A 57,671-nucleotide genomic window follows, 5' to 3' on the forward strand; every position below is an offset into this window, starting at 1 on the left:
CAGAGGCTGAGCAGCAGGAACACCGCCGGTCCCTTGCTGGTGTCGACGTGCCCGGCGACCACCGAGGCGCCGCGCTCGCCGGGCGAGACGCCGTCGCGGTACCAGCCGACCAGGTTCTTGTCGTCCGGCGGCGGCGGGGTGAGCTGCCCGGCGGGGTCCAGGGCGAGCCCGGTGAAGGGGGCGTCCACATTGATCTGCGGGATGCGCAGCCGGACCGGGTCGGACCGGTTCAGCGGCGGCGCCGCCTCGACCGGTGCGGCGGGCGCCCCCGCGGACGCGGCGCCGGCGGGGGCGGTGGCGGCCGGGGGAGCGGCCTGCCCCGGGGCGGACCCGTCCGCGGGGACGGTGTCCACCGAGTGGTAGATCAGCAGCAGACCGAGCGCCGCGGCGCCCATGCCCGTGCGCAGCAGCCGGGTGGTCCCGGGGACCGGAGCGGCCATCGTCGCTCGTTCTCCTCTCCGTCGCCCGCGCTCCGGAGGCAGCGGGCCCGACACGGCGAAGCGCCGCCCCGCGCGCCTCCGCCGCGCCCGGCGCACCGGGTGCGGGCCACGAGAAGGAGGCGGCGGGAACGGCGCGGGATCAGACGGCGGCGCCGGCGGTGCGGCGGCCGCGGCGCAGGGCGATCGCGCCCGCCCCGAGGCCGCCGAGCAGCAGGACCGCGCCGGAGGCGAGGCCGCCGCCGGAGAGCGCGAGCCCGCCGCCGCCGGTGTGCACGCCGCCGTGCGGGGCCTTCTCCTCGCCCTTGGCCTCGTAGCCCTTGCCCTCGGAACCCTTGCCCTCGGAACCCTTGCCCTCCGAGCCCTTGCTCTCGGAGGCCTTCTGCTCCTCGGTGCCGGAGGAGCCCTTCTGCTTCTCCTCCCAGGTCTTCTGGCCCTCGGGGCTGGCCGCCTTCTCCTGCTTCTCCTGCCAGGTCAGGTTCTTGCCCTGGTCGGAGGCGCCGTCGGCGAAGGCCAGCGGGGTACCCACGGTGAGGGCCGCGGCCACGACGGCCCCGGCGAGCAGCGTGCGTGCAGAACGCATGATGATGATCCTTCCGGCGCGGGACCCGCGATCGCCGACACGTCGTCGGCCAGGGGACTCACGGGCGAGCGCCTGATCCAACGTCAACCACGGTGGTCGCCGCTGCCACCGGAAGGCCGCAGCGGCGGCCCGGCCGGTGCGCCCTTCGGGTGGAAGTCCCGGGCGTGTTCACCCGAGTGCCCTGGGCGGTCCGGGTGACGGGCACGGGTGGGGGCCGGAGCGCGGCCCGGGGAGCGGAATGCGGTCGGACCGGGGCGGGCAGACTCGGCGCATGGTCGAGATCTCGAAGGACGTCCGGGAGCGGATCGCGGCGGGCCACATCTGGTACGTCGGCACGGTCAACGCCGACGGGTCGCCGCACGTGAGCCCGATGTGGGTGGGGCTGGAGGGGGACCTGCTGCTGTTCAACACCTCCGTCGGGCGGGTCAAGGAGCGGAACCTGCGGCGGGACCCGCGGGTCTGCCTGTCGCTCGCCGACCCCACCGACCCGTACGACCGGGTGCAGATCCGGGGGCGGGCGGTGCGCTTCGTCGAGGGCGAGGAGGCGGAGCGGAACATGGACCGGCTGGCCCGCACCTACCTCGGCGTCGAGCGCTACGGCTGGGTGATCCCGGGGGAGCAGCGGGTGGTCGTGCTGATCGAGCCGACCAGGGTCAGCCGGGTGAGCGGTGTCGAGCCGCTCCCGCCGGGCGCCCCGGGGGCCACCCCACCGGACGGCGCCTGAGCGCCCGCCCCGGGGAACCGGCCGTCCGGCGGCGCGTCTATCTTGAGGGGCCACGGACACGAGAGGGGCGGGACATGGGCGGGGCCGGTCGGAAGGTGGCCGCTGCGGCGGCGACGGGTGTGCTGCTGGCGGCGGTGGCGGCCTGCGGTTCGGGAGGTTCGAAGCACTCCGGGGACACGGCGAAGGGCGCTCCGACGGCGTCGGCGAGCCAGAGCGCGACGGCGGACGCCGCCGCCGGGGGCGCCGCCGCCCCGCCGGCCCCGGGCGACACCCCGGCGGCGGGCGGTTCCCCGGCGGCCGCGTCCCCGTCGGCCGGTGCGACGGCGCCCGGCGCCCAGGCGGGCGGCACCGGAGGCGGCCCGGCCGGGGAGACGCCGGGAGCCACCGCGCCGGCGGGCGCCGGTCAGCCGGGCGGCGGGCCCGGTGCGACCGCCGGACCCGACTCGGAGACCGCGCTGCTCGACTCCGTGCTCGTCGCACAGCTCCTGCCCGACCAGAAGGCGATGACCGGCTGGGAGGAGGAGAAGCGCCGGGTCGACACCGCCGACCACGCCACCACCTGCACCATCGCGGCGCCGTGCACCGGCGGGCCGCTGACCGGACAGGCCCGGTACAGCGCCGGCGAGGTGACCGTGCGCTTCGGCGTCGACACCCTGCCCGGCCGCGCCCAGGCCCAGGACCGCCTCAAGGAGGCCTACGCCGCGTACGGCGACACCACGAAGTACGGACCGGCGGACATGGGCCCGCTGGGCACGGAGAGCCGAGCCTTCCAGGGCCAGCTGGCGGGCCGGGACGGCGTGGCGGTCGTGGTCCGCGCCGGCACGGTGGTGGCCACCGTGACCACCGAGGGCGGGCCGGTGGACCCGGCGGGCACCCGGCGGCTCGCCGCGATGCTGGTCAAGCGCATCGAGCAGGCCCAGGCGGGCCGCACCCCGGACGCCGGGCTCGACCCGGCCTGACGCGACCTCCGCGGCCCCGGACCGGTCCCGGTCCGGGGCCGCGCGCGTGCGGATACCACGCCCGGGCCACCGTCAGGTGACGGAGCGTCAACACCTCCCCTGTTCCGGCCAAGTTGAGGATCACCGTCCGCTGGCGCGAAAGTAGCTGTCCGGATAGCGGACGCAAAGGTGGACAGTGCGGCCCCGGCGGGTGGTTGCCGCGTCACCGCTGGTCACACCCGCCCGCCCGGGCGCCGGGTCGGCGGCGGGCGCGCGGCTCGCCGGTGAGGGAAGGCTGAGGGGACGGCGGTATCCGGACGATTCGGGCGGGGGCCGGAATCCGGCCAGCCGGTTGCCCGGTAGCGAAGCGGTAACCGAGAGTCGAACCGATGAACGGAACGCCTCGCCCCTCCCGTACCGATCCGCCGGCGCGCCGCGACTTCCGGCTCCTGCTCTCGGGGGCCGTGGCGGCGCAGGCGGGCAGTCAGGTCACCCTGGTCGCACTGCCGTTGACGGCGGTGCTGGAACTCGACGCCACGCCCTTCCAGGTCGGCCTGCTGACCGCCGCCGAGACCGCCGCCTTCCTGCTGGTCGGCCTGCCCGCCGGCGCCTGGCTGGACCGGATGCGCAAGCTGCCCGTCCTGGTCCGCTCCGACGTCCTGCGCTGCCTCGCCGTCGGGTCGATCCCGCTGGCCGCCGCCCTGGACGCGCTCAGCCTGCTCCAGCTCTACCTGGTGGCCCTGGTCACCGGGGTGGCGACGGTCTTCTTCGACGTCGCCCACCAGTCCTTCCTGCCGGTGCTGCTGCCGCGCGAGCGCCTGGTGGCGGGCAACGGCGCGATCGAGACGGTCCGCTCCTCCGCCCAGATCGCCGGCCCCGGCCTGGGCGGCGGGCTGGTCCAACTGCTCGGCGCGCCACTGGCGATCGTCGCCGACGCGGCCGGCTACCTGCTCTCGGCGGTGCTGCTCACCCGGATCCGCGCCGAGGAGCCGCCGCCCGCGCCCGAGCCCGGGCGCTCGCTGCGCGCGGACATCGCCGAGGGCCTGCGGTTCGTGACGCGGCACCCGCTGCTCCGGGTGATCGCGGCGACCACCGCGCTGTCCAACCTGTTCGGCGCCGTGCTGATGGCCGTGCAGACCGTCTTCTGGGTACGGGTGCTGGACCTCGGGCCGGGCGCGATCGGGATCCTGCTCTCGGTCACGGCGCTCGGCGGGCTCGCCGGTGCCCTGTGCGCCGGCCGCCTGGCCGCGCGGCTCGGGCAGGCCCGACTGATCCGGCTCGCCCCGGCGGCCACCGCGCCGTTCGCGCTGCTGTGGCCGCTCGCCGACGGCGGCGCCGGGCCGGTGCTGTTCGCGGTCGGCGGGGTGGTGGTGCTGTTCGGCGCGGTGGCCTACAACGTCGCCCAGGTGAGCTTCCGGCAGGGCCTCTGCCCGCCCCGGCTGCTCGGGCGGATGAACGCCACCATGCGGTTCCTGGTCTGGGGCACCCTGCCGCTCGGCGCCCTGCTCGGCGGCGCCGTCGCCGACGCGGCCGGACCGCGCGCCGCGCTCTGGCTCTGCGCGGCGGGCTTCCTGGCGGTACCGGTGCCGCTGCTGCTCTCGCCGCTGCGCGGCCTGCGGGACCTGCCGTCCGCACCGGCGGGCGAGGGCCCGGACGGCAGCCCGGACGCGGACCCGGACAGTAGCCCGGACGCTGCCCCCGCCGACCGTCCGGCGGACGCCGCCGAGGCGGGCGCCCTGGACATCCGAACGCCCTGAACCGAACCGAAGCGGAGACCCTCCCGTGCACCCCAGCATCACGGCCGCCTACCTCGCCCGCTACCGGTCCCTCGCCTCCGCCGCCGAGGCCGCCCCGGCGGTGCTGCTCCCGCTCACCGGCGCCCAGCGCCGCTTCCTGATCACCCGCCACCGCGACCCGCGCGGCCGCACGGACGTCGTTCCGCTGTTCTTCGCCTTCCCGCGCGGCACCGTCGACCTGCCCCGGCTGCGCCGCGCCGCCGTCCGGCTGGCGGAGCGGCACCCGGCGCTGTGCGGCGAGTTCACCGTGCTGCGCGGCACCCCGGTGCTCCGGCTGGGCGAGCCGTCCGTCGAGGTGGCCCGCGTCCCGGTCGAACCGGCGGCGGCGCACCCGGAGGGCCCGGCGCACCCGGAGACCCCGGAGGCCCCGGCGCACCTGGACGGACCGGTCAGGGCCGCACTGCGCCGGGCCTTGCTGGACTGGCCGGCCGACGGGCCGGTGCTGCGCCTGCTGCTGGCGGCCGGGCCGGACGACGAGGAGGAGCTGCTTGCCGTCGCCCTGGACCACGCCGCCTGCGACGAGCAGTCGCTCGGCCTGGTCACCGACGGGCTCGGCGCCGCCTACGCCGCCGCGGGCGACGGCGCGGGCGACGGCGCGGACGGCGGCGCCCCGGCCGCCGTTCGGGCCGAGGCCGTCGCGGCCTACCGGGCGGCGGTGGAGGGCCAGTTGGCCGCCGAGGCGGCCGCCGCCGGACCGGCCGCGCAGGCCCACTGGGCCGCCCGGCTCGGCGCTCTCGCCGAGCCCGCGCACGGGGCCCGGCCGGCCGGGGCCGCCCGGTCGACCGGGATGGCCGCCGAGCGGCTGCCCGCGGTGACCGGAGCCGCCCGCGGCGGGGTCTTCCCCGCGCTGCTGGACGCCGTCGCCACCGCCGCGCGCCACCTCGACGGCGAGGGCGGCGGCGAGCGGGTGCTCGCGCTCGGCTACCCGTGGGGCGGCCGCCCGGCCGACGCCGCCCCCGTCCTCGGCTGCTTCCTCAACACCCTCGTCCACCCGGCGCCGCCCGGCCCGCCCCGCGACCTCGACGCGCTCGGCGCCGCCTGGTGGGACGACCTCGACCACGCGGACACCCCGTACGACGAGGTGGTGCGGGCCGCCCGCGCGGCCGGGGCGAGCTGGTCCGGCACGCTCGACGGACTGCTCACCTTCGAGGACCTGCACCGCCGCCCCCCGCTGCTGATCGGCGGGGCCGCCGGGCGGGAGGTCCACCTGGCGGGCCGTCCGCTCGCCGCGCCGATCGCGGTCTCCGCCTCGCACGGCGAGGACCTGCTGGTCCGATTCGCCTGGGACCGCGAGCGCTACCCGGGGGACGCGGCGGAGACGGCCTTCGCGGCCCTGCTCGCCACCCTGCGCCGCCACCTCGGCACACCGGCCTGACCCGTACCGATCCCGTACCGGCCCCGAACCGATCCCGCGTAACCGACCTCCGAAGAACAGGCCCCGCGCGCCGCCCCGGTGCGCCCCGACCACCCCGCCGCGCCCGCCACCACCCCCGGCGCGCCCGGCCCGGGCGGGCCCCACGACGCCCGCCCCTGACACCGTCGAATCGAACAAGCACCCTACACAGCAAGGGAGTTGCCCATGTTCGCACTGTCCTCCTCGCAGGAGATCGTCTGGCTGCACGAGCAGTTGCTGCCCGGCAGTCGCGCCTACAACTTCACCGCCGCCCTGGACCTCTGGGGCCCGCTCGACACCGGAGCGCTGCGCGCCGGCCTCACGGCCGTGCTCGCCCACCACCCCGGCCTGCGGCTCGAACTGGTCGAGCGGGCCGAGGGACTGCCGCTCCAGCGGGTCGGCACCCGGAGCGAACCGCGGCTGCGCACCAGCGACCTGAGCGCCGGGCCCGACCCCGAGGCCGCGTTCCGGAGCCTGCTCGCCGCCGAGGCCGCCGAGCCGCTGGACACCACCGAGGCCCCGCTGCTGCGCTGGCACCTCGCCCGCCTCGGCACCGACCACCACCGGCTGATCCACGTCGAGCACCACCTGGTGCACGACGGCCACTCCTTCGCGATCCTGCTGCGCGACCTCTTCACCGTCTACCGCGCACACGTGCTCGGCACCGCCGACGGCCTCACACTGCCCGCCGCCCCCTCCTACGAGGACCACGTGCGCACCGCCGGCGCCGTCCGGGAGGCCGACCGCGAGCGCGGACTCGCCTACTGGACCCGCGAGTTGACCGACGCCCCGCTCGACCTCGCACTGCCCGGCCTGGCCCGTCCCGGCGCGCACCGCCGCCACCGCGGCGGACAGCTGCGCCAGTCGATCGGCGCCGACCTCGCCGAGCGGCTGCGCGAGCGCGCCAAGGCCGACGGGCACACCCCGTTCTCCACCCTGCTGACGCTCTTCGCCGAACTGCTGCGCCGCCACAGCGGCCACCGCGAGATGGTGGTCGGCACGGCGGTGGGCAACCGCCCGCCCGGCTTCGAGGGCACCGTCGGCATGTTCGTCAACACCGTCCCGCTGCGCCTGCGGCTGGACCCGGCCGCACCCGGCACGGAGGCGGTGGACGAGGTGACCGACGTGCTGTTCCGCGCCCTGCCGCACCAGGACGTCCCCGTCCAGGAGTTGACCCGCGCGCTCGGCCGGCACACCAGCGGCGCCGACAACCCGCTGTTCAGCGTGATGTTCAGTGCGCACGACGCGCCGCTGCCCGACGTCCGGGCGCCCGGCCTGGAGGTCTCGCTGTACGAGGGCTTCAACACCGGCACCACCCGCTTCGACCTCGACCTCGTCCTGCTGCCCGACGACCGCCGGGTGGTCGGCGAGAAGCACGGCGCGGCCGGGATGACCCTGGTCTGGGACTACGACGCCGACCTGTTCGGCGAACCGGTCGCCACCCTGCTCGCCGAGCGGCTGCTCGACCTGCTGCGCGGCTACCTCGACGGCCCGGACGCCCCGCTCGCCGCCCTCGCGGCCGCGCCCGCCCCGGACCCGGCCGCCGCGAGGACCGCCCCCGAGCCGGCCGACCTCGACCCCGCGGCCGCCCACGACCCCACCGCGCTCGCCCTGCTGGCCGGTACCGAGCGGCTCAGCTACGGCGACCTCGACCGCCGCGTCGGCGAGCTCGTCGCGCGCCTGCGCGCCGCCGGGGTGGTCCCCGGCCAACCGGTCGCCACGGTCCTGCCGCGCGGCGTGGACAGCGTCGTCGCCCTGCTCGCCTGCCTGCGCCACGGCGCGGTGTACGCCCCGCTGTCCGCCGAGGACCTGCAGACCCGGCTCGCCCTGCTGCTGGACCGGCTCGCCCCCGCGCTGGTGCTGGCCACCCGGCAGAGCGCGCTCGCCCTGCCCGCCGGCCTGGCCCCGGCGCTGCTGGACGGCCCGCCGTTCCCGAAGGCCGAGCCCGCCGCCGTGCTCGACGGCGCCGCCTACCTCGTCCACACCTCCGGCTCCACCGGGGTGCCCAAGCCGGTCCTGGTCGGCCGCGGCGCGCTCGCCCGCTGGACCACCGCGATCGCCGCCCGCTACGGGCTGGGCCCCGCCGACCGGGTGCTGCTGTTCGCCCGCCCCTCCTTCGACGTGGCGCTGGAGGAGGTGCTGCCCTCGCTGGTGGCCGGCGCCGCCCTGGTGGTGCCGCAGCGCGAGGTGCCGACCGGCCCCGAGCTGGTCGCCGTGCTGGCCGCCCGTGGCGTCACGGTCGCCAATCTGCCCACCAGCTACGCCCTCGCCGTCCGCGACGACCTGTGCGAGGCGCTGGCGGACGGCCGCTGGTCCCCGCGGCTGCTGGTCCTCGGCGGCGAGCGGCTGCCCGCGAGCGCCCTGCGCGGGCTGACCGACGGCACCGCCGTCACCCTCCTCAACGCCTACGGCGTCACCGAGGCCACCGTCACCTCCACCGTGCACGAGATCACCCCCGCGGACCTCGCCGGAGCCGGAGCCGGAGCCGGAGCCGGAGCCGGTACAGAGGCCGAGGCCGAGGCCGGAGCCGCCCCGGACGCCGCCGAGATCCCGCTCGGCACCGAACTGCCCGGCGTCGAGGTGCACGTCCTGGACGCCGAAGGACAGCCGCTGCCGCCCGGCGCGGTCGGCGAACTCGCCATCGGCGGAGCGATGCTGGCCGACGGCTACCTCGGCCTGCCGGAGGCCACCGAGGCCCGGTTCACCACCCTCCCCGCACTCGGCGGCGCGCGCGTCTACCGCACCGGCGACCGCGGCTACCGCGACCTCGACGGGCGGCTGCGCTTCCTCGGCCGCCAGGACAACCAGGTCAAGCTGCGCGGCTTCCGGATCGAACTGGAGGAGATCGAGGCCGCCGCCTCCGCCGAACTCGGCGGCCGCTCCTGCGCCGTCGTCCTGCACCGGGACGACACCGCGGGCCCGCGCCTGCTCGGCTTCCTCGACGGCGGCCCGCAGCCCGACCAGGCCGCCCTGCACGCCGCGCTGGCCCGCCGACTGCCCGCCGGCCTCGTCCCGGCGGGCTGGACGGCCCTCGACGCGATGCCGCTGCTGCCCGGCGGCAAGCCCGACCGGACCGCCCTCGCCCGGCTGGCCGCCGAGGCGACCGGGCCCGCCGGACCGGCCGACCCGGCCGCGCCGCAGGCCTTCGCCGACCCCGCCGAGGCGCTGATCGCCGAGGCCTGGCGCGAGGTGCTCGGCCACGACAGGTTCACCGCCGACTCGCACTTCTTCGAGGTCGGCGGCCACTCGCTGCTCGCCGCCCGGCTGGCCGCCTGGCTGGAGCCGCGCCTCGGCGGCCGGCCGCCGCTGCGCGCCCTCTTCCAGCACCCCGTCCTGGCCGACCAGGCCCGCGCCCTGACCGGAGCCCCGCAGTGACCCAGCCCCCCGCCCCCGGCCTGTCCGCACCCTCCGCCGTCCTGGAGTCCGAGCACCGCGAACTCACCGAGGCCTTCGAGAGCTTCGTCCGCCGCGAGCTCGCCCCGCTCGCCGCCGAACTGGCCGAGTCCGCCGAGCAGCCGCCCGCCGACCTGCGGGCCTACGTGCGCAAGCGCTCCGCCGCCCTCGGCTTCTACGCCGGCGACTACCCCGAGGAACTCGGCGGCTCCGGCATGCCGTTCACCGCCGTCGTGCAGCTCCACCACGCCGCCGGCCGCAGCGGCTGCCCGCTCGCCCCCTACGCGCTGGCCGGCTCCGACGGCCCCAGCCCGCTGCTGCGCCACGGCACCCCGGAGCAGATCGAGCGCCACCTCGTCCCGCTGGTCCGCGGCGAGCGCACCCGCTGCCTGGCGCTCACCGAACCGCAGGCCGGCTCCGACGCCTTCCGGCTCACCACCACCGCCGTCCGCGACGGCGACGGCTGGCTGCTGAACGGCCGCAAGACCTTCGTCAGCAACGCCGACCGGGCCGACCTCGCGCTCGTCGTCGCCGCCACCGACCTCGGCGACGGCGCCGGGCCGACCGCCGGGGCCACCGCCTTCGTCCTGCCGATGGACCACCCCGGGCTGCGCATCGGCCAGCGCTACGAGGGCATGTCCGGCGAGCCGCTGTTCGAGCTGACCCTCGACCGGCTGCACGCCCCGGCGGCCGCCGTCATCGGCGGCGAGGAGGGCGTCGGCGCCGCCACCGGCCTCGCCATGGACAGCCTCTCCCGCGGCCGGCTGGTGGTCGCCGCGATGTGCAACGGCATCGCCGAGTACGCGCTGCGGCTCGGCGTCGAGTACGCCCGCGAGCGGCGCGCCTTCGGACAGCCGATCGGCGACTACCAGCACGTCCAGGAGCACCTGGTGCGCACCCGCGCCGAGGTGGAGGCCGCCAAGCTGCTCACCCTCGCCTGCGCCCGGCTGGTCGACGACGGCACCGAGGCCCCCGAGAACGCCGCGCTCGCCAAGCTGACCAGCTCCGAAACCGCCGTCCGCGCCGTCGACCGCTCGCTCCAGGTGCACGGCGCCACCGGCTGGGTGCGCGGCCATCCGCTGGAGTACCTCTACCGCTACGTCCGGATGACCACCATCATCGAGGGGACCTCCGAGGTCCAGAAGGTGATCGTGGCCCGGGCCATGGGCCTGGGCTGACCCCGTACCGACGACCATCGACCGACGTCCGGAGGATGACCATGACCACCACCCCGGCCCGCCCCGTGCCCGCCCACCTGCCCGGCCTCTCCGTCTCCCACGGCCGCCCGCACCGCGACGGCGCCGTCCTCGACCTGTTCACCAGCTGGGCCCGCCGCACCCCGCACGCCCCCGCGCTGATCGACGGCGACCTCACCCTGCGCTACGCCGAACTCGACCGCCTCGCCGACGAGGTGGCCGGACAGCTGGCCGAGCAGGTGCGGCCCGGCGACCTGGTCGGCCTCTGCCTCGACCACTCCGCCGCGCTGGTCGCCGCCACCCTGGCCGTCGCCAGACTCGGCGCCGTCCACCTGCCGCTCGGCCCGCGCCCCGGAGAACGCCGGCTGCGGGCCGTCGCCGAACAGCTGCGCCCCGCCTGCCTGATCGGCGACCCGGCGCTGCTGCCGCCCGCCCACCGGGACGGCCGGCACCGCCCGCTCGCCGCCCCCGGCGCGCCCGGCGTGGTGGCCGCCTTCGCCGACCCCGGAGCCGCCGGGGAGCCGGCCGCCGCGGCCCCCAGGGGCGCCCAGTACACCGTGCTCACCTCCGGCTCCACCGGCCTGCCCAAGGCGGTCGCGGTCGGCCAGACCGCGCTCGGCGCCCTGCTCGCCTGGTACCGCGAGCTGACCGGCCTGGGCCCCGGCGACCGGCACAGCCTGCTCATCGGCGTCGCCTTCGACCCGCACCTGATGGAGCTGTGGGCCGCCCTCGGCTCGGGCGCGGCGCTGGTCGTCGCCCCCGAGGCGGTCCGCTGGGACCCGGCCGCGCTCACCGACTGGTGGCGCACCGCCGGCATCACCGTCGGCGTGCTGCCCACGCCGCTCGCCGAACCGGTCCTGGACCGCCCCTGGCCGGGCGACCTGCCGCTGCGCCACCTCATGATCGGCGGCGACCGGCTGCGCCGGGCCCCCGGCCCGGACGTCACCGCGACCGTCCACAACGCCTACGGCCCGGCCGAGGCCACCGTCGTCACCACCGTGCACACCATGGCCCCGGGCGCCGCGCACGGCGCCGGCGCGCCGCCGATCGGCCGCCCGATCCCCGGGGCGATCGTCCTGGTGACCGACGCGCACGGCCGCCCGCTGCCGCACGGCGAGGCCGGCGAACTGCGGATCGGCGGCCAGGGCCTGGCCATCGGCTACCTCGACGCCGGGCTGACCGCCGAGCGCTTCGTCTCCGCGCCCGACGAGGTCGACGGCACCGACCGGGTCTACCGCACCGGCGACCGGGTGCTGATGCGCCCGGACGGGGTGCTGGAGTTCCTCGGCCGACTGGACGACCAGGTCAAGGTCAGCGGTGTGCGGATCGAGCCGGCCGAGGTGGAGGCCGCCCTCGAACGCGACCCCCGGGTGCGGCGCGCCGCCGTCGTCGCCCGCCCGGCCCCGGCCGGCGGCGCCCAGCTGCTCGCCTTCGCGCAGCCCGCCGCCGAGGCCGGGCCGGTGGACGGCGCCCTGCTGCTGGACGCCGTGCGGCCCTGGCTGCCGGAGCAGGCCGTGCCGAGCGCCCTGCGGCTGGTCGACACCTTCCCGCTGGACGCCAACGGCAAGATCGACCGGGCCGCGCTGGTCAAGGCGGAGGAGGAGGTCGCCCAGCAGGGCGGCCGGCCCGGCACCGAGGAGGCCACGCCCACCGAGCGGACCGTCCTGCGGCTCTGCCGGGAACTGCTCGGCGCCACCGGCCTCACCCTCGACGACAACCTCCTGGACGCGGGCGGCACCTCCGTCACCGCGGCCCGGCTGCTGGCCGCCCTGGAGGAGGAGTGCGGCATACGGCTGCGCGCCCCGCAGCTGCTGCGCCAGCCCGACCTGCGGGCCCTCGCGCGGCTGCTCGACGAGCGCCGCCCGGGCGCCACGGGCTGACCGGCCGCCGCCGCGCCCCTCCCTCCCACCGTCGCACGGCGCCCCGGCTCGCCGCCGGGGCGCCCGGAAGGCTGACCACCCATGACCTCTCCCGCCACCACCGTCCCGGCGCTCGTGGCCCGGCAGGCCGCCGAGCGCCCCGACGCGCTTGCCGCGACCGACGGCACCACCACCCTCACCTACCGCGAACTCGCCACCGCCGCCGCCCGGTTGGCCGCCGAACTGACCGCCCGGGGGATCCGCCCGGGCAGCGCCGTCGGCCTGCTGTGCGCCCGCGCCACCCGCCTCGCCGTCGCCCAGCTCGCCGTCTGGTGGGCCGGCGGGCACGTCGTCCCGCTCGACCCCGGGTACCCGCGCCCGAGGCTGCACGCCATGCTCGACGACGCCGACGCCCGACTCACCCTCGGCGACAAGGCGCTGCTGGCCGAGGCGGGCCTGCCGGAGGACCGCGTCCTGGTCCTCACCGAGCTCGGCCCCACCGCGATCGCCGCCGCCGGACCCGCGGCCCCGCGCACGCCCGAGCCCCCGGCCCCGGACGCCGCCGCGCTCGTCTACTACACCTCCGGCTCCACCGGCCGCCCCAAGGGCGTCCTGGTCCCGCACGGCGCCGTCGCCGACCTGGTCACCGCCGCCGACGGCATCGCCCTCGGCCCCGGCGACCGGGTGCTGCACCACTCGCCGGTCGCCTTCGACGCCGCCACCTTCGAACTGTGGGGCCCGCTGGCGCGCGGCGCCGCCGTCGCGCTGTCCCCGGCCGAACGCCCCAGCGCCGAGGAACTCGCCCGGGACGTCGAGCGGTTCGGCGTCACCACCGCCTTCCTCACCACCGCGCTGTTCCACCAGCTGGCCGCCCGCCGCTCGCGGGTCTTCGGCGTGCTGCGCACCGTGCTGGCCGGCGGCGAGGCGCTCTCCGCCGAGCACGCCGCCGCGGTGCTGCGCGCCTTCCCCTGGCTGGAGCTGTTCAACGTCTACGGGCCCACCGAGGCCACCACGTTCACCACCCTGCACCGCGTCCGGCCCGCCGACGGCGCCGGGCCGGTGCCGATCGGCCGCCCCTTCGGCGGCGCCCGCACCCTCGTCCTCGACGCGGAGCGCCGGCCCGTCCAGGACGGCACCCGCGGCGAACTGTGGATCGCCGGGGCCCGGGTGGCGCTCGGCTACCTCGGCCGGCCCGGGCCGACCGCGGAGCGCTTCGCCGACCTCCCCGGCACCGGCCGCGCCTACCGCACCGGCGACCGGGTGCTGCGGCGCCCCGACGGGGTGCTGGAGTACCACGGGCGGCTGGACGACCAGGTCAAGGTGCGCGGCTTCCGGATCGAGCCCGGCGAGGTCGAGCACGCCCTGCGGAGTCTGCCCGAGGTCGCCGAGGCGGCGGTGGTGGTCCGCCGGGCCGGCCGTGCGGACGCCGCGCTCACCGCCTGCGTCGTCCCCGCCGAGGGCGTCCGCCCGGCGCCCGAGGCGCTCCGCCGCCGGCTCGCCGAACGGCTTCCGGCCCACCTGGTGCCGACCGCCTGGACGGTGCTCGACGCCCTGCCGCTGACCACCAGCGGCAAGGTGGACCGCCGGGCGCTGGCCGCCGACGACACCGGGCCCGACGACACCGGTCCCGGGGACGGCGGACCGGGCGGCGGCGGATCCGGGAGCCGTCCCGCCCCCGCCGCGCTGACGCCGATCCAGCAGGTGGTCGCCGCCGCCTGGTCGCGCGCCCTGGAGCACGAGGTGACCGCCCCGGACGCCGACTTCTTCGCCGAGGGCGGGCACTCGCTGCTCGCCATGTGGGTGGTCGACGACCTTCGCGAGGACCTCGGCGTGGACCTTCCGCTCGGTGACTTCCTCGACCACCCGACCGTCGCCGGCCAGGCCGACCTGGTCGAACGCGCCCTGCTGGCCGCCGATGCCGCCGACACCGCCGAAGCCGCCGAAGCCGCACTGACCCCCGATGCCGCGGAGACCCCCGAGGAGCCCGCCCGATGACCGCCCCGCTCGACCAGGCCGACCTGCTCCGCCGCGCCCGCCGCCGCACCTCGGTCCCCGCCGCACCCGCGACCGCCACCGGACCCGCCTCCGCCCTCCGCACCCCGGGCCCCGTCCCGCGCGGCACCGGCACCGGCACCGATCCGGCCCCGCTCTCCCACGCCCAGCAGCGGATGTGGCTGATGGAGCGCCTCGGCCAGGGCGGCCCCCGCTACCACGTCCCGCTCGCCACCCGGCTGCGCGGCCCGCTGGACCCCGACGCCCTCGCCGCCGCCCTGACCGCCCTCACCACCCGCCACCACGTCCTGCGCACCCGCTACGCCCACCACGACGACGGCCCCCGGCAGCACACCGGGCCCGCCGCCCCCGTCCCGCTGTCCGTCCGCGAGGCCGCGCCCGAGGCCGCCGCCGCCCTGCTGCGGGCCGAGGCGGCCCGGCCCTTCGACCTCGCCACCGGCCCGGTCCTGCGGGCCCTGGTCCTCCGGCACGCCCCCGAGGACCACACCCTGCTGCTCACCCTCCACCACATCGCCGTGGACGGCGGCTCGCTGCCCGTGCTCGCCGCCGAACTCGCCGCGCTCTACGCGGCCGCCGCCGACGGCCGCCCGGCCGGCCTGCCCGAGCCGGAGCTCCAGTACGCCGACTACGCCCGCTGGGAGCGCTCCCGCGACGACCGGCTCGCCGCCGCGGCCGCCGAACGGGCCGCCCGCCTCGCCGGCGCCCGCCCGCCGGCGCTGCTGCGCGCCGTCCCGCCCGGCACCCCCGAGCGGCGCGCCGTCCTGCACACCGCCCCGCTCGCCCCGGAGACCCTCGACGGCCTGCGCCGGCTCGGCGCCCGGCACGGCGCCACCCCGTTCACCGTCGTACTGGCCGCCGCCTTCGCCGCCCTGCGCACCGCCACCGGGGCGTCCGACCTCGTCCTCGGCTGCGCCGGCGGCCACCGCGCCCGGCCCGAACTGCGCCGGCTGATCGGCCTCCAGGTCAACACCCTGCCCGTGCGCGCCCGGCTGCCCGAGCCCGACGGCGACCCGGCCTTCCCCGAGGTGCTGGCCACCGTCCGCACCGCCCTGATCGACGCCCAGGAGCACCACGACGTGCCCTTCGACCTGGTCGTCGAACGCCTCGGCCCCGCCGCCCGGGGCGAGGACGGTACCCCGCTGCTCGCCGTGAGCTGCGACCTGGTCCGCCCGGCGGAGCCGCTGACGCTGCCCGGCCTCACGGCGGAGGCCGTCGAGGTCGACCTCGGGCTCGCCAAGTTCGGCCTCACCCTGCTGGTCGAGGAGGGCCCGCGGCCGCGCTGCCTGCTGCAGCACGACCCGGCGGCGCTGGACGAGCCGACCGCCCGCCGCCTGCACACGGCCTTCACCGGGCTGCTGACCGCCCTCGCCGCCGACGCCGACCGCCCGCTCTCCGCGCTCCCCGGCGAACGCCTCGCCGGCCCGGCGCCCGCCCGCGCCGAGCACCCCGCCGTCGCCGCCCTGCTCGCCGACCCCCGGGTCACCGACGCCGCGCTCCACCTCGCCGAGCACGGACCGGCCCTCGCCTACGCGAGCGTCCGCGGCCCGGTGGCCCCCAGCGGCGCCGACCTGCGGGCCGCCCTGCGCCGCCGGCTCGCCGAGGGCGCCCACCTGCCGCTCGCCGTCACCCTGCTGGACCGCATCCCGCGCCGCCCCGACGGCACCCTCGACCCCGCCCGCCTCCCCGGCCGCCCCGACGCGTCGGCCCGCCTCCCCGAGGTGCTGGACGCGTTCGCGGAGCTGCTGGGCGCACGGCCGCCGGCCGACGGGGACTTCCTCCGCCTCGGCGGCCACTCCCTGGCGGCGGTGCAGCTGGCCGAACGGCTGCGCGGCCGCCTCGGCCTGCCGCTGACCGGCCTGGACGTCCTGGAGCAGCGCACCCCGCGCGCGCTGGCCGCCCTGCTCGCCACCCGGGCCGCCGACCGCCGCACCGCCGACCGCCGCGGCACCGGCCGCACCGCCCCCGGGGCGCTCCCCGCACGGGCCGGGACGGTGCTGCTCACCGGCGCCAGCGGAGGCGTCGGCGCGGCCGTCCTGCAGGAACTCCTCGCCCAGGGCCGCACCGTGCGGGCGCTGGTCCGCCCCGAGTCGGCCCACCTGGTGGCCGGCGCCGGCGTCGAGGTGGCCGAGGGCGACCTCGCCGACCCGGACAGCCTGCGCCGGGCCGTCGAGGGCGCGGACACCGTCATCCACGCCGCCTGCACCTTCACCGAGCACGCCGTCGACCTCGCCGCGATGCGCGCGCTGGTCGAGGGCTGGCACGGCACCGGCGGGTTCGTCTTCGTCAGCAGCGTCGACGCCTACGGCCGGCCCGCCCCGGGCGAGGTCCCCGAGGGCGCGCCCCCGGCCGGACCGCTCACCCCCTACGGCCGGGCCAAGCTCGACTGCGAGCGGATCCTGCTGGACGCCGCCCCGCGGGCCCGCGGCCCGGTCTCCGTGGTCCGCCCGCCGATCGTCTGGGGCCCGTACCGGCGGCTGCGCGACCAGCTCCGCTGGGGCGCCACCGGCGCGCTCTACCAGGCCGCCCTGGCCGGCCGCCCGATCCTCCTGCCGCCCGCCGACCGCGGCTGGTCGGGCGCGAGCTGGGTGCACTCCGCGGCGCTCGCGCGGGCCGTCGCGCAGAGCGCCGAACGCGCCCCCGGCCGGATCGTCAACGCGGTGACCGGCCACGTCTCCTGGACCGACCTCACCGCCGAACTGGTCCGGCTGCTCGGCTCCGCCAGCCCGGTCGCGCACGGCCCGGACGCCGACCCCGAGCTGCTGCGCCCCTGGCACCACCGGGCCGACGCGCTGGCGGCGGCGCTGCGCCCGGAGCCCGGGGAGGACTGGCGCACCGTCCTCGCCGCGATGACGGCCGGGACCGCCGCCGCGCGGTGAGCACGAGCGGACACCCCGGGGACCGGAAGGCCCGCGGGGTGTCCGCTCGTCCACCGCCACCGGTGCCGCTCAGCCGCGGCGCTCCCAGCGGTAGAACTCGCGCGCCATCGCGTCCTTCGGCCCCCGCCAGGTGGCCGGGTCGTACGCCTGGACGTAGGCGGTGAGCGCGTCGCTGATCGCCCGGAACTCGGGGTGGCCGGCCACCTGGGCGACGGCCGGGCCCGGCGGGCGGTCCGCCTCGATCAGGTGCAGGTAGACGTCGCCGAACTGGAACAGGCTCCGCCCGGTCACCCCGATCAGGTGCGGGAGCTCGCCCCGGTTGTCGGAGTCGGCGAACACCTCGGCGATACCGGCGGCCGCGTCGGGCCTCATCCGGGCGACGATCAGGGCGCGGTGGGTGTGCGCCGTCCCGGGCACGCTCCCGGGGGTGGTCACGGGGGACGCCATGGCTCAGACCTCCGCTGCCTTCTTCTCGACCTTCTCGCGGATCAGCTGCAGCTGGATCCGGGAGTTGCGGTTGATGTGGTTGACCATGCCCGCGTCGTCGACCGGCGCGGTGGGCTTCATCGCGAAGTCCTGCACCCAGCGCATCCGGGTGCCGGCCGGCACCTCGGCGTACTCCCAGCGGATGTCCATGAACTCGAACGGGCCGGGCTCGACGCGCCGGGCGCTGACCGCCAGTTCGGTGCGGTCGGTGGTGCGCTCGGAGACCCAGCTCCAGACCTTGCCGTCCTCGTCGGGGTGCATGGTCAGCCGGAAGCGCACCCGGTCGCCCTCGCGCTCCAGCACCTCCACCGAGGCGTACTCGCTGAACAGCTGCGGCCAGTTCTCCAGGTCGTTGGTGATCTCCCAGACCAGGTCGAGCGGGGCCGCGATGACGATCTCGTTGTCGGTGTGTCCGGGCATCTCAGGCACCCGCCTTCGCGGTGACCGCGGCGTTGACCAGGTCCAGGAACTCGGCCGGGGTCTTGGCCGACTCCGCGCCGTTGGTGACCTTCACGCCGTGCCGGTTCTCCAGCTCGCCGACCACGCCGAGCAGGCCGAGGGAGTCCACGCCGAACTCGTCGAAGGCGGCGCCGGGGCGCTCCAGGGCGCCCGGGTCGATCACGACGCCGGCCCGGGCCTGGATGAGCGCCGCGAGTTCGGGATAGCTGAGGGTGTTGCTCACGGGGGTGTCCCTTCGTTGCGAGCGAGTGGTGAGCGGGTGGAGCGGGGGAGGAGCGGGGCGGGCTTCAGGACGGCTCGCCGCGCCGGAGCACCAGCGCCGCGTTGGAGCCCATCAGCCCGCGGCTGAGCACCAGGGCGGTGCGCAGTTCGGCCGGGCGGGCGCGGCCGGTCACCAGGGCGAGGTCGTGGGCGACCTCGGTGACGTTGGGGGTGGGCGGCACCACGCCGTCCTCCATGGCGAGCACGGCGGCGACGGTGTCCAGCGCGGGGGCGCCGCAGTAGGCCCGCCCGGTACCGGACTTGGGGGCGGTGACCGGGACCCGCTCGGCGTAGGGGCCGAGCGCGTCGGCCAGCGCCAGCGCCTCGGCGCGGTCGGCGGCCGGGACGCCGAGGGCGTCGGCGAAGACCACGTCGATCTCCTCCGCGGCGATCCTGGCCCGCTCCAGGGCGATCCTGATCGCCGCGGCCAGACCCTCCCGGGACTCCTCCCAGCGGGAGGCGCCGGTGAAGGTCGCGGCGTGGCCGGCGATGTGTGCCCGGACGGCGGCCCCGCGCCGGCGGGCGGTCGCGTCGTCCTCCAGCAGCAGCATCGCGCCGCCCTCGGCGGGGGCGAAGCCGGCCGCGTCGGGGGAGAACGGCAGGTAGGCCCGGTCGGCCCGGTCCGCGAGGCTCAGCTCGGGGTAGCCGAGCTGGCAGACCATCGAGTAGGGCGCCAGCGGGGCCTCGGCGGCGCCGACCACCACCGCGGCGGTGCCGTGCTCGACGGCCCGGGCGGCGTGCGCGATCGCGTCCAGCCCGCCGGCCTCGTCGCTGGCCACCACCGCGCACGGGCCCTTGTAGCCGCCGCGGATGGAGATCTGGCCGGTGCTGGCCGCGTAGAACCAGGCGATGGACTGGTAGGGGCCGACGAACTGCGGCCCCTTGCCCCAGAGCTGCTGGAGCTCGCCCTGTCCGAACTCGCCGCCGCCGGAGCCGGCCGCGGTCACCACGCCCACCGCGTACGGCTGTTCCGGGTCGGGGGTGAAGCCGGCGTCCGCCACCGCCTGGTCGGCGGCGGCCATCGCGTAGTGCGTGAACCGGTCGGTCTGCACCAGGTAGCGGTTGTCGACGGCGGCCCGCGGGTCGAAGTCCCGTACCTGGCCCGCGATGCGCAGGGGGAGGCCGGTGCAGCCCTCGCGGGATATCCGGTCGAGGACGCTCACGCCCTGCCGGGTGGCCTTCCAGAAGGCGTCGGCCCCCACGCCGTTCGGCGCCACCACACCCAGGCCGGTGATCACCGCCCGGCGTTCCTGCTGACGTGACGTCATGGATCTCACCCCGTTCTTGTGAGCACGACGGCGGACTGGAATCCGCCGAATCCGCTGCCGACCGACAGGATGTTCCGCAGCGGCAGCTCCCGCGCGGTGCGCGGCACGTAGTCGAGGTCGCACTCCGGGTCGGGCGTCTCGTAGTTGGCGGTCGGCGGCACCACGCCGCGGTCCAGCGCGAGGGTGCAGGCGACCACCTCGATCGCACCGATCGCGCCGAGCGAGTGCCCGACCATCGACTTGATCGAGCTCATCGGCGTCCGGTACGCGTGCTCGCCGAGCGAGCGCTTGACGGCCGCCGTCTCGTGCCGGTCGTTCTGCTTGGTACCCGAGCCGTGCGCGTTGACGTAGTCGACGTCGGTGCGGTCGACCCGGGCGTGGCCCAGTGCGTGGTCGATGGCCCGGGACATCTCCAGCCCCTCCTGGGTGAGGCCGGTCATGTGGTAGGCGTTGCCGTAGGTCGAGAACCCGCCGACCTCGCCGTAGATCCGCGCGCCGCGCCGGCGGGCGTGCTCCAGCTCCTCCAGGACCAGGACGGCGCCGCCCTCGCCGAGCACGAAGCCGTCGCGGTGGGCGTCGAACGGGCGGGAGGCGTGCGCCGGGTCGTCGTTGCGTTCGCTGGTGGCCTTGATGGCGTCGAAGCAGGCGACGGTGATCGGCGAGATCGGCGAGTCGGAGGCGCCGGCGACGCAGATGTCGGCGCGGCCGTCCTCGACCGCCTGGAAGCCGTAGCCGATGGCGTCCAGGCCGGAGGTGCAGCCGGTGGAGACGGTCTGCACCGGGCCGTGCGCGCCGGTCCGTTCGGCGACCGCCGAGGCGAGCGTGCTGGGCGCGAACGCCCGGTGCAGCTGCGGCTCGGCGAGCCGGTGGTCGACGTCCCAGCGGGCCCCGCCGGCGCTGACCAGGGCGTAGTCGTGCTCCAGTCGGGTGGTGCCGCCGACGGCGGTGCCGAGCGAGACGGCGATCCGCCACGGATCCTCGGCGGCCAGGTCGAGCCCGGCGTCGGCGATCGCCTCGTCGGCCGCCACCATCGCGAACTGCACGTAGCGGTCGGCCCGTTGGACGTCGTCCGGGCCGAGCCCGTGGGCCGCCGGGTCGAAGTCGCACTCGGCGGCGATCCGGGAGCGGAACCCGGCGGGGTCGAAGAGCGTGATGCCGCGGGTCGCCGTCCGCCCGGCGGTGAGGAGGTCCCAGAACGCCGGGACCCCGACCCCTCCGGGCGCGACCACGCCGATTCCGGTGACGGCGACCCGGCGGCGGCTCACGAGCCCACCTTGGCGTGTTCCGGCGGTCCGGAGTTGACCGCCGGCCCGGTCTCCTCGGTGTCGACGTGGCCGAGTTCGGGGCGCGGCGCCAGCGGGCCGAGGTGGAAGACCATCTTGGCCACGGAGTCGCCGACGTTGCGGAACCGGTGGCGCATGTTGATCGGGATCATCAGGCCCTGCTCGGGCTTGAGCACCCGGGTCTCGCCGTCCAGGTCCACCTCCAGGTCGCCGCTGACGACGAACACGAACTCCTCGGAGTACGGGTGGTAGTGCTCGCCGATCCGCTCGCCGGGCTGCACGATGGCCAGGCCCATGAACCCGCTGGTGGCGCCGCAGGTGGTCGGGGTGAGCATGGCGCGCAGGTCGCCGCCGCGCCGGCGGTTCTCCGGCGCGTCGGAGACGTTCACGATCCGTGGGTACTGCGTGGACATGGTTTCTTCCTTCTCTTGCCGGGGGCTTCCGGGGCCGGGGCCTGCGCTGTCGGAGCGCGATGGTGGTCAGGAGTCCTGGGACGTCCGGTCGGTGACCGGGTTCATGCTGCGGGCGGCGAGGAAGGCGCGCAGCCCGGCGTCGGTCCGCAGGTCGCCCTCCGGGCCGAGGTCGAGCAGCCGGCCCAGGGCCGCGGCCTCGCGCTCGTCGGCCACGCCCAGCGCCGCTCCCGGGTCCGCCTCCGGCGGCAGTCGCAGGTCGGCCAGCCGGACCACGACGTCCCCGCGGTGGAAGACGGTGCTCCCGGCGACCGGGCCGGTCGGATCGGCGGTGGCGAGGTTGTCGTAGTCGGCGAGCAGTTCGGTGACCGCCTTCCCCTGGCCCGGCTTCACCGGGTAGAGCACGGCGTGCCGGTGCAGCCGCCCGGAGGCGGGGGCGCCGGCCACGGCCTGATGGGCGGCCGGCAGCGCGGCCCGGGCGAAGAAGGCGCGCGCCGCCTGCGGGTCGCCCAGCTGGCGGGCCTCCTCCAGGTACGGGTTGATCGCCTCCTCGACGGCCCGCACCTCGGGCTGCAGGGCGACGTGCCGCAGCGCGTCGCCGAGGCTGCCGATCACCTCGACCGCGCGGACCACCCGGTTGCCGTGCATGAACAGCGAGGTGCGGCGCAGCCGGGTGGTGTCGTCCACCTCGGCCCGCGGGGAGGCGTAGCCGGACAGGATCCGGGCCACCTCGGGCTCGCTGCCGGGCTTGACGGTGAAGGTGAGCGCGTGCCGGACCACGCCGTCCGGGCCCGGGTCGGCCTTCGGCGGTCCGGCCACCCCGGCGGGGGCGCTGCGCGGCAGGTCGGCCGGCACCTCCAGCGGCGGCCGGCTGCCGGTGGCGCCGGCGGCGGAGGTCTCCCGGAGGATGGCGTAGCGCAGGGACCGGAAGGTGTCGCTGACGCAGCCGTGCATCGGCTTGACCATCTCCCGGTGGGCCGGGCTGTCCACCCACTGCAGGAAGGTCTCCTGGTCCTCCCACTCGCTGGTGATGAGCCACTGGCGGGGGTCGTTGATGGACTGGCAGAGCTGGTCGCTGACGTGGCCGGGCACGGTCGCGACCTGGTGGCGCAGCTGCTCGTACACGTCCATGAAGCGCTGCTGGGCGCCGTCCTGGATCTCCAGCATCAGCACCACCCGCAGGCGGGTCTCGGAGGGGGAGTGCTGCCGGGCGGGCGGTTCGGACAGGGTCGTCATGATCCACTTTCTGCTTCTGGGCCGCGCGCGTCGGGGGCCGCGTGCGGCGGCGCCGGTGCCGGAGGGGGCCGGGCGGCCCCCGGCGGGAGGGGTGCTGCGGTGGCCGTCGGCCACCAGGCCTGAGGTCGATCGTGCGCGGCGCTTCCGAGTGGCGCGAGATATGCGGGCCATCCGGGCGAAGAGGCGCCACAACGCGTCCGGCACGGGGGACGGTAGGACCGGGCCGCCGTGCCCGCGGGCCCCTGCGGGGGCCGCGACGAGCCTTGCATTCGGCCCAGAACTCCCGTACAGGCTGGAGCAATTGATGAATCCGAAGGTGGACGACCGGGTACCGGTCCTGATCGTCGGCGGCTCGCTGGTCGGGCTGTCGGCCTCGCTCTTCCTGGGCCGACTGGGTGTCAGGCACCTGCTCGTCGAGAAGCACGCCGACACCTCGCACCACCCGCGCGGCCGAGGCAACAACGTCCGGACGATGGAGCTGTACCGGGTGGCCGGGATCGAGCCGGCGATCCGCGAGGCGGCGTCCGTCCTGGCCCCGAACCACGGCATCCTGCAGGCCCCCTCGCTGACCGGCGAGGAGCAGGAGTGGCTGTTCCGGGAGATCGACCCGGGCGGGCGGCTGGCCCGGTTCAGCCCCAGCTCCTGGTGCCTGTGCAGCCAGAACGACGTGGAGCCGGTGCTCCGCCGCGCGGCCCGCGAGCTGGGCGCCGACATCCGCTTCGGCACCGAGCTGCTCTCCTTCGAGCAGGACGCCGACGGCGTGACGGCGCTGCTGCGCAGCCGGGAGACCGGCGAGGAGCGGGTCGTCCGGGCCGACTACCTGATCGCGGCGGACGGCCCGCGCAGCCCGGCCCGCACCCGGCTCGGCATCGGCCAGAGCGGCAAGGGCGAGCTGTTCCACAACGTCAGCATCACCTTCCGGGCGAAGCGGCTGGCCGAGGTCGTCGGCGACCGCCACTTCATCGCCTGCTACCTCACCGACCCGGAGGCGGACGGCGCCCTGCTGCCGGTCGACAACCGGGAGGAGTGGGTGTTCCACGCGCCGTGGCACCCGGAGCACGGCGAGCCGCTGGAGGCGTTCACCGACGAGCGCTGCGCCCGGCACATCCGGGCCGCGGTCGGGATGCCCGACCTCGACGTCGAGGTGACCGGCAAGGCCCCGTGGCACGCCGCCGAGCGGGTCGCCGACCGCTACTCGGGCGGGCGGGTGTTCCTGGCGGGGGACTCGGCGCACGAGATGTCCCCGACCGGCGCGTTCGGCTCGAACACCGGTATCCAGGACGCGCACAACCTGGCCTGGAAGCTCGCCGCGGTGCTCTGCGGCTGGGCCGGCCCGGGGCTGCTGGAGACCTACGGGCAGGAGCGCCGGCCGGTGGCGCGGGTGACCGGCGAGCGCGCCTCGGCCCGCTCCGCCGAGCACAGTCACCCCGGGTACGCCGTCGTCCCGGGCGTCGGCCGGCAGGCCGGGGTGCTGGCGGTGGCGCTGGGCTACCGCTATCCGCAGGGCGCGGTGCTCGGTACCGACCCGGCCGGTCCGGTGGTCCCGGAGGCCTTCGAGTCCGCGGGCGAGCCGGGCGGCCGGGCCCCGCACCAGTGGCTGCTGCGGGCGGGCGTGCGGCTGTCCACCCTCGACCTCTACGAGCAGGCGATGGTGCTGCTGACCGGTTCGGCGGGCGCCGCCTGGCAGGACGCCGCCCGGCGGGCGGCGGACCGGCTGGCCGTCCCGCTGGACACCTACCGGGTCGGCGACGGCGCGGACGACGACCTGGCCCCCGAGCCGGGCGCCGACTTCGCCGCCCTGCACGGCATCCGCCCCGACGGCGCCCTGCTGGTGCGCCCCGACGGCTTCGTCGCCTGGCGCTCCGAGCACCCGGCCGACGACCCCGGGGCCGCCGTCGAGTACGCCCTGCGCGCGGTGCTGTCGCTCTGAGCGGAGAACCGCGAGGGCCCGCCGGGTGCACTGGCCGGCGGGCCCTCGCGGTGTCGTGGACGGATCGTCAGTGGCCGCCCTCGTCGACGACCTCGACGTCCTCGATGTTCCGCTCGATGATCTCGGCCGGCAGTGCCACCCGGATCGCCCAGTAGTAGATCACCAGGGAGAAGGCGGCGACCGCCGCGATGTCCCACCACATCGGGATCCGGCCGGTGCCGTCGCCGAAGCCGCCCTGCCAGGAGATCAGGCCGAGGCCCAGCAGGTAGACCGGCAGCCACTGGGCGGCCCGCCAGTCCATGTGCGGGGCGTTCGGCAGGCCCTTGCGGATCGCGTACGTGGCGTAGCCCCCGAGCAGCAGGTAGCCGATGACGATGGCGATGCCCAGGCGGGACAGGGTGTGCCAGCCGGCCCAGTAGATGATGAGGCTGGAGACCACGAAGGACGCCGGGGCGATGGCCGCGCCGGCGGGCAGGCGGTACGAGCGCTCGCGGGCCGGCAGCCGGCGGCGCAGGGCGCCGAAGGCGAGCGGGGCGCCGGCGTACATCAGCACGCTCGCCGAGGTGATGAAGCCGACCAGCTCCTGCCAGCTCGGGAAGGGCATGAAGCAGACGACGCCGGTGACGAACGACATGATGAGGCCGAACCACGGCGCGCCGCGCTTGTCGACCCGCTCGAAGAGCTGCGGCGCGTAGCCGTTCTTACTCAGGCCGTACGCGATGCGCGAGGTGGAGGTGGTGTAGATGAGGCCGGTGCCGCCGGGGGAGACGATGGCGTCGAAGTACAGCACCCAGGCCAGCCAGCCGAGGCCGACCAGGGTGGCGAGGCCGGCGAACGGGCCGTCGATGCCGGGGAAGTCGAGGTTCTCCCAGCCGTTGGCGAAGGTGGTGGCGGGCAGCGCGGCGATGAAGACGACCTGCAGCAGCACGTAGATCGCGGTGCCGATGGCGACCGAGCCGAGCACGGCGCGCGGGATGTCGCGCTTGGGGTTCCTGCTCTCGCCGGCCAGCTGGATCGCCTGCTCGAAGCCGAGCAGGGCGAAGATGATGCCGCTGGCGCTCACCGCGGTCAGCACGCCCTTGACGCCGAACGGGGCGAAGCCGTGCGAGGTGAAGTTGGAGCCGTGGAAGTTGGTCACGGCGAGCACGAAGATCGCGAACAGCGGGACGAAGATCTTCAGCCAGGTGGTGGCGCTGTTGGTGCGGGCGAGCGCCCGGACCCCGAGGAAGTTGACCGCGACGAACAGGCCCATCAGCAGCACCGCGACCGCGAAGCCGCTGGGGGTGAGGGTGCCGTTGTCGTTGAGGAGGCCCTGCGCGAACTCCCAGTGCCCGGCGTAGCCGATCATCGCCTGGACCTCGATGGGCGCGACGGTGGCGGCCTGGAGCCAGGAGAACCAGCCGAACGACATGCCCGCCAGGCCGCCGAAGGCGTAGTGGGGGTAGCGGGCGGTGCCGCCGGCGACCGGGAACATGCCGCCGAGCTCGGCGTGCACGAAGGCGAGCAGGACGATGGCGACCGCGCCGATGCCCCAGGCGACGAGGGCCGCCGGTCCGGCGACGACGACGGCGTTCTTGGCGCCGTAGAGCCAGCCCGAGCCGATGATCGAGCCGACCGAGGCCCACATGAGGCCGATGAGGCCGACTTCGCGGCGGAGCGACCGGTGGGTGGTGGTCCCGGTGCCGGGACCGGTGCCCGTGCCGGGCGGGGAGAGCTGGTTGAGGGAGGCCATGCGCAATCTCTCTGTGGTGAGGGTTCTCCGGAAGTTCGGAGCGCGGAGAGTTGCCACACAGTAGGCGGACGCAGAGACATCTGCACAGGTTTCCTTACCGAATGGTTACCTACTTCTCTGGATATCTCCGCAGGTAGGAGGCCATCTGTTCGTGCGACCGTTACGCTACCTGCGGGTAATTCCGCGATTTGAGCATCCATTGAGCTTCGGTTCGTGTCCGTGCCAAGGGCGGTGATCCGGGGGTTGTGGAAATGCCGTCGACCGTATGGAAATGCGGTCGCGCCGCACACCCGATAGGGTCGCCCCATGCGTTCCCGGATCCTGCCGCCGCCCGTCCGCTAGCGGGCGGCCCACTCCACGCACCCCGCCCGGCGGCCTCGCCGCTCCCGGGCCGATGAGTGCCGCCCGCGCCACCGGTGGACCTCATCCGGCCGGGCCCCGCCCGGCATCCCGTCGTGGAGAACGAACGCATGACCACTCATGCCGCCATGCCGGTCCGGCACGGCCTGCTGTCCATCTCGGCCGCCGCCGTCGCCTGGGGCGCGGGCGGGGCCGTGGCCGCCCTGCTGATGGCCGCCGCCGGGCTCGGCCCGGTCGCCGTCTGCGCCTGGCGCTTCGCCGTCGCCGCCGGCTGCCTCGCCCTGCTGCCCGGCCGGGGCGCCGCCGGGCCGCTCCGCTCCGCCGTGCTCACCGGCCCCGGGCTGGCGGTCAGCCAGTGCGCCTACTTCGGCTCGGTCCGGTACGCCGGGCTCGGCCTCGGCACCCTGGTGACCATCGGCGCCGGACCGGTGCTCACCAGCCTCGGCGCCCACCTGCTGCTGGGCGAGCGGCTCACCGGCCGGGCCGTCGCCGCCAACCTGCTCGCCCTCGGCGGACTGGCGCTCCTGGTGGCGGGCCCGGCGAGCGGCCCGCGGCCGGTCCTCGGCGTGGCGCTCGCCGTCCTGGCCGGCGCCGGGCAGAGCGGGCTCACCCTCTGGGCCAGGGCCGGCGGCACGGCCCGCGCCTCGACCGGGGCGTTCACCACCAGCCTGCTCTGCCTGCTGCCGCTCGCGCTGGCGGTGGACGGCGGCGTGCTGCCGTCCACCGGCGCACCGCTGCCGACGGCCGGCGCCCTGCTCTTCCTGGGAACGGTGCCGACGCTGCTCGCCTACCGCTGGTACTTCGCGGGCCTCGCCACCGTGCCGGGGACCACCGCGGCGGTGCTGGTGCTGCTCGAACCGGCCACCGCCGCCGTCCTCGGCGTGGTCTGCCTCGGTGAACCGCTGACCCCGGCGCTGCCGGCCGGCTCCGCCCTGCTGCTCACCGCGATCGCCGCGCTGACCCGGCGGCGGTAGCGCGGACCCGCCCCGCGCGCGATGTGCCCCGCGCCCGCCCGCCGGCTGTCCGGACGGCGGGCGGGCGCGGGAACCCGGGGCGTCCGGTGTCAGGGCACCGGGCGCAGGGTCGGCGGGGTGGGGACGAGGGCGCGCAGGACCAGGTCGACGTGGACGTGCGCGGCGCCGGCGCGGAGCAGGGCGGCGGAGACGGCGCGTAACTCCTCCGGGCCGGTGCAGGCGAGCCGCAGTTCGAGGTCGGCGTCGCCGGCCAGCGCCAGTCCGCTCTGCACCGCCGGGATCTCGGCGACCAGCCGGTCGAAGTCGAGCGGGACCGGGCCGTAGCTCACCCGGGCGAGGGCCTGGAGCGGGCGGGCCGGCTCGGGCTGCGGCGCGCCGGGGACGAGGTGGAGCGCGCTCACCGGCGCTGGAGCCGCGCGCCGGAGCGGGTGGCGGGGTGGCCGGTGGCCGGGCGGGCGGCGCCGTCGGCGGCCGGGCCGCTCACCGGCGGGGCGACGAGGCGCGGATCCAGGACCAGTTCGTCGATGCCCAGCGGCGCGGTGAGCGCGCGCAGGGCCGGTTCGCCGAGTTTGACGGCCGCCTGCTCCGGGCCGAGCAGCTCGGCGAGCGTGCCCGCGGAGCTGAAGCCGACGGCGCAGCGGCGGCCGTCGCGCAGGCGGAAGAGGCGGAGGGAGGTGGTCCGTCCGGTGACGGTGACCGGGACGTGCCAGATGACGGCGCGGGCCATGCGGGTGCTCCCGAGTGGTGGAGAGGTGCCTGCCGGAACTGCTCGGTGCTGTGCTGTGCTGTGCCGCTCGGAACCGCGCTGGGCTGCCCCGAACCGCTTGCTCCGACGCTAGGGCGGGTCCGGGCGCACGGTGAACAGTCCTGACGCAGCGTTGACCAAATGCTGCACCGTGTTGACGAAGTCCTGACGGCCGGGTGCACCGCTCACCGGACAGCCTTCCTCATCCTTCCCTGTCCTTCCCCTTGTCATGGTAGTTTGCGTACTTTGGCGAACAGTGCGAGGGAGGCGGCCGGTGCCCGAGCACCACCCGGAGTACTTCTCGGTCGAGCAGGTTGCCGAACTGCTCGGCCTGCACGTGCGGACGGTCCGCGGCTACGTCCGCGACGGCCGGCTGCGCGGGGTCAGGATCGGCAAGCAGTACCGGATCGCCCGCCGCGACTTCGAGGCCTTCACCGGGGCCCCGGCCGCCGCCGAGGAGCCCGCCGCGGCGGCGCCCCCCGGGCCGCTGCACGCCGAGGCCTCCGCGGTGGTCCAGATCGAGGCCGTCGGCGTCCGCGAGGCCGCCCGGCTGTCCAACACCCTGCTCGCGGTGGCCGCCGGACCGCGCGGGGGCCCGGTGCCGCTGCGCGTCGAGACCCTGCACAACGAGGAGCGCTCGACCCTCAAGGTGATCGTCCTCGGCTCCCCGGCCGACGCCGCCGAACTGCTGCTGCTCATCCACTCGTTGACGGCGGAGGGCCGCCAGGCCTGAGCCGTCCGGACCCGGCCCCGCCTCCGCGGCCGCGGCTGCCCGCCGAAGGCCCGGAACGGCGCGTTCCGACCCGCCTTCCGACCCGCTCCGCTTGCCCCGCGCCCGCGCCGGGACGACGGTGGATCTGATCCGGATCCGGGGGGAGGTGGAGCGGAGGGCCGGTCACGAGATATCTTGACGTCAAGACGTTGGAGACGTGAAGCGGAGTACCGATGACTGACTCGACCATCATCTATACGCACACCGACGAGGCGCCGGCCCTGGCAACGTACTCGTTCCTGCCGGTGGTCCAGGCGTACGCCTCGACGGCGGGCGTGAAGGTGGAGACTCGCGACATCTCCCTCGCCGGGCGAATCATCGCGAGCTTCCCGGAGCGTCTGACCGAGGACCAGCGGATCGGCGACGCGCTCGCCGAGCTGGGCGCGCTCGCCAAGACCCCGGGCGCCAACATCATCAAGCTGCCGAACATCTCGGCCTCCATCCCGCAGCTCAAGGCCGCCGTCGCCGAGCTGCAGGCGCAGGGCTACGCGCTGCCGGACTACCCGGACGACCCGCAGACCGACGAGGACAAGGACGTCCGCGCCCGTTACGACAAGGTCAAGGGCAGCGCCGTCAACCCGGTCCTGCGCGAGGGCAACTCGGACCGCCGCGCCCCCGCGTCGGTGAAGAACTACGCCAAGACCCACCCGCACCGCATGGGCGCCTGGTCGGCCGACTCCAAGACCAATGTCGCCACCATGGGCGAGAACGACTTCCGCTCCACCGAGAAGTCGGCCGTCATCGCCGAGGACGGCGCGCTGCGCATCGAGCTGGTCGCCGAGGACGGCACCACCACCGTGCTGCGCGAGTCCGTCCCGGTGCTGGCCGGCGAGGTCGTGGACGCCTCGGTCATGCGCGCCGCCGCGCTGAACGGGTTCCTGGCCGCGCAGGTCGCCAGGGCCAAGGCCGAGGGCGTGCTGTTCTCGGTCCACCTGAAGGCCACCATGATGAAGGTGTCCGACCCGATCATCTTCGGCCACGTGGTCCGCGCCTTCTTCCCGCAGACCTTCGCCAAGTACGGCGAGGTGCTGGTCGCGGCGGGCCTGAACCCGAACAACGGCCTCGGCGGCATCCTGGCCGGCCTGGAGAAGGTCCCGCACCTGGGCGAGGAGATCAAGGCCTCGTTCGAGGCCGAGCTGGCCGAGGGCCCGGCCCTGGCCATGGTCGACTCCGACAAGGGCATCACCAACCTGCACGTGCCGAGCGACGTCATCGTCGACGCCTCGATGCCGGCCATGATCCGCACCTCCGGCCACATGTGGGGCCCGGACGGGCAGGAGGCCGACACCCTCGCCGTGCTGCCGGACAGCAGCTACGCGGGCGTCTACCAGGCCGTCATCGACGACTGCCGCGCCCACGGCGCCCTGGACCCGGCCACCATCGGCTCGGTCCCGAACGTCGGCCTGATGGCCCAGGCCGCCGAGGAGTACGGCAGCCACGACAAGACCTTCGAGATCGCGGCCGCCGGCACCGTCCGCCTGGTCGACACCGAGGGCAACGTCGTCCTGGAGCAGGCCGTCCAGCCGGGCGACATCTTCCGCTCCTGCCAGACCAAGGACCTGCCGATCCGCGACTGGGTGAAGCTGGCCGTCACCCGCGCCCGCGTCACCGGCAACCCGGCCGTCTTCTGGCTGGACGAGACCCGCGCCCACGACGCCGTGCTGATCGAGAAGGTCAGGACCTACCTCGCGGACCACGACACCGAGGGTCTGCAGATCGAGATCAAGTCCCCGGTCGAGGCCACCACGTTCTCGCTGGAGCGCATCCGCCGGGGCGAGGACACCATCTCGGTCACCGGCAACGTGCTGCGCGACTACCTGACCGACCTGTTCCCGATCCTGGAGCTGGGCACCAGCGCCAAGATGCTGTCGGTCGTCCCGCTGATGAACGGCGGCGGCCTGTTCGAGACCGGCGCCGGCGGCTCCGCCCCGAAGCACGTCCAGCAGCTGGTCAAGGAGGACTACCTGCGCTGGGACAGCCTGGGCGAGTTCTTCGCGCTGGCCGCCAGCTTCGAGCACCTGGCCCGCACCACCGAGAACGCCCGCGCCCAGGTGCTGGCCGACACGCTGGACCGCGCCACCGGCACCTTCCTCAACGAGGACAAGTCGCCGAGCCGCCGCCTCGGTGGCATCGACAACCGCGGCAGCCACTTCTACCTGGCCCTGTACTGGGCCCAGGAGCTGGCCGGCCAGAGCGACGACGCCGCGCTCGCCCAGGCCTTCGAGGGCCTGGCCAAGACGCTGGCCGAGCAGGAGGGGACCATCGTCGAGGAGCTCGTCGCGGTGCAGGGCTCCCCGGTCGACCTCGGCGGCTACTACCAGCCGGACCCGGCCAAGGCCGCGGCCGTGATGCGCCCGTCGAAGACCCTCAACGAGGCGCTCGCCAACCTCGCCTGAGCCTGACGGCGGAGGCGTCGAGGGCATCGAGGGCACCGGAGGTGTCGAAGGTGCCGTTGGCGTCGAACGGTTGAACCCGGGAGGCCCCGGAGGTCCGCTGTCGGACCTCCGGGGCCTCCCGGCCTTTCCCGGCCCTCATTCCCCCGTGTCCTCCGGCCCGCCGTGTCCGGCGCCCTCGGGCCGGGCGTGCCGGGGGAGCAGGAAGGCGGTCAGGAAGGCCGCCGCGAGCAGCACGGCGACCAGGCCGTACGTCCAGCCCGCCGCGTGCTGGAAGCCCTCGGTGCGGGCCCAGCCGAAGAACGCGGTGCCGAGCAGCGCGACGCCCATCGAGCCGCCGAGCTGCTGCTGCGCGTTGAGGACGCCGGAGGCCGAGCCGGTCTCGGACTCCTCGACGCCGGCCAGCGCGATGTCGAAGAACGGCGCCATGATCAGACCGAGGCCCAGGCCGGTGACGGCCAGTGCCGGGACCAGCTGCCAGCTGGTGAGGTCCGCGGCGCCGTGCTCGACGGTGGCCCACAGGCCGAGCGCGCCGACGACCGCGACGGCGATGCCGCCGTGCAGCACCCGGCGGCCGTGGCGCGGGGCCAGCAGGCCGCCGGAGAGGACGGCGCCGACGACCACGCCGAGCGACAGCGGGATCATCGAGAGCCCGGCGTGCAGCGGCGTCCAGCCGAGGCCGAGCTGCAGGTAGAGGGTGAAGACCAGCAGCAGGCCGGAGAGCGCGGCGAAGAACACCAGCCCGGTGGCGAGCGCCGAGACGAAGGGCCGCTTGGCGAACAGCGAGGGCTCGATCAGCGGGGTGCCGCCGCGCCGCAGGACGCTGCGCTGGTGCACGGTGAAGAGCCACAGGACCGGGACCGAGGCGGCCATCGCGAGGAAGGTCCACAGCGGCCAGTCCAGCTCACGGCCCTGGACCAGCGGGTAGACCAGCAGCAGCACGGCGAGGCTGAGCACCAGCACGCCGACGGGGTCCAGCCGCCCGGCGCCGGCGGTGCGCCCGGTGTGCTCGGCGGGCAGGATCCGGACGGCGGCGAGCACCGCGAGCAGGCCGAGCGGCAGGTTGATCAGGAAGACGGCGCGCCAGCCGAGGCCGAACACGTCGGCGTCGGTGAGGTAGCCGCCCAGGGTGGGGCCGAGCACCGAGGAGAGCCCCAGCACGGGGCCGAACAGGCCGAAGGCGGTGCCGAGCTCCTTGGGCGGGAACATCGCCTTGATCAGGCCGAGCCCCTGCGGGATGAGCAGCGCCGCGAACAGGCCCTGCACGGTGCGGGCGGCGATCAGGGTGCCGGCGCCGGGCGCCGCCGCGCAGAGCACGGAGGCGAGGGTGAAGCCGGCCGCGCCGAACACGAACAGGCGCTTGCGGCCGAAGAGGTCGCCGAGCCGCCCGCCGGTGATCAGCAGCACGGCGAAGGCGAGCGTGTAGGACGCGGTGATCCATTGGATCTGGGCGTCGCTGCCACCGAGGTCCTGCCGGACGGCGGGCGCGGCGACGCCGACGATCGTGGTGTCGAGGAGGTCCATCACCTCGGCGACGAGGATGACGGCGAGGCCCGCCCAGCGCAGCCGGTAGCCGGTGGACGGGCCCGCGGCGGGCTGGGGAGGGGCGATCTGACTGGTCATGGAGTGCTCTCCGGAATCAGAGCTGTCGACGAACGCTGTTCGCCGCAACGAACACTGTTTGGTTCAACGAACAGTGTTCTCCCATGGAACGGTGTTCGTGTCAAGTAATCTGGGATCCGTCGCCGACCACGAAGGAGCCCTCATGACCAGTGCCGCCCCGCGTTCCGGCTGGCCCGAGCACTGGCAGGGGAAGGCGAAGGCCGCCCCCAGGCGGCAGCCGCTGAGCCGGGAGCGGATCGTCGAGGCGGCGCTGCGGATCGTCGACGCCGAGGGCATGGACGCGCTCAGCATGCGCCGGGTCGGCCAGGAGCTCGGCACCGGCGCCGCGAGCCTCTACGCGCACGTCGGGTCCAAGGAGGAACTGCTCGAACTGGTCCTGGACCAGGTGTACGCCGACATCGAACTGGAGCCGGCCGACCCGGCGCGGTGGCAGGAGCAGGTCAAGCAGCTGCTGCGGACCTCCCGCGACGCGCTGCTCTCCCACCGCGACCTCGCCAAGGCCGCGGTGGTCGCCAACGTCCCGGTCACCCCGCACGCGATGGACATCGCCGAGGCCATGCTCGCCATGCTGCGGGCCGGCGGCCTGGACGAGCAGACCGCCGCGTACGGCGTCGACCTGCTCGGCCTCTACACCACCGCGACCGCCTTCGAGGCCTCCACCCGGGGCGGCGCCGACACCGAGGCCTTCAGCGCGCGGATCCGCGACTACTTCGCGACCATCCCCGCCGAGCGCTACCCGATGATGACCTCGATGGCCGCCGCGCTCACCCGCAACGTCGGCGACGAGCGCTTCGAGTTCGGCCTGGACATCCTGGTCGCCGGCCTCGCCCGGCAGGCCCCGGGCGGCGTCTGAGCGCGGCACCAGGAAACGCCGGAGCCCCCGTCCGGTGATCGGACAGGGGCTCCGGCGACAGGGGCCGCCCGGACTCGGGCCCGGACTCAGCCGGCGTCGGCGGCCGGGCGGCGGGTGCGCTGGTCCAGCGAGGCCAGGTAGGCGTTGTACGCCGCCAGCTCGGCGTCACCGCTGCGGTCCTCGGCGCGGTCCCGGCGGCGCGAGAGCCGCTGCTCCGAGCCCATCCACTGGTAGACCAGCGCGATCAGCACGATCGCGGTCGGGATCTCGCCGAACGCCCAGGTGATGCCGCCGGCGAGCTTCTGGTCGGCCAGCAGGTCGGTGCCGGGCGGTGCCATCTCCGTGGTGAAGGTGTTCACCAGCTGGTGGTTGGCCATCATCACCGCGACGCCGAAGAAGGCGTGGAACGGCATGCCCATGAACAGCTCGATGATCCGCATCACATGGCCCGGCCGGTGCGGGCCCGGGTCCACGCCCATGATCGGCCAGAAGAAGACCAGGCCGGTCGCCAGGAAGTGCACCATCATGAAGATGTGCCCGAGCCGGTACTGCATGAGGAAGTCGAACAGCGGGGTGAAGTAGACCCCGTAGAGGCTCGCGATGAACAGCGGGATGGTGAAGCCCGGGTGCGAGATCACCTTGACGTAGGTCGAGTGCAGCAGCGCCACCAGCAGCTCGCGCGGCCCGCGCGGGCGCCCCTTGCCGGCCGGCCGCAGGGCGCGCAGTGCCAGGGTGATCGGCCCGCCGAGCAGCAGCAGGATCGGCGACAGCATGGAGAGCACCATGTGCTGCATCATGTGCGCGCTGAACAGCACCATGCCGTAGTCGTTCAGCCCGGTGCAGGTGACCAGGATCACCGAGCCCACGCCCAGCGCCCAGGCCACCGTGCGCCCGACCGGCCAGCTGTCGCCGCGCCGCTGCAGCCGGACCACGCCGGCGACGTACAGCGCGAGCGCGGCCAGGCTGCCGATCAGGAACACCCAGTCGGGGGACCAGGTGAGCACGTTGGACAGCGAGAAGGGGCCCAGTTCGGTCATCCCGCCGTGGTGGTGCATGCCTGACATTCCGTCGCCCATCGGCGGGTCCCGCTTTCCCTCGTCACGGCCCCTGGATGGGTCCGGTTCGCCCGTTTTGCTTCGGCATACAGCCTAGGCGGGCCTTACCTCCCCCCGCCCGCCGCCCCCCGCCAGTGGTCCGGACGGCGCCGTCGGGGTCCGCCGGCCGAGGGTGTCCGGGGCCGCCCCCGGAGCGCTGCCGCCGACGTCGCGCCGCCGCCCCCGGAGCGCTGCCGCCCCCGAGAACGATCCGTTCCCGGGCGCGGTGCCCCACCGGCGGATGGGTCAGATCTGGATCTGCTGGATGTCGGCCGCCGTGCTGGTGAAGCCGTTGGTCGAGATGATCCTCAGCTGGACCTGCTGGCCCGGACGGAACTGGCTGTGGTCGACCTGGACCACCGGATCCTTGAGACCGACGCCGATCGTCTGCCAGGTGGCGCCGTCGTCGGTGCTGACCTGTGCGGCGAAGGTCTGGCCGGGGTCCGGCGCCTTGTCGAAGTCCAGTGCCAGCCCGAACGTCCCCTCCTCGGCCCCGGCGTGCCGGGCGGCGCGCAGGGCCGGGGGCGCGCCGGCGGCGCGGAAGGTGTCCACGACCTGCCCGCCGACGACCAGCTCGATCGCCTCCGGGCTGGGTCCGACCGGCACCACGGCGTCGACCAGGCCGGTACGGTCGGCTCCCGGGGCCAGCTCGGACGCCAGCTTGACCGGGACCGGGATCTCACGGGGCGGCCCGCCGTCCGCCTGCTTGATCCGCAGGACCACCGGGGTCTCCCCGTCCGGACCGGGTTCGCCTGAGGCGGAGGGCTGGGCGGCCAGCGGTGACACCGGGTTGACGAAGCGGATGCCGCCCGCACGGCTGGTGAGGTTCACCGTGCCGACGACGCTGACGAGCTGCTCGGCCCCCGGGGCCGCGCCGCCCGCCCCGGCGGCCGGCGCCGCCTCCGGAGCAGGCGCGCTGGTGACGGACAGTTGCGGGAACCGTTCGTCGGGGCGGCCGCCGGTCGGTGCGGCGGGCCCCGCGGACCCGGCGACCGGGACGACCCGGAGCGGCGCCGCGACGGCCGTCGGGCCCTCGGGGACCGGGGCGCCGGCCGTGAGCGTGTTCTCGGCCGCCAGCCGCTGACGGAGGCCCTCGTAGGTGTAGCTGCTGATCCACTGGCGGTCGCAGTAGGTCATCATGTCGTGCCACTCCACCCCGGGCCTCGCCCTCATCGGCAGGTTCAGTGCGGGGTCGCCGACGTCGAATCCGACGAAGGTGGTCGGTGAGTCGGCGAGCTGCCCGCTCGGGAAGGGGTAGCCCTGCAGGTCGTCCGGGGTCTCCCCGCAGAAGCCGGGGTGTCGACGGCCGAAGGTGTGGCCGAGCTCGTGGCCCCCGTACCAGTCGCTGTAGGCGCCGTCGAAGTCCCAGCCCCAGTCGGCGGCTCCGCACGGTGACGACGCGACGGTCGACGGCTCGGGTGCCGCGGGGACTCCGGAGGCGCAGCCCCGCATGAAGAACCCGCCGTCGGCCGCCTGGCCGAGGTAGTGGGTGCGCGGATCCCCGCCCGCGCTGATGTCCAGGGCCCGGATGGCGGCGAGCTGCGCGTTGGTGTCCTCGCACGTGAACGGAGCCGGGGCGACCACGTCGATGACGGTGCGTGAGCTGATGACGTCCGGCACCGGGTAGGCGCGCCTGAGCCAGCTGACCAGGGCGGCGAGGTCGAGCTCCCGGGGGGTGTAGGTGACCGGCGGGTTCCCCTGCCGGTAGCGCAGTCCGAACACGCGGATCCGCAGCGGCGGGGCGGGGTGGAACCACACGGTCGGCCCGGCGGCCGCCCCGTCGAACGGGATGGCGGCCCCGGAGAGGACGTCGCTCAGGATCAGCTCGCTCACCTTGAGCGGTCCCTCCGTCGTGAGGGTGGACGGCAGGAGGAAGTTGAGGCTGAGGTCCGCATCGGCGCGGCGGGTGGCGAGGTCCTGGTTTCCGGTCGGGTCGAGGGAGACGGTGTTGAGGGAGGTGAGGGTGATGGGGGGAACCGCGGGTGACCGGAGCAGCTTCACGGCGCCCCGGGCGGAGGCGGTCCCGCCCGTGCCACCGCTCACGTAGACGCGGATGACGGTGACCTTGCCGGCGATCAGGATGACGCTGTGCTGGAGGTCCTGGACCGACTGGGTGACCTCGGTGGCGTCCCACACGGCTTGCGTCTGTGCTGGCATGACTGAGCCCCTCGGACGAGTGGTCGGGCTCTTTCAGGCTATGCCGGGCCGAGGTGCCCCGCCCGTTCGGCGGCGTCGCCAGAACGGGCTCAACGGCCAGCGCCACTCCTGGTCATACGCATACGCATGGTTCCTCCGGTAGGCGTCCGCGACGCCGTCCAGGAACGCCGTGTAGTCGGCCAGGGCGGCCGCCGCCCGCTCCGGGGCGGCCAGGCAGGCGGCGACGGTCTGCCCGGCGCGGGCGCCGGTGTGCAGCGCGGTGAGGATGCCCTGGGAGGAGAGCGGGTCGAAGGCGAGCGCGGCGTCCCCGGCCGCCACCCAGCCCGGACCCGCGGCCGGGCCCAGCCGCACGCCGTGGGCGGGTGTCCAGCGCGGCACGGGGGTTGCGGCGGGGTCGTAGCCGTCCAGGCGCCGGCGGACGTGGTCGGTCCGGGTGGCGCCGCGCCAGAAGCCCTGCGGGGTGCGGAGGGAGGGGGCGGCGAGGTCGGGGTCGGTCAGATGGGCGACTAGGCGTCCGGCCGGGACGCGGGTGGTGTACCACCAGCCGTCGGGTGCCGCCTCGACGAGCGTCCGGGCCTCGGCGTCCTCTGGGCCCGTGCCGTCGGCCGCGTGCCCGCCGGGGAGGACGGCGTAGACGGCGAGCAGCCGGTCCTGCCGGTGGCGGCGGCCGTGCCGGCGGCCGATGACGCAGCTCCGCCCGGTGGCGTCGACCGTCCAGCGGGTGTGCAGCTCCGCCACGGTTGCGGCCCCGCCGCCGGCACCGCCGTCATCACCGGTGTCGTGCCGGCGGACGGTCAGCCGGCCGCCGGACCTCGCGAGGAGGGTGGCCCGCCGCGGCTCCGCGCCGGCCGCCACGGCCGCGTCCCGCAGGAAGGCGTCGAAGCGGAGCCGGTCGAGGTGCCAGCCGTGCCCGTACGGGTCGAAGAGGTGGCTGACGCCGTGCAGGGCCGGTGAACCCCAGGCGGCGTACGTGCCCGTGGAAGCGGGGTGCCCGGCGGCGAGGAAGCCGTCCAGCAGCCCGAGGTCGCGCAGCAGCGGCCGGGCGGCGGGCGGCAGCGACTCCCCGATCTTGAACGCGCCGGGGCCGGCGGGCGGCGCGGGGCGCCCGCCGGGGTCGAGGAGCAGGACGCGCCGGCCGGCGGCCGCCAGGACCAGTGCCGCGACGGAGCCCGCCGGGCCGCCGCCCGCCACGACGGCGTCGACGGGCTCCGGCGGGCGCGGGTGGTTCGTCACCGGTCGCGCCGCAGGCGCTTGACCTTGTCGATGTAGCCCGCCGAGACCTCCTCGTCGGGCAGCTCCGCCATGGTGACGGCGGTGGCCAGCGCGGCCTCGCCGAGCACCGGGTCGGCGCCGAGCGGCACGTGCAGGGCGACCAGGTTGCGCCGGGCCGGTGGTGCGGGCTCCGGCGGGAAGGTCACCTCGGACTCGACGAGCAGCTCCGCCGGGAGGCGGGGGTCGTCGGTGGGCCCGGGGCGGCGCTCGACCACGCCGAGTCGGCCGAAGTCCGTCACCATGGCGTTGATGGCGTCGGTGTAGCGCGGGGGGAGCCAGCGGAGCCAGGCCCGCCGGTTGCCGAACGCGGCCAGGCGTTCCTCGATCGGCCGGGAGGCGTCCATGACGATCGCGTACTCCTCCTCGGCGATCACCTGGTTGGGCACCCGGGCCGGCCAGAAGGTGGGAAGGTACGGGTCGTAGGTGCCGAAGCCGGAGAGGTACTCGTAGCCGGACCGGCAGCTCGCGGTGTCGGTCTGCCAGGGTACGGCCATCCACCTGGTCAGGTCGCCGGGCCGCTGGGCGTAGAGCGGGCCGTCGAAGGAGAGGGCGGTCTGCGGGGTGAGCGTCGGACCGTAGGCGGGCGGGGGCGGCAGCGCCGGATCGCGCAGGCGCACCCGGAAGGGGCTGCTGTACAGGGTGGTGTGGCGCATCGGCCAGGTGAGTTCGCAGCCGGGGTGGAAGGCGTCGGCGAGACAGAACGAGAGCGCCGCCCGGTCCAGGGTCCGCGGCCGCTCGGCGAACGGGACGTCGTCGAGGGAGGCGGGCGGTGCGGCCTGCTGGTCGTGGTCGGCGACGAAGTCCCCGCGGGCCCAGCGCCGCAGGAGGCGGTACTGGAGCGGGGAGAGCGTCACGTGCTGGCGCACCGACTCGGCCGGCACGTTCATCGCATCGCCGTAGACGCCCGGCCACGGGACGGGGGAGAGGCCGTCACGGTCGTAGTCGCGGATCGTGAGCCAGACCTGACGGCGCAGCTCCCGCTGGACGGGCGAGGGGTCCGCCAGCGCGGCGAGGCGCGCGGGGTCGAGGAGGTCCTCCCGCCCGCCGTGCCCCAGCTGGACGGCCACCCCCTGGTTGACCCACTGGAGGTCGCACAGGCGGCGCAGCACGGGCAGCACGTCCCGGGTGAACGACGGCCGCGGCGGCTCGGGGAGGAGGCCGGCGGTGACGAAGGCGTCGCGGACCAGGTCGTACATCGTGCGCACCGAGGTGAGTTCGGGCGCGTAGTTGGGGGGCGCGGTGACCACCCAGCCCGGTTCGACCGGGATCGGCCGCCCGTCGATGCTGACCTCGGCGGTGACCGGGCCGTCGGAGACGTCGTCGTGCCAGCCGTCGTTGTTGGCGAAGGTGTCGGCGGGGGTGTCGGTGGCGGACGCGGAGACGCCCCGGCCGCCGAGGAAGAGGAGCCGGCCGCTCCCGTCCGTTCGCAGCTCGCCGAGGTAGACGGGCCGGCCCAGGAAGGTGCCGGTGTCGAAGGTGTGCTCGGGACCGCCGGACCGGTCGCGGCCGCGCACCGACCGGGGGCCGGGGTCGATGACCAGACGCTCGCGCTGGTCGGCCGGGACCTTGGGGTTGCGCAGGTTGCTGTCGTCGGCCCGGTCCGCCTCGGGGATGTCGAGGGCCAGTTGGAACTGGTACCAGGCGGCCTTCCGGTTGGCGACGTGCACCGTCCAGCGCAGGTCCGCGTTGTCGGCGGTCAGCTCGGCCACCGGCTCGCCGGCCGCGTTGTAGCCGTAGACGCGGAACCGGACGGCCTGCCGCTTCAGGGCGCCGGTGGCGTCCTTGTAGCTCCCGGCGGGCAGCGGGGCCGGCTGGTCGACCTCGGGGGCGAGGACGTACGCGTCCGCGCTGTCGCCGATCCTGGCCACCCCGATCGCCGGGTGCACGGCGGCCCGGACGATCCGGGTGTCGCGGCCGGGCGGCGGCGTGATCTGCGGGCGGGCCGGGCCGGGTTCGGCCGCCGGCACGCCGTTGACGTCGCGGCGCTGTCCGGCCGACGCCTGGTAGACGGTCCTGCGGACCTCGGAGATGCTGCCCACCGGGCGGTGCTCGGCGAGGGCGTGCCACGGGTTGAAGGCGAGGTTCTCGCCGTAGGCGGCCTGGCCCCGCGCGGTGATGTCCTGCTTCCGGAGGGTCAGCCGGGCCACCGTCACGGGTTCGCTGCCGGCCTCGTCCCACCGGACGGTGGCCCGGTCCAGCGGCATCCGCTCCGGGTCGGTGCGGAACTGCAGCATCAGGTCGAAGGCCGCCGTGCCCGCCGCGAGCCGGTGGCGCAGGTCGGCGCCCAGGTAGCCGGGGTTCTCGTCGGGCGGCACCGCCGCCGGGTCGCCCGGCGCGCAACCGGCGGGCACCAGCTTGTACTTGACGAAGCGCTCGGGGCCGAAGGCGTAGGGGAGCACGCTCCAGTAGTCGGCGGTGAGCACGCTCTCCTCGAACCGGGCCATCGCGTCGAGGATCTCCCGGGTGACCGGATGGTCCTTGAGGTACTGCTCGTAGTCGCCGTCGACGACACCGGCCTTGGTGAACTCGCACATGTCCTGGGCGGTGTCGACGAAGAACACGTCGTGGTTCTGGAGCAGCAGGTCCTGGGTGCCGGCCTCGGTCTCGCCGTCCAGCAGCTTCGGGCCGGGCACGCCGAACAGTTTGACGCCGATGCCCAGGGTGGTGCGGAGGTCGGGGTTGCCGGGCACGGTGTCGCTGGAGAAGCGCACCCAGGCGGCCAGGCCGTCGGGCCGCTCGTGGGCGGTCCCGAGGAACCCGACGCGCAGGTCGGGCGGCAGGTCGGGGGAGACCGTCAGCACTCCGCGGGCGACGCCGTGCGGTTTGAGGAACACCGGCCGCCTGACGGGGTCCTGGCCGCGGGACATCCGGGCCCCCTGGGTCAGGTCGACGAACATCTGCTTGAGGGCGGCGGCCGCGTCCTCGGCGCAGCCCGGCAGGGGCGGAGGACCGGCGTTCCCGTCGTTGCCGTCGTTCTCGGCGAAGGGCGCGGGGGTTCCGATCATGCTGTGCTCCGATCCGTGCGGCGGTGTGCCGGGCCGGTGGTCCGGAGGCGTGCGCCTGCCTCCGCCCACCCGGTTCAGCGTGCACGGACCTGTGGTTCCCGGCGCGCCGAGGTACGCCCGAACCGAGCACACGGCCGGGTCGCGGCCGCGCGGCTCACTCCAATCGGCCAGCAGCGGTCGCACTCCGCGGGACGAGGGTGTTCTCGTTGGTGCGGCCTGCGGCGTAGTCGTCGATGTTGCGGGCGGTGGCGTCGATGATCTGGCCGACGGCGGTGTGGGCTGGGTGCGCCGCCAGATGCCCTCCTCGACGGTGCGCGCCCGCTCGTGCCCGGCGCCGGCGAAGTGCCGCTCCCAGGACTTCACCTGGGCGGGGGTCAGCTGCTCGATCACGGGATGCCTCCTTCAGACGGACAGCTCGGACTCGTAGATCGGGTGGGTGGGTCGTCGGCACACCGAGGATCAGCTCACGGAAGCCAGCTGGTGCGCAGGGCCGCCACGCACTGCTCGATCCGCAGACGCTCGTGGTCGACGGCCCCCTCGATCGGATCGGGCCGGACCGGGACCACGCGCCACCGGCCGCCGGCAGCCTCGCGGGGAGCGCGCCACCGGCGGGCCGAAAGCGGTGTGTCCCGGCCGGGACAGTCATTAAAGCGCCACGCCGGGGTCGCCCGGCACCCCAGATTGGTGGCCAGTTTCGCGGCGCGGATCTGGCCCGATCGGGCCGTACGCGGCCACCATCCCGCCTTGCTACGCTGACCGCTCTTCGCAACGGAAGGCGCGTCCACACCGGGGGTCGAAGTGGTTGAGAACCAGTCGCTGATCCGCGCAAGGCGCCGCACGGGACTCACCCAGCAGCACGTCGCCGAAGCCGTTCAGGAATACAGCAATGACCTGATCAAGCATCAATCATCTTTGGGTAAGAGAAAGATCAGGCCGAAAGCGTTTGACGCCAAGGCCATGAGCTGGTTAGAACGGGGAGAAGTCACCTGGCCTGGACACACCGTCCGTACCGCCCTGTGCTACGTCCTCGGCGTCGAAACCCCGCGAGAACCCTCGGGTTCGGGGAGACCCGAACCTATCCGCGCTCGGCGCTTACGGTCCTTCCGGCGGTCTCCGCGTCGGAGGCCTGGGCGTGGCCTGGGACGCCGAGTGGGAGCAGCTCGTCCAGGACCTGACCGCCTACAAATGATTTCCTGCCCGTCGACCACGCTCGTGGCCGGTGCCTCGATGACGTGTACGGCTACGTACACGGTGACGCAGGCGGATGTGAACGTGGGCCAGATCACCAACACCGCGCAAGCAATGGCAAGCCCGCCCAGCGGATCCGCCATCAACTCGCCGCCGTCCAGCGCGACGGTGACCGCCTCGCAGGCGCCGTCGATCGCGGTGGTGAAGTCGGCCTCGCCGACCACCGTCTCGACAGTGGGAGAGTCTGTCGCCTACAGCTTTCAGGTGACGAACACCGGCAACGTCGACCTCACGAACGTGACCGTGGCTGACACGGTGTTCTCGGGGACGGGGACACCGCCGGTGATCTCGTGCCCGTCCACCATGCTGGCGGTCGGCGCGTCGCTGACCTGTACGGCCACCTACACCGTCACCCAGGCGGACGTCGATGCCGGACGGGTCACCAACACCGCGACCGCGACTGACGATGAGGCCTCCGACCGGGCTCTCGGCACGCGTGGAACCGGGTCTGTCATCAAGGCGGCACTTCCGCCCCCGGAGCTCTGGCTGTCCCTTTCCTGATCCGCATCGCGCTCGCCTACCCCCGCCACCGCACCGCCCTCCTGCTCCTGGTCGGCGCGGTTGCACGTCGGCAGCACTTCGGCGATGGCTCACGTACCGGTCTCCTGCGCGCGGGTGAACGCGACGGCTCCATCCGGTTCGGCCCGAGCGGCTACCTGGAGACCTGGTCGATCGAGGCGGCCCGAAGGGCCGTGTCGGAGGACGCGGATCTACTGTGCTTCCTGCTGGACGACCGCGAAGCAGCCGTCCGCCAGGCCGCTGCCTACGCCCTGGCAGCCGCGCTGCCCTCACCCGGACACGCCCCGGCTGCCCTGGACACCCGCCTCGCTCGCGAGGAAGACCCTGTGACACGAGCCTGCCTGGTCCTGGCGATCGGCCAACTTGCCGGAGAGGAAGGCGATCCGGCGACCGTCGAACAGCTGCGGGAGTGGTGGCGATGCCCCGACCGGCCAACGGACGTGCGCGTGAGCGCCGCCCTGGCCTGGCTGTGCCTCGTCGAGGACCCCATCCTCACCGAACTCGACGTCCTCCTCGACTCCGCGGTCACCGACGAGCTGACGGCTCTCCTCGCCCCTGTCCCCTGGCTGCGCGATGCCCAGGACGGCGTTAAGGACAACGGCCTGCTCGTATGCCTCAACCAGATGCGAAACCCCGACGACTTCCCCTGGCTTGCTGAGTTCTGAGGTCCATCGGGGCAAGCGCTGCTGGCTCGCACCCGCACGGTAACAACCCGGCCTACCCCGAGCCGGGGCAGGCCGGGGAGCGTCGGCTATGCGCAGGTGTCGAGCATCTCGTCCAGCGCTGCCTTCGCTGCGGTGGTGACGGACAGGCCGTAGATGTGCTCGGTGTCGGTCCACGACCGGCAGTACGTGCACCAGTACCCGATCGCTGGCGGGCGCCAGGCGTGTCCGGTGACTTGTCGCCTAGGAGCGGTTGGAGGCCGCGGACACGGCGATCAACTGGGAGTGCTGCAGGCCGTTGGCGAAGGCCCTCGCTTGGCTGCGCTCCACACCGCCGCTCCGACTGGCGAGGAGCGTCCTTCCAAGCACGCAATATTCGGAGGGCGTCGGCGTCGGTGAACCGCAGGGTGGGTGCGCCAAGACAGCCTGGTAGCAAGGGAGAAGCATGCGGTCCGAGGAACATGCGGTCCGAGGAACATGCGGTCCGAGGAACATGCGGGGTGGGCGCGGGACCTCCCGGTCCGGTATCTCCTGGTGCGGGAGGACGTCGGCGGTGTGGAGGAGGGCGTGCTGTGGGGGCGGTGCGCGGAGGTCGACGGCCTGTTCATGGACCCGTCTCCGCTGCCGCGAGAGGTTCTGACGCTGCGCGGCTGCCCGCGGGAGAGCCTGCTGGTCCAGGCCGCGGCGGCCAGCACCGAACCGGTGCGGCTGCTGGGGGACGGAATGCTCTCGATCGAGCCTGTGGGTCCCTCGAACGACGGGTCGTCCCGCTTCTGGGACCTGGAGGACACGGCTGTCCTGGCCCGGCACGGCCGGGGCGGCGAGGCGATCGAGGTGATGCGCACCCTGGCCGACACCCGCCCCGGAGAGGACTGGATCCTCCACACCCTGGCCGACTTGTGGCTCAACCAGGGCTGTCCCGGGGACGGCATGGCCCACTTTGACGCCCTCGCCGCACGGCGCGCAGGAGAGGAGGAGTGGGACCTGTTCCGCCCGTGCCTGCCGCTGATCGCCGCAGGCACGGGCGTTGACCAGGCACTCGACCAGGCCCGCGTCCACCCCGAAGGCGACACCTCCGACGCGGCGTGGGGCATCGCCGGACTCCTCCTCTCGGCGGGCCGTACCGCTGAGGTCGTCGCTCTCCTCCAGCAGCACACGTCAGCCAACTGGCACTCCCTGGCCGGCTACCTCATCGATCTCGGCTGCGTCGAGGAGCCGTGGCCGTCCTCCGGTATTGATGCCGTAGGGCGTGGCCCTGCTCCATTGCGCTTGCCAGACCGGCCTTCGCATCAGCTTCTGGACTCCTTGGTCGAGTTCAGGCGATGCGAAGGCCGTATTCCTTCCGAACGGGCCGGGCGGCTGATCACGGCGTTCCTGGGCGGGGTCGGCGGTGCAGTGCCCCGGCTACTGCCCAGTGGCTGGCGGCCGCAGCGGGGCCCAGTGGGGGAGGCCGATCACAGCAGCCCAGGCAGTGCCGGTCGAGTGCGCTTGTCAGCTTGTCAGAAACGGCGATCGTGTCCCGTCGCCGGCCGGAGTACGAAGCAGTGGCCGTTGTACAGGGCCGCCAGGCGCCGTTGGGCCTGGCGGCCCCGTCGTTGTGCCAGCGGAGAGGGAAGGGCAGATCTGTGTCGTGGCCGGAGATCGATGTGTGGTCGACGTCCGGCGGTTTCACCATTCGGAGTCGAACGGTGCCCAGGGTTGCGAGCGGGATGCTCCTATAGACGTCAAGCCGCTGGAGTGAGGTCGGTTTGTGTGATGTGTCCTGCCGGTTTGCTGGTCAGGGCGCGGTAGACCTCGCGGGCGACGAAGCGTTTGAGGCAGCGCGTGATGTCCTTCTTCGACAGGCCGTCCTTGGTGCGGCGGGCGACGTAGGCGCGGGTGCGTTCGTCGTAGCGCATGCGGACCAGCACGATGGTGTGAAGGGCGTTGTTCGCGGCCCGGTCGCCGCCCCGGTTGAGCCGGTGGCGGTGGGTGCGGCCGGAGGGCGCGGGGATCGGCGCGACCCCGGCCAGGTGCGCGAACGCACTCTCGGAGCGCATCCGTTGCGGGTTGTCGCCGGCGGACGCGGGGAGCTGGCCGGCGGTCTCGGGGCCGACTCCGAAGAGGGCGAGCAGTTCGGGTGCGGCCTGCCGGACCAGCGGGCCGATCTCGGTGTCGAGCTCGGCGATCTCCTCGTCGAGGCTTTGGTGGCGGCGGGCCAGGCGCCGCAGAGCGGCCTTGGTGGCGGCCGTCGGCGTCGACAGGTCCGAACCGGGCCGCAGGCGGGCGAGCGTGCGTATCAGTGCGGTCCTGTTCAGCCCTGCGACCTGCTCGCGCAACGCGGCCGGGGCGGAGACCAGCAGGCCGCGGATCTGGTTCGTCGCCTGGGTGCGGGCCTTGACCGCGCTGCGGCGGGCGACCCGCAGCACCCGGACGGCTTCGACCGCGCCGTCGCGGCTTTTGGGAACGCCAGTGGCACGGCCGGAAGCCACCGCGGTGGCGGCGGCGTAGGCGTCGAGCGGGTCGGACTTGCCCCTCAGCCGTCGCACCTTGCGATCGGGCCGGTCGACGTCGACGACCGCGATCCCGGCCGCTGTCAGCACCCGGGTGAGTTCGGCGCCGTAGGCGCCGGTGCCCTCCACCCCGACCGCGCTCGGCGTGCCGTGCGAGCGCATCCATTTCAGCAGGTCCCGGTAACCGTGGACCGTGGCCGGGAACTCCCGGTCGGCGAGATGCCGGCCCAGCCGGTCGATCACCGCCGCGTGATGGGTGAGGCCGTGGGTGTCGACTCCGCCGGTGATCTCCGGGTCCCCATGCGTCATGCTGGTCATGTCCGTCCTTGCCGCTTGTCCGAGCCGGGGGCGGCACGCGCCGGTCGGGCGGGTGGACAAGACAGTGACGGGGCCTCTGGCCAGGCTCCCATGAAGTCACAAACGCCCGTCCGGCCGCGTGCGTGGTGACGCCACCGATGAGCCGACAAATCCCAAACAGGACAGTCGGAACGTCAGTCAGCCGAGGGGTCAGACCCACCAGCAGCGCCACCACGAACATCATCACTGTCAGCCGATGGTGGCGGCCGAGGTGGCGGTGATGTCCCGGGCTCCGCTGGCGCCGCCGGGAACCTCCTGCCAGATGGTCCAGGTGCCGTCGGGCTTGTTGTCGCGGGTGTAGATGTTGAGGTCGGTGCCGATGGCGTAGACGTGGACGGTGTTGTCCGGGGTGGCGGCGCTGGTGATGGCCTTGACGGGGTCGTCGTCGACCTTGACCCATTGGGGGGCCCAGGTGCCGGTTGCATAGTCGACGTTGGTGGTGTGGAGGAGGTCGTCGGAGCCGACGATCTGCAGGCTCGCCGTGTTGCCGCGGGTGGTGGCGGTGATGTCCCGGGCTCCGCTGGCGCCGCCGGGAACCTCCTGCCAGGCGGACCAGGTGCCGCCGACCACACCGTCGCGGGTGTAGACCCTCTCGTCGGTGCCGATGGCGTAGACGTGGACGGCGTTGCCGATGGCGACGCTGTCCACGGCGGTCTGGGTGCCGAGGCCGGTTCCGCTGTCGGCGAGGGCCCAGCGGTTGGACCAGCGGCCACTCTGGTGGTCGCTCACGGTGTCCCACAAGTCGGACTGGGCGCCGATGACCTGGACGTGGGTACCCGGCTTCACGTCCGCGGTGCTGTAGCGCGCCTCCTTGATCCAGGTGCCGAGGTCGTCGACACGGGAGCTGGTCGCGCTGGTGCGGGTTTCGGCGGCGGGAGCACCGAGGCAGCCGCCCTGCCAGGACCGGGAAGCGATGGCAAGGACCTGGACCGAACCGCTCCTGGCCGCCAGCAGAGGAGCCCCGGCATCACCGTGACACAGGGCGGCTGCGCCGGCGGTGGGAGCGGTGTCGAGGCCGGTGGCGGTGACGGCCGTGGTGGTGTGGGTGGTGGTGTGGAGCTTGGAGGGTATCCAGGTGGTGGCGGTGCGGCCGTATCCGGGAACGCTCGCGTTCTCGCCGGCAGTGGGGGGCGTGGTGGCGAGGACCGCGGGGGTGATGCCGTCAATGGGGCTGGCCAGGCGGGCCATGACGAGGTCGCGGTCCGGACGGGGAACGATCCGGTCGATGCTGGTGACGGCGCCGACGCCGGTGTTGGTGAGGTCGGTGCGCCCCACCGTGAGGGTCGTGTATTCGGGTGCCGGGCCTTCCTGGAGGGAGGCGGGGTTGTCGGCGAAGCAACTGGCCGCGGTCAGGGCCCAGTAACGGTCGACGAGCGTGGCGGTGCAGGCGCGGTTGCCGGGGCCGATGTCGAGCTTGGCGGCGAACGCGAGCGCGGGGTCGGTGGGTTGGGGAGCGGGCAGGGCGACGCTGGTGCCCGTGATACGCAGTTCGAGGAGGACGGCCCGGCTGTTGGGGTCGAGCGACTCGCCGATGCCCTTGGAGGCGTTGGCGGCGACGTCAACGGTCTCCAGTGGGCCCTGGTTGGTGGTCAGGCTCGCCCGGATGGAGCGGCCGTAGGTGTTGATGCGGTAGGCCTCGGGGATGGTGAGGGCGAGGTAGCCGCTGGCGCCGGGGGCGTTGAAGCAGATCGTGTCGCCGTCGGAAGGGTCCGAGGTGGTGGCGCCGAGCTTGATCTGGTAGTTGCCGTTGGCGCAGTCGGTGAGGGTGATGCCGCCGTTGCCGCGAGTGAGGGTGATGCCGCGGTCGGCGAGGATCCGGGCGGCGTCGGGGTAGGCGAAGGTCTCGATCGCGGCCGGGGCGACCGCGACGGGGGGCGGGGTGTCGGCGGATGCGGCTGGTGCCGCCGTCCATCCGCTCGTGGCGGCCAGGACAAGAGCGGCCGCGGCTGCGGCCGAGGACAGGCCGTGCGAGCGTGCACGGGACTTCATGACGTGATCCTTTCAGATTTATCCGGAAGAACGGACTCGAACTGCCTTTGCATGGAAGTGTGCGGAAACGTCTGGTTTGCCTTCGCGGAAGTCGCTGACTTCCCATCAGCTGACGCATCGTAATGTACGATCGATGCGCCGTCGAACGAGTGTTCGTGCAGGCGATCGGCCTCATTGCGAGATGTTGTGACGTTCTGTCCGATCCGGCGGCAATGGTCGCAGCGGTTCACTTTTAGGGGAACCGTCTGTTCCGTTTGCTTTTTGTTTCTCCGAAGGGGGTTGTCGCGTGCGTTTTCGAATAGGAAGGGCGAGGACACGCGGGAGGGGGTCCGGGGGCGGGTTGCTGGGGCGTGCCGTGCTGCCGGTGGCGTTGCTGGCTTCGCTGGTCTCGGCGAACCCGGTCGCGGCTGACGAGGTCCCGCCCCCGGTGGTGCCGCAGCTGAGCGAGCGCGGGCGGGTGCTGCAGGAGTGGAAGGACGGCGGACCGTCCGTCAAGGCGGCCGCCGAGATCGCGCTGGTCGGCGGGGACGATCAGGTGCGGCTGTTCCTCGGCAGCGCCGCGGACCCGGGCGGTGAGCTCGTCCGCGCCGGCGTCAAGGACAACCGCCAGGCCGCGCTGGAGATCCTCACCGCGGCCGGACCGCGCCTTCGCGCCGCCGCCCAGAGCGCGCTCGCCGGTAGTGACCAGGACGTGGAGGCCTTCGTCAAGGAGGGCTGGAAGGCTCCTCTGGAACAGGACCAGCGCGTCCTGGTGTCCCAGATTGCCGAGACCGGCGGTCCGCGTACCAAGGCCGCCGCCCTCGCGCTGACCGGTAAGCCCGTCGCCGAGATCCGGGCCTTCCTCAACGAGAACCAGTACACCCTGCGCGAGAGCGACGACCGCGTACGCGTGTCGCAGATCGCCGAGAGCGGAGGTCCCGCCACCCGGCAGGCCGCTTTGGTGGCCTTCGAGGGAAGCCTGGAGGAGGTCCGTGACTTCCTGGAGGTCGGCCAGCACATCGCCCGCGCCCGCGATCAGGAGCACGCCTCCGTCGAGGAGTTAGTGAAGCAGGCGGAGGCGGCCGGTGACCAGGCGGTGCGTGAGAAGGACGCCGCCGTGGACGCCTCCCAGCGGGCGGTCGCCGCTGCCGCGCTGGCCAAGCAGGCCGCCGACCAGGCAGCGGCCGAGACCCTTGCCGCCCAGGGTGATGCCGCGCGGGCTACGGCCGCGGCCGACCGCGCCGCGGAGGCCGGCAAGCGCGCCGGCGAGGCCGCCCAGGCCGCCACCGCCGCCGCGACGCGCGCCAACAACTCCTCCAAGGTCGCCTCGGCCGCCGCCTCGCAGGCCGCCGCCGCCGCGGTCGGCGCCGCTCGGGCGACCACCCGCGCGCTGAACTCCGCGGCGGCGGCCAAGGTCGATGAGGACGCCGCCAAGGGCGCCGAGACCGCAGCCAGGCTCGCCGGCTACGCGGCCAAGGCCGCCGACCGGGCCGGCAAGGCCGCGATCGAGGCCGCGATCGCCGCGGAGGCCGCCAGCTCCGCGACGGCCAACGTGAACGCCGCCGCCAGCGCGGCCGACCAGGCCGGCACCTACGCCGGACAGGCCGGAGCCTCCTCCACCAAGGCCAAGCAGGCCGCCGCCGCCGCACGCCGCGACGCCACCGAGGCAGCCCGCTCCGCCACCGCCGCCGCGGCCCTCGCCCGCCAGTCGGCCGGCTACGCGGAGGAGGCCCGCCAGGCCGCCGAGTCAGCCTCCGCCCGAGCAGGGCGCGCCGCCGAGTCGGCCCGCAACTCCGCCGCCCACGCGGGCGAGGCCACCAACGCCGCCCAGCAGGCCGCCGCCCACGCCGACAGCGCCCGGCAGGCCGCCGACGCCGCGAGCGCCGCCGTCGCCAAGGCCGGCCAGATCCACCAGGCCGCCCTCGCCGGCGAGGCGGAGGAGCGCACCGTCCGCGAGAACGCCGGCGTCGCCCGCGCCCAGGACCTGGGCGTCGCCTACGCGCGCAGCCGCGGCTCGGCCGACGAGGCCAAGGCTGAAGCCCTGCGCCTGGACCAGGAGTCCGTACGCCTGGCCCAGCTGGCATCACAGCCCGGCACCGACCCGCTGGCCGTCGTCACCGCCGGGCGCAAGATGGCTCTCGCCGCACTGAAGGTGCGCGGGCCCTGGAGCAAGGCCGCCGCCGAGTACGCCCTCGCCGGCAACGACGAAGCCGTCGTCGACTACGTCACGGAAGGGTGGAGGACCTCCGCCGAGCAGGACGACCGCACCCAGGCCCGCTACATCTCGGAGACCAGCCCCTACGAGAGCGTGCGCACCGCCGCCACCGCCGCCCTGGCCGGCGACGGCACCCAGGTCGCGGCGTTCCTGGCCACCGGTCAGCACCAGGCCGCGTTCAGCCAGTACCGGGTCAAGATCTCGCAGCTCGCCGAGAGCGGCGGTCCCAGGGTCAAACAGGCCGCGCTCGCCGCCTTGGAGACCAACACCGTCGAGGCCATCACCGGCTTCATCAACCAGGGCCAGTACACGGCCAGGGAGAGCGACCAGCGGGTCCTCGTCTCGCAGCTGATGGAGGCCGCCGGAGACGAGCTCAAGATCGCCGCCCATATGGCGAACGAGAGCCCGCTGCCCGCCATCGTCAACTTCCTCGAGACCGGGCAGTACCGCGCCCGGGCCAAGGACGAGGTCACCCGCACCCACACCGCCTCGATCGAGAACGCCATCGCCGGCGTCAACCAGGTCGCTGCCCTCGCCCAGCAGAACGCCGCCACCGCCGCCCAGGCAGCCGCCACCGCCGCCGGAGCCGCCGACCAGGCCAACGCCTCCGCAACACAGGCCGCCGCCTCCGCCCAACAGGCCGCCGCCTACGCCCAGCAGGCCAAGGCCTCCGCCGAGCGCGCCCAGACCTCCGCCGACCAGGCAGCCCAGTCCGCCAAAACCGCCAGGGCCGCACAGAGCCGCGCCGAACAGAGCGCCAGCTCGGCGCAGATGTCCTCGCTCCGTGCACAGGCCAAGGCCAAGGCGGCACGTGCCTCCGCCACCACCGCCTACGCCGCCGTCGCCTCCGCCCGTCAGTCCGCCGAGAACGCAGGCAAGAGCCGCGACGAAGCCCGCGCCACCGCCACCGCCGCCCTCCAAGAAGTCATCCGACAGGCCCAGCAGGAGCTCGCGCAAAAGGTGCAGCAGAACCAGGAGCTCGTGAACCTCCTGGCCAACCTGCCCCAAGGCAGTGGCACCTCCTCCGACGGCGGGAGCTGGTACGACACCTTCGCCGTGGTCGGGCACACCGCCCTGGACGTCGCCGGCCTCTTCCCCCTCGTCGGCGACCTTGCCGCAGACGGCACCAACTGCGTGTGGACATCCGGCGAGTACTTCGGCGGATACAAGAACACCGACGGCCTCGACACCATCCTGACCTGCGTCAACATGGTGCCCCTCGTCGGCTATGTCAGCGTCGGCGTGAAATGGGGCAAGAAGCTCAGCGGAGTCGCGGACGACATCACCGATTGGGCCAAGAGCAAACTTCCCTGGGGCAAGAAGCCCAAGTCCAAGCCGGTCTTGCCTCCGTGCCCCAACAGCTTCCCCGCCGGCACCCGCGTCCTCATGGGCGACGGCACCAACCGTCCCATCGAGACCGTCCAGCCGGGTGACCAGGTCGCAGCAGCCGACCCCACCACCGGTGAATCCGGCCCGCGCACGGTCGCGGCCGTCATCTACACCCCCGACGACCACAATTACACCGAACTGACCATAACGGCCTCCGACGGCACGCAAGCTGCCGTCACCGCCACCAGCCACCACCCCTTCTGGGTCCAGAACACCGGCCAGTGGACCAACGCCTCCGACATCAACCCCGGCGACACGCTGCGCACTGATACCGGTGCCGCGGCACAGGTCGCCGCCGTCCGGCACTGGACCGCACTCGCCCCCGCCTACAACCTCGCCGTCGCCGACCTGCACACCTTCCACGTGCTCGCAGGCGATACCCCACTACTCACCCACAACTGCCTCGACCCGCGTACTGTTTTCGACGAGCTCCCCGCGTGGGCCAAGGGCGACAAGACCATCGGTCAGGCCTTCATCATCGGCAAGGGCGGCATCGAGAAGCTGGGAACCGCGCTGGAGAGCGGCTACACACAATGGTCACCAGAAATCAGCGCCTATCTGGCCAAGAAATTTGGACAATCCGAGAATGCCATGTTTGAAGCCTCGGCCCACGTTGAAACAGGGCTTGCCTGGACAATGCGGCGCGCCATCAAGAACGGCGCAAATAATGTCAATCTGAATGTCGTCATCAACAACACGGAGGGAATCTGCCCAGGGAAATTCAACTGCGTCAGTTCCGCTGAGCAAATCCTCCCTTCGGGCAGTACTCTCAGGGTTTGGATGAAGGATCCGGCAACCGGTAGGATGACTTCCAGGCTGATCGAAGGAAAGGGATCTCCGGAGGACTGAATGATACTTACTGTCATGATTGGCGATAGGCAATTCCATGCGGAAGGCGAGAGAGATGCTGGAATCTTGATCTCCAAAGTCCTGGAGACTCTGGATTTTGGCGACAGTGCATGGTTCTCCATCGACGATCAACCTCCCGCAGAGGACAATTACGGCAGCAATAGCCTCAAGATCTCGGTGAATCAATCAACCGGGTATGGCGGGGTAATCTGGCAGGCGGGAGCAATCCATTCCAAGCGCGGTGGAGTATACGCCCACACTTGGGTTTCCGACAACCCAGAACCTCCCACAAGAGATCCGAAGATCCTCTCCGACCCCCATCACCCGGTTTTCATGGAGCCAGCGAGCGCACTCCCCATCTCCGAGGTTCGCAAGGTCCTCGAAGAGTTCTATCAGGCGGGAACCGGGGACAGGCCCACCTGTATCAACTGGGTCAGGGGGCGCATGAACGGCGAACGCGAGGAACTGGGGCCCGGAGTAGAACCTGCGCCGCAGTCCTCCACTGATTGGGATTCCTTGGCAAGTGAAATAATGAACCTTTCGTCCGACAAAGACTGAGGTCGAGCGGGCTGCCCCTGGTCCGCCAGAATATGAGCGAGCGGGGCAGGGCGGATATAAGCCCTGCCCCGCCCCCGTCGGCCGAGCCAGCCTCTGCGGCATCGCCGCCCGGGCGCCGGACGAGCGCGATCTCAACGGCTGGGCTCGGCAGCGGTTCCGGCCGGCAGTCGCCCCCAGCCCTCTGAATCGGGCACCCGCACCACGAGCCACTCGCCCACGTACACCCTCCCACGACGCTTGAACTCGCCCAATCATCAGGGAAGTCAGAGAGGAAGACGTGCAGTGCCGGTTGCTGTTCGGGCTGGTCGGTCACCGGTCGCCGCCGGCGGCGTCCACTCCTCCGCCTCATGTGCGCCACCGGACGGTGCCGTCAGGACGGGCTGGTGCGGATCACCGACACGGTGCCCGAAGCACTGTGGCTGACGTACGCGTAGCGGCCGTCCGGGGAGACGGCCACCTCCCAGGGGCCGGCGCCGACGGCGACGCTGCCAGTGACTAGGTTCGTGCTGGTGTCCATCACCGAGACGGTCTGGGAGCCGACGTGGGCGACGTAGGCGCGGCAGCCGTCCGGGGTCAGCGCCACCCCGACGGGCCGGTGGCCGACGGCGATGGTGGCGGTCACCCGGTCGGTGCCGGTGTCGATCACCGACACGGTGTCTGAGCCGGAGTCGGCGACGTAGGCATGGCGGCCGTCCGGTGTCACCGCCACCGCGGCGGGTTCGGTGCCGACGGCGATGGTGGCGGTCACCTGGCCGGTGCCAGTGTCGATCACCGACACCGTGCCCGACGCTGAGCTGAGCTTGACTCTGTCGGGGATCTTGGTCGCCTCCGCGTCAGCTGACGGCTCGCCAGGAAGGTAGGCGTGGGATGCCGCGCTGGTCGAGGAAGTCCTGGAAGGCCGTCGGCTGTCGTGGAGGCGGGCTTTCGCCGGGAGACTGCTTGCTGAGGCGTTCGATGTTGACGGCGATGGCGGTGAGTGCGTGTTGCAGGTGTGCCTTGGGCTGTCCGCGGTAGCGGCAGCGGCGCATGCCGTGGCCGTGGACGAACTCGCAGATGGTGCCCTCAATGCCGGAGCGGACCGCACACCGCCTGTGCCAGGCCGGGTCCTGCTGGTCGGCGCGGTTGCGCGACTGCAGTTCGAGCAGCTCGCGCGGAGGGAAGCCCACGGTGCGGTGGGAGTCCCGAGAGTTGGTGCACTTTGCGCGTGCCAGGCAGGGTTGGCACTGGCTCTTGGCGAAGCGGGCGATGATCAGCGGGGCGGCGGTCGGTGAGGATGTCGGGTAGGGGCCGTGCCAGCCGGCGCTGGTCTGACCCTGCGGGCAGGTGACCTCCTTCCGGTCGAAGTCGATGTGGAAGTCGTCGCGGGCGAAGCCCTCGCCGCGGCGGTGCTGGCGGGTGGGGTTGCCGGGCAGTGGTCCGACGACGGTGACACGGTGTTCGCGCGTCGCCTGTTCCAGGTGGGGCAGAGGGGTGTAGCCGCCGTCGACCAGGTGCTGGTCGGGCAGCAGTTCCCGGCGTTCCAGCCGGGTGTGGATGCCTGGCAGGACCTCGGTGTCTGCACTGGTGGCGGACATGGTGGCCACATCGGTGATCACGTTGGGCCCATCGCCGGAGCAGGTCTCGGTCACATGCGCGAGGAACCCCGTCCAGCGCGTGACCTGGCCTCGGCGTGCGTAGCGGGCCGCCGGGTCGTAGGGCGAGACGATCCGGCGGGCCGAGGGCGGCAGGCCGCTGTCGTCGTCCTCATCGCGCCAGCGCAGACGTCCGGCGGGGTCCCAGTGGTAGTTCTGCACCAGGACCTGCCGCAGGACCTGGGCCTGGGGGCCCGCGAGCAGAGACGGGTGGTTGTGGTGGAGGTGTTCGAGCAGGCGGCGCGCGTCTTCACCGGTGGTGTTGATCCGGGTCTTGGGCCGTGTGGGGTTCTTGCCCAGGCGCACCGGGCGGCTGTAGCGGCGGCCCCAGTCCTCGTCGACCAGGCCGTCCAGCGTGTGGCCGGCGGTGCGGGCGCGTTCCTTCAGGGCCGCACGCACGGCCTCGGTGACCAGTTCGAGGCGGGTCAGATCGCGGACGGTGGCCAGGACGTGGGTCGATTCGGTGCGCTGGGCAGTGCGCTCCCGGACCAGGCCGGCCTCCTTCAGACGGGCCAGGGCGAGGTCGAGGAGGCGGTCCGCCCTGTCCTCCTGTACCAGGCGGTCGCGGAAGTCGGTCAGCACGCTGTCGTGGAAGCCGGGATCGTCGAGGTCGAGGCCGTGAAGTCGGCCCGGAGCGCGATTCCGGCCTTTCGACCGGCCCGTTTCTCCGGACCGCTTCCCGCACCCCCCGTGCGCTTCTCAGCGCAACGGGCGCTCCACAAACCTCGCTTGGCGATCCATGAGGTGTTCTCTCATCCCGTGGTCGGCCATGGGGAGGGGATGACTGATCTCCGGTAGCGGTAGCGCGTAGTGCCTACCTTCGCCGGGCTGAACAGCTCTCGTTCCCCGCTGGCCGGCCACCAGCCCCCGCCGCAGAAGCGCCGGCGGAGGTCCTTCCAGGTCATCCGGGGGTGTTTTCGCCGTAGCCACCAGATGACCCGGCCCCAGATATATGAGCTCAGGTACTGGAAGACGGCGCTGGACACTCCCGGCCGGAAGTAGGCGCACCAGCCCCGCAGCACCCGGTTGAGCTGGACGAGCAGGGTGTCGAACGGCAGGTCGGTGCCTGTCTTTCGGTACTGCGTCCTGACCTTGTCCATCACGGCCGCGAGGGCCTTGCGGGACGGGTAGGTGTAGACGTAGTACTTCTCGGTGCCTCGCTTGCGGTGGCGCTGGATGCGCCAGCCGAGGAAGTCGAGGCCCTCGTCGATATGGGTGATCAGGGTCTTCTCCGGCGACAGACGCAGGCCCATCGTGGCGAGGACCCCGGCGGCCTCTTCTTTGAGCGTCTCCGCGTGGGCACGGGTGCCCGACACGACCAGGCACCAGTCGTCCGCGTATCGGATCAGCCGGTAATTCGGCAGTCCGCGACGGCGGCGCTTGAGCCGGTCGTTGAAGGTGCTCGCGGGTCCTCCCAGCCCTTGGGCGATGTGCTCGTCCAGGACGGAGAGAGCCACGTTGCTGAGCAACGGGGAGAGGATCGGATCGTGCTGGTCTGGGACCGTTTGAACACCCACATCTCCCGCGCCATGCGTGAGTTGATCGCCGAGCGCACCTGGCTGACGGTGTTCCTCCTGCCCGCCTACTCGCCAGACCTCAACCCCGTCGAGTGGGTCTGGGCACACGTCAAGCGCAGCCTGGCCAACCTCGCCGTCATGGCCCTCGACCGACTCGAAGCCCTCGTGCGAAACCGGCTCAAACGCCTCCAATACCGGCCCGACACCCTCGATGGCTTCATAGCCGGCACCGGCCTGAACCTCGACACCGCAACCTCACCCTGAAAAGCCGAAGTCAGTAGGGGCGTCGCGGCCCGTCGGGTCAGTTCTTCGGGACGAGGGTGTTCTCGTTGGTGCGGCCTGCGGCGTAGTCGTCGATGTTGCGGGCGGTGGCGTCGATGATCTGGCCGACGGCGGTGTGGGTGAAGTAGGCCTGGTGGCTGGTGACGAGGACCTGGGGGAAGGTGACGAGGCGGGCGAGGGTGTCGTCGGTGATGCCCTGGATGGACTGGTCGGTGAAGAAGAGGCCGGTTTCTTCCTCGTAGACGTCGAGGCCGACGCCGGAGAGGCGGCCGGCGCGGAGGGTTTCGACGAGGGCGGCGGCGTCGACGAGGCCGCCGCGGCTGGAGTTGATGAGGATGGCGTCGGTCTTCATCCGGGCGAGGGCGGCGGCGTCGATGAGGTGGTGGGTGGTGGGGAGGAGGGGGACGTGGAGGCTGATGAGGTCGGAGTGGGAGAGGAGTTCGGGGAGTTCGGTGTAGGTCAT

General features: G+C 74.0%; 41 protein-coding genes and 1 pseudogene (1 of these 42 running past the window's edge). 19 read left to right on the top strand and 23 right to left on the bottom strand.

Annotated elements, in window-relative coordinates; translation table 11 throughout:
• Both ACFVFS_RS22945 and ACFVFS_RS22950 read right to left on the bottom strand, forming a co-directional pair.
• Positions 1-440: pseudogene (locus ACFVFS_RS22945) on the bottom strand (class F sortase); the annotation flags it as partial.
• Positions 441-579: 139 nt separating this feature from the next.
• The gene (locus ACFVFS_RS22950) at positions 580-1,020 is read right to left on the bottom strand and encodes a hypothetical protein (protein ID WP_380626473.1); all 441 of its coding nucleotides are present in this window, start codon (positions 1,018-1,020) and stop codon (positions 580-582) included.
• Positions 1,021-1,291: 271 nt separating this feature from the next.
• On the opposite strand from ACFVFS_RS22950, the gene ACFVFS_RS22955 reads away from it, so the two are divergent.
• The 9 genes from ACFVFS_RS22955 to ACFVFS_RS22995 all read left to right on the top strand — a co-directional run bounded on the left by ACFVFS_RS22955 (position 1,292) and on the right by ACFVFS_RS22995 (position 17,208).
• Complete coding sequence (locus ACFVFS_RS22955) at positions 1,292-1,744, top strand: PPOX class F420-dependent oxidoreductase (protein ID WP_380626474.1); 453 nt, start codon at positions 1,292-1,294, stop codon at positions 1,742-1,744.
• A 74-nt stretch (positions 1,745-1,818) separates the two neighbouring features.
• Positions 1,819-2,703: a hypothetical protein gene (locus ACFVFS_RS22960; RefSeq protein WP_380626475.1), complete on the top strand. Its 885-nt coding sequence runs from the start codon at positions 1,819-1,821 to the stop codon at positions 2,701-2,703.
• Positions 2,704-3,071: 368 nt separating this feature from the next.
• Positions 3,072-4,439: an MFS transporter gene (locus tag ACFVFS_RS22965; RefSeq protein ID WP_380626476.1), complete on the top strand. Its 1,368-nt coding sequence runs from the start codon at positions 3,072-3,074 to the stop codon at positions 4,437-4,439.
• A gap of 25 nt (positions 4,440-4,464) precedes the next feature.
• Positions 4,465-5,853, top strand: a complete 1,389-nt coding sequence (locus ACFVFS_RS22970) for a non-ribosomal peptide synthetase (protein WP_380626477.1) — start codon at positions 4,465-4,467, stop codon at positions 5,851-5,853.
• A gap of 204 nt (positions 5,854-6,057) precedes the next feature.
• Positions 6,058-9,246: a condensation domain-containing protein gene (locus tag ACFVFS_RS22975; protein ID WP_380626478.1), complete on the top strand. Its 3,189-nt coding sequence runs from the start codon at positions 6,058-6,060 to the stop codon at positions 9,244-9,246.
• Positions 9,243-10,442 (top strand): acyl-CoA dehydrogenase family protein, encoded by a 1,200-nt coding sequence (locus ACFVFS_RS22980; protein WP_380626479.1) that lies wholly within the window; start codon positions 9,243-9,245, stop codon positions 10,440-10,442. Before ACFVFS_RS22975 ends, ACFVFS_RS22980 begins: the two co-directional genes overlap by 4 nt.
• Positions 10,443-10,483: 41 nt before the next feature.
• Positions 10,484-12,340: a non-ribosomal peptide synthetase gene (locus ACFVFS_RS22985; protein WP_380626480.1), complete on the top strand. Its 1,857-nt coding sequence runs from the start codon at positions 10,484-10,486 to the stop codon at positions 12,338-12,340.
• An 81-nt stretch (positions 12,341-12,421) separates the two neighbouring features.
• Entirely contained in the window at positions 12,422-14,314 is a 1,893-nt protein-coding gene (locus ACFVFS_RS22990) for an amino acid adenylation domain-containing protein (RefSeq protein ID WP_380626481.1), read from the top strand.
• A complete protein-coding gene (locus ACFVFS_RS22995; RefSeq protein ID WP_380626482.1) occupies positions 14,311-17,208 on the top strand; it encodes a condensation domain-containing protein in 2,898 nt (965 codons plus the stop codon). The genes ACFVFS_RS22990 and ACFVFS_RS22995 overlap by 4 nt, the downstream gene beginning before the upstream one ends.
• A 69-nt stretch (positions 17,209-17,277) precedes the next feature.
• On the opposite strand, the gene ACFVFS_RS23000 is transcribed toward ACFVFS_RS22995, so the two are convergent.
• The 7 genes from ACFVFS_RS23000 to ACFVFS_RS23030 form a co-directional block, all read right to left on the bottom strand.
• Positions 17,278-17,655, bottom strand: coding sequence for a TcmI family type II polyketide cyclase (locus ACFVFS_RS23000; protein WP_380626483.1), 378 nt, complete (start codon positions 17,653-17,655; stop codon positions 17,278-17,280).
• Between the two features lie 3 nt (positions 17,656-17,658).
• Complete coding sequence (locus ACFVFS_RS23005) at positions 17,659-18,114, bottom strand: SRPBCC family protein (RefSeq protein WP_380626484.1); 456 nt, start codon at positions 18,112-18,114, stop codon at positions 17,659-17,661.
• Position 18,115: 1 nt separating this feature from the next.
• Positions 18,116-18,376 carry an acyl carrier protein gene (locus ACFVFS_RS23010; RefSeq protein ID WP_380626485.1) on the bottom strand — a complete coding sequence of 87 codons (261 nt, stop codon included), beginning with the start codon at positions 18,374-18,376 and terminating at the stop codon, positions 18,116-18,118.
• Between the two features lie 64 nt (positions 18,377-18,440).
• Positions 18,441-19,682 carry a beta-ketoacyl synthase N-terminal-like domain-containing protein gene (locus ACFVFS_RS23015; RefSeq protein WP_380626486.1) on the bottom strand — a complete coding sequence of 414 codons (1,242 nt, stop codon included), beginning with the start codon at positions 19,680-19,682 and terminating at the stop codon, positions 18,441-18,443.
• A gap of 5 nt (positions 19,683-19,687) precedes the next feature.
• Complete coding sequence (locus tag ACFVFS_RS23020) at positions 19,688-20,947, bottom strand: beta-ketoacyl-[acyl-carrier-protein] synthase family protein (RefSeq protein ID WP_380626487.1); 1,260 nt, start codon at positions 20,945-20,947, stop codon at positions 19,688-19,690.
• Positions 20,944-21,378, bottom strand: coding sequence for a cupin domain-containing protein (locus ACFVFS_RS23025; protein ID WP_380626488.1), 435 nt, complete (start codon positions 21,376-21,378; stop codon positions 20,944-20,946). The genes ACFVFS_RS23020 and ACFVFS_RS23025 overlap by 4 nt, the downstream gene beginning before the upstream one ends.
• Before the next feature lie 66 nt (positions 21,379-21,444).
• Positions 21,445-22,611 (bottom strand): SchA/CurD-like domain-containing protein, encoded by a 1,167-nt coding sequence (locus ACFVFS_RS23030; RefSeq protein WP_380626489.1) that lies wholly within the window; start codon positions 22,609-22,611, stop codon positions 21,445-21,447.
• A 304-nt stretch (positions 22,612-22,915) separates the two neighbouring features.
• Here ACFVFS_RS23030 and ACFVFS_RS23035 point away from each other — a divergent pair, with 304 nt between their 5' ends.
• Positions 22,916-24,541, top strand: a complete 1,626-nt coding sequence (locus tag ACFVFS_RS23035; protein ID WP_380626490.1) for an FAD-dependent oxidoreductase — start codon at positions 22,916-22,918, stop codon at positions 24,539-24,541.
• A gap of 67 nt (positions 24,542-24,608) precedes the next feature.
• Here the strand turns inward: ACFVFS_RS23035 and ACFVFS_RS23040 are convergent, their stop codons facing one another.
• Positions 24,609-26,273, bottom strand: coding sequence for an APC family permease (locus ACFVFS_RS23040; protein WP_380626491.1), 1,665 nt, complete (start codon positions 26,271-26,273; stop codon positions 24,609-24,611).
• Between the two features lie 470 nt (positions 26,274-26,743).
• Between ACFVFS_RS23040 and ACFVFS_RS23045 the strand changes: the two genes are divergently transcribed.
• The gene (locus ACFVFS_RS23045; protein ID WP_380626492.1) at positions 26,744-27,607 is read left to right on the top strand and encodes an EamA family transporter; all 864 of its coding nucleotides are present in this window, start codon (positions 26,744-26,746) and stop codon (positions 27,605-27,607) included.
• Between the two features lie 89 nt (positions 27,608-27,696).
• On the opposite strand, the gene ACFVFS_RS23050 is transcribed toward ACFVFS_RS23045, so the two are convergent.
• Positions 27,697-28,008 (bottom strand): hypothetical protein, encoded by a 312-nt coding sequence (locus ACFVFS_RS23050; RefSeq protein WP_376090751.1) that lies wholly within the window; start codon positions 28,006-28,008, stop codon positions 27,697-27,699.
• Entirely contained in the window at positions 28,005-28,334 is a 330-nt protein-coding gene (locus ACFVFS_RS23055) for an SAV_915 family protein (protein WP_380626493.1), read from the bottom strand. Before ACFVFS_RS23055 ends, ACFVFS_RS23050 begins: the two co-directional genes overlap by 4 nt.
• 292 nt (positions 28,335-28,626) lie before the next feature.
• Here ACFVFS_RS23055 and ACFVFS_RS23060 point away from each other — a divergent pair, with 292 nt between their 5' ends.
• Both ACFVFS_RS23060 and ACFVFS_RS23065 read left to right on the top strand, forming a co-directional pair.
• Complete coding sequence (locus ACFVFS_RS23060; RefSeq protein ID WP_380626494.1) at positions 28,627-29,085, top strand: helix-turn-helix domain-containing protein; 459 nt, start codon at positions 28,627-28,629, stop codon at positions 29,083-29,085.
• 212 nt (positions 29,086-29,297) lie between these two features.
• Entirely contained in the window at positions 29,298-31,520 is a 2,223-nt protein-coding gene (locus ACFVFS_RS23065) for an NADP-dependent isocitrate dehydrogenase (RefSeq protein ID WP_380626495.1), read from the top strand.
• Positions 31,521-31,655: 135 nt separating this feature from the next.
• Here ACFVFS_RS23065 and ACFVFS_RS23070 read toward each other — a convergent pair whose 3' ends face one another.
• Positions 31,656-33,140, bottom strand: a complete 1,485-nt coding sequence (locus tag ACFVFS_RS23070) for an MFS transporter (RefSeq protein WP_380626496.1) — start codon at positions 33,138-33,140, stop codon at positions 31,656-31,658.
• A gap of 142 nt (positions 33,141-33,282) precedes the next feature.
• On the opposite strand from ACFVFS_RS23070, the gene ACFVFS_RS23075 reads away from it, so the two are divergent.
• On the top strand, positions 33,283-33,993 hold the full coding sequence (locus ACFVFS_RS23075) for a TetR/AcrR family transcriptional regulator (protein ID WP_380626497.1): 711 nt from the start codon (positions 33,283-33,285) through the stop codon (positions 33,991-33,993).
• An 86-nt stretch (positions 33,994-34,079) separates the two neighbouring features.
• On the opposite strand, the gene ACFVFS_RS23080 is transcribed toward ACFVFS_RS23075, so the two are convergent.
• The 4 genes from ACFVFS_RS23080 to ACFVFS_RS23095 all read right to left on the bottom strand — a co-directional run bounded on the left by ACFVFS_RS23080 (position 34,080) and on the right by ACFVFS_RS23095 (position 41,521).
• On the bottom strand, positions 34,080-35,048 hold the full coding sequence (locus ACFVFS_RS23080) for a cytochrome c oxidase assembly protein (protein ID WP_380626498.1): 969 nt from the start codon (positions 35,046-35,048) through the stop codon (positions 34,080-34,082).
• A gap of 285 nt (positions 35,049-35,333) precedes the next feature.
• Positions 35,334-37,244, bottom strand: coding sequence for a hypothetical protein (locus tag ACFVFS_RS23085; protein ID WP_380626499.1), 1,911 nt, complete (start codon positions 37,242-37,244; stop codon positions 35,334-35,336).
• Between the two features lie 33 nt (positions 37,245-37,277).
• Positions 37,278-38,477, bottom strand: coding sequence for an FAD-dependent monooxygenase (locus ACFVFS_RS23090; protein WP_380626500.1), 1,200 nt, complete (start codon positions 38,475-38,477; stop codon positions 37,278-37,280).
• Entirely contained in the window at positions 38,474-41,521 is a 3,048-nt protein-coding gene (locus ACFVFS_RS23095; RefSeq protein WP_380626501.1) for a LodA/GoxA family CTQ-dependent oxidase, read from the bottom strand. Before ACFVFS_RS23095 ends, ACFVFS_RS23090 begins: the two co-directional genes overlap by 4 nt.
• Positions 41,522-42,793: 1,272 nt before the next feature.
• On the opposite strand from ACFVFS_RS23095, the gene ACFVFS_RS23100 reads away from it, so the two are divergent.
• Complete coding sequence (locus ACFVFS_RS23100) at positions 42,794-43,270, top strand: hypothetical protein (RefSeq protein ID WP_380626502.1); 477 nt, start codon at positions 42,794-42,796, stop codon at positions 43,268-43,270.
• Positions 43,271-43,461: 191 nt separating this feature from the next.
• Positions 43,462-43,953, top strand: coding sequence for a HEAT repeat domain-containing protein (locus tag ACFVFS_RS23105; protein WP_380626503.1), 492 nt, complete (start codon positions 43,462-43,464; stop codon positions 43,951-43,953).
• A 1,721-nt stretch (positions 43,954-45,674) separates the two neighbouring features.
• Here ACFVFS_RS23105 and ACFVFS_RS23110 read toward each other — a convergent pair.
• Positions 45,675-46,760, bottom strand: a complete 1,086-nt coding sequence (locus ACFVFS_RS23110) for an IS110 family transposase (protein ID WP_380626504.1) — start codon at positions 46,758-46,760, stop codon at positions 45,675-45,677.
• Positions 46,761-46,988: 228 nt separating this feature from the next.
• Positions 46,989-48,788, bottom strand: coding sequence for a trypsin-like serine protease (locus ACFVFS_RS23115; RefSeq protein ID WP_380626505.1), 1,800 nt, complete (start codon positions 48,786-48,788; stop codon positions 46,989-46,991).
• A 364-nt stretch (positions 48,789-49,152) separates the two neighbouring features.
• On the opposite strand from ACFVFS_RS23115, the gene ACFVFS_RS23120 reads away from it, so the two are divergent.
• Both ACFVFS_RS23120 and ACFVFS_RS23125 read left to right on the top strand, forming a co-directional pair.
• Positions 49,153-53,220 carry a polymorphic toxin-type HINT domain-containing protein gene (locus ACFVFS_RS23120; RefSeq protein ID WP_380626506.1) on the top strand — a complete coding sequence of 1,356 codons (4,068 nt, stop codon included), beginning with the start codon at positions 49,153-49,155 and terminating at the stop codon, positions 53,218-53,220.
• A 66-nt stretch (positions 53,221-53,286) separates the two neighbouring features.
• Positions 53,287-53,778 carry an Imm1 family immunity protein gene (locus ACFVFS_RS23125; RefSeq protein ID WP_380626507.1) on the top strand — a complete coding sequence of 164 codons (492 nt, stop codon included), beginning with the start codon at positions 53,287-53,289 and terminating at the stop codon, positions 53,776-53,778.
• A gap of 370 nt (positions 53,779-54,148) precedes the next feature.
• On the opposite strand, the gene ACFVFS_RS23130 is transcribed toward ACFVFS_RS23125, so the two are convergent.
• The 3 genes from ACFVFS_RS23130 to ACFVFS_RS23140 all read right to left on the bottom strand — a co-directional run bounded on the left by ACFVFS_RS23130 (position 54,149) and on the right by ACFVFS_RS23140 (position 56,878).
• Positions 54,149-54,595: a YncE family protein gene (locus ACFVFS_RS23130; RefSeq protein ID WP_380626523.1), complete on the bottom strand. Its 447-nt coding sequence runs from the start codon at positions 54,593-54,595 to the stop codon at positions 54,149-54,151.
• 16 nt (positions 54,596-54,611) lie between these two features.
• Entirely contained in the window at positions 54,612-55,991 is a 1,380-nt protein-coding gene (locus ACFVFS_RS23135; RefSeq protein ID WP_380626508.1) for a transposase, read from the bottom strand.
• A 170-nt stretch (positions 55,992-56,161) separates the two neighbouring features.
• Positions 56,162-56,878: a group II intron maturase-specific domain-containing protein gene (locus ACFVFS_RS23140; protein ID WP_380626509.1), complete on the bottom strand. Its 717-nt coding sequence runs from the start codon at positions 56,876-56,878 to the stop codon at positions 56,162-56,164.
• Between ACFVFS_RS23140 and ACFVFS_RS23145 the strand changes: the two genes are divergently transcribed.
• A complete protein-coding gene (locus ACFVFS_RS23145; RefSeq protein WP_380626524.1) occupies positions 56,765-57,190 on the top strand; it encodes a transposase in 426 nt (141 codons plus the stop codon). The two genes, ACFVFS_RS23140 and ACFVFS_RS23145, sit on opposite strands and share 114 nt — an antisense overlap.
• A gap of 37 nt (positions 57,191-57,227) precedes the next feature.
• On the opposite strand, the gene ACFVFS_RS23150 is transcribed toward ACFVFS_RS23145, so the two are convergent.
• Positions 57,228-57,671, bottom strand: the end of a protein-coding gene (locus ACFVFS_RS23150; RefSeq protein WP_380626510.1) for a 2-hydroxyacid dehydrogenase. It continues 552 nt past the right edge of the window; only the last 444 of its 996 coding nucleotides appear in the window; its start codon lies off the right edge, out of view; the stop codon is at positions 57,228-57,230.

Source organism: Kitasatospora sp. NPDC057692, assembly GCF_042799475.1.
Taxonomy (GTDB): Bacteria; Actinomycetota; Actinomycetes; order Streptomycetales; family Streptomycetaceae; genus Kitasatospora.

Bases quoted from the DNA above. Each gene is read 5' to 3' on its own strand.
- ACFVFS_RS22950 (WP_380626473.1), bottom strand. From the start codon at position 1,020: ATGCGTTCTGCACGCACGCTGCTCGCCGGGGCCGTCGTGGCCGCGGCC.
- ACFVFS_RS22955 (WP_380626474.1), top strand. From the start codon at position 1,292: ATGGTCGAGATCTCGAAGGACGTCCGGGAGCGGATCGCGGCGGGCCAC.
- ACFVFS_RS22960 (WP_380626475.1), top strand. From the start codon at position 1,819: ATGGGCGGGGCCGGTCGGAAGGTGGCCGCTGCGGCGGCGACGGGTGTG.
- ACFVFS_RS22965 (WP_380626476.1), top strand. From the start codon at position 3,072: ATGAACGGAACGCCTCGCCCCTCCCGTACCGATCCGCCGGCGCGCCGC.
- ACFVFS_RS22975 (WP_380626478.1), top strand. From the start codon at position 6,058: ATGTTCGCACTGTCCTCCTCGCAGGAGATCGTCTGGCTGCACGAGCAG.
- ACFVFS_RS22985 (WP_380626480.1), top strand. From the start codon at position 10,484: ATGACCACCACCCCGGCCCGCCCCGTGCCCGCCCACCTGCCCGGCCTC.
- ACFVFS_RS22990 (WP_380626481.1), top strand. From the start codon at position 12,422: ATGACCTCTCCCGCCACCACCGTCCCGGCGCTCGTGGCCCGGCAGGCC.
- ACFVFS_RS22995 (WP_380626482.1), top strand. From the start codon at position 14,311: ATGACCGCCCCGCTCGACCAGGCCGACCTGCTCCGCCGCGCCCGCCGC.
- ACFVFS_RS23000 (WP_380626483.1), bottom strand. From the start codon at position 17,655: ATGGCGTCCCCCGTGACCACCCCCGGGAGCGTGCCCGGGACGGCGCAC.
- ACFVFS_RS23005 (WP_380626484.1), bottom strand. From the start codon at position 18,114: ATGCCCGGACACACCGACAACGAGATCGTCATCGCGGCCCCGCTCGAC.
- ACFVFS_RS23015 (WP_380626486.1), bottom strand. From the start codon at position 19,682: ATGACGTCACGTCAGCAGGAACGCCGGGCGGTGATCACCGGCCTGGGT.
- ACFVFS_RS23025 (WP_380626488.1), bottom strand. From the start codon at position 21,378: ATGTCCACGCAGTACCCACGGATCGTGAACGTCTCCGACGCGCCGGAG.
- ACFVFS_RS23030 (WP_380626489.1), bottom strand. From the start codon at position 22,611: ATGACGACCCTGTCCGAACCGCCCGCCCGGCAGCACTCCCCCTCCGAG.
- ACFVFS_RS23035 (WP_380626490.1), top strand. From the start codon at position 22,916: ATGAATCCGAAGGTGGACGACCGGGTACCGGTCCTGATCGTCGGCGGC.
- ACFVFS_RS23040 (WP_380626491.1), bottom strand. From the start codon at position 26,273: ATGGCCTCCCTCAACCAGCTCTCCCCGCCCGGCACGGGCACCGGTCCC.
- ACFVFS_RS23045 (WP_380626492.1), top strand. From the start codon at position 26,744: ATGACCACTCATGCCGCCATGCCGGTCCGGCACGGCCTGCTGTCCATC.
- ACFVFS_RS23055 (WP_380626493.1), bottom strand. From the start codon at position 28,334: ATGGCCCGCGCCGTCATCTGGCACGTCCCGGTCACCGTCACCGGACGG.
- ACFVFS_RS23065 (WP_380626495.1), top strand. From the start codon at position 29,298: ATGACTGACTCGACCATCATCTATACGCACACCGACGAGGCGCCGGCC.
- ACFVFS_RS23070 (WP_380626496.1), bottom strand. From the start codon at position 33,140: ATGACCAGTCAGATCGCCCCTCCCCAGCCCGCCGCGGGCCCGTCCACC.
- ACFVFS_RS23075 (WP_380626497.1), top strand. From the start codon at position 33,283: ATGACCAGTGCCGCCCCGCGTTCCGGCTGGCCCGAGCACTGGCAGGGG.
- ACFVFS_RS23080 (WP_380626498.1), bottom strand. From the start codon at position 35,048: ATGCACCACCACGGCGGGATGACCGAACTGGGCCCCTTCTCGCTGTCC.
- ACFVFS_RS23085 (WP_380626499.1), bottom strand. From the start codon at position 37,244: ATGCCAGCACAGACGCAAGCCGTGTGGGACGCCACCGAGGTCACCCAG.
- ACFVFS_RS23095 (WP_380626501.1), bottom strand. From the start codon at position 41,521: ATGATCGGAACCCCCGCGCCCTTCGCCGAGAACGACGGCAACGACGGG.
- ACFVFS_RS23110 (WP_380626504.1), bottom strand. From the start codon at position 46,760: ATGACCAGCATGACGCATGGGGACCCGGAGATCACCGGCGGAGTCGAC.
- ACFVFS_RS23115 (WP_380626505.1), bottom strand. From the start codon at position 48,788: ATGAAGTCCCGTGCACGCTCGCACGGCCTGTCCTCGGCCGCAGCCGCG.